This is a genomic window from Rhizobium sp. 01T444 (genome assembly GCF_056398305.1).
In genome coordinates, this window is the sequence record NZ_JBFTPD010000005.1 from 1 (window position 1) to 53,696 (window position 53,696).

Consider the following 53,696-nt stretch of genomic DNA (forward strand, 5'->3'; position numbering starts at 1 on the left):
GTCGCAAGAGCTTCGCCTTCGACGTCTTCAGCGATGATGAGGAGCGGCTTGCCGGTCTGAACGACAGCTTCGAGAACCGGGAGCATGGACTGCAGGTTCGAGAGCTTCTTTTCGTGCAGGAGGATGAAAGCGTCTTCGAGGTCAGCAACCATCTTTTCCGGGTTGGTGACGAAGTACGGGCTCAGGTAGCCGCGGTCGAACTGCATGCCTTCGACGACTTCGAGCTCGGTTTCAGCCGTCTTGGCTTCTTCGACGGTGATGACACCTTCGTTGCCGACCTTCTGCATCGCATCGGCGATGTACTGGCCAACATCCGTCTCGCCATTGGCCGAGATCGTGCCGACCTGGGCGATTTCTTCCGACGTGCCGATCGTCTTGGCCTTGGAAAGCAGGTCCTTGACGACAGCGGCAACGGCAAGATCGATGCCGCGCTTCAGGTCCATCGGGTTCATGCCGGCTGCTACAGCCTTGCCGCCTTCGCGAACGATGGCCTGGGCAAGAACCGTGGCGGTCGTAGTGCCGTCGCCGGCGATGTCGTTGGTCTTCGAAGCAACTTCGCGGACCATCTGCGCGCCCATGTTTTCGAACTTGTCATCCAGTTCGATCTCTTTGGCGACGGCGACGCCATCCTTGGTGATGCGTGGCGCGCCGAAGGACTTATCGATAACGACGTTGCGGCCCTTCGGACCAAGCGTGACCTTCACTGCGTCAGCGAGAATATCGACACCGCGCAGCAGCTTTTCGCGCGCATCACGGCCGAATATGATTTGTTTGGCAGACATGGAAACCTCCCGGGCTGATCGCCCAATGATCACTATAAAACAGAATAGGGATGCGGTCGACGATCAGGCGATAATGCCCATCACATCCGCTTCCTTCATGATCAGCAGATCCTCACCGTTGATCTTGATCTCGGTGCCGGACCACTTGCCGAACAGGATGCGATCGCCGGCCTTGACGTCGAGCGGGACGACCTTGCCGGACTCGTCACGAGCGCCGGTGCCGACGGCGACGATTTCGCCTTCCTGCGGCTTTTCCTTGACCGTGTCAGGAATGATGATGCCGCCCTTGGTCTTGGCTTCAGCCTCGATCCGGCGCACGACGACGCGGTCGTGTAACGGCCGAAAATTAATCTCTGTCATTGTGGGGTTCCTCGACGGGATCGCAGCCGAATGGCCAATCCCGATGAACCGTTTTAGCAGTCTTGCGTTGAGAGTGCTAGTGAGATTCGTGTTTTGGTAGAATCCGAGAGCGTGATCTCCACCGGGCCTTGAATGACTGCGGATCGGTGCGGCCCACTTGTTTAAAATCTTTTGGATCTTATTTAAATTTTTTAAGGATCGAACGTCTGGCATCGATGGAATTCGAACCGGAATAGTTGCGGTCGCCATGCGAACCTCGTGCACCAAGAAGAGCTCAAATCTGCCTGATATCGGCCACCCAAGGAGACGCGATATGATCGAATTCCGGAAAAAGAGTGAAAACGAAGTCAGATCTGCCGAGATAGAAGCAAGTCTGAAGAAACTGGACGCGGAAATGGCCTCCCCGAACATCAAGGAAGTCAAGCATGAAGAGCTCTCAAAACTCCGCCGCCAACTGAGCATCGAGCAGGCAGCAATAAGAGAGCCAACCAAGCGCGTTTGAGAATGGAAGGCTTCGCGGCAGCCTGATCGCCGCGAATGGGCTCCAGATGACCTCGACTTCGTCCTTGCCCGTTTATGGATGGATGAGCATTTTCCGGCTTAGCTCCGGAAGGTGGGGCTAAGCAGCGCCCTATCCCGGAAACGGCTCCAGCGTCCCGAACCAGGCGACGAGCGCCACAACGCCAATGGCGATGACGATCTCCCCCGCGGTCCCCGCCGCCAGCGCTTTCCCGGCCAAGTGCGACCGCCCCATGCGCGGCACCAGCCCATAACGGTTGAAGACGGCAATCAGCATCATCAGCAAGGCAAGCGCGATCTTCAGGGAAAGCAGCCGCTGATACGGCAGGCTCCAGTCAAGCGGCAAGCCGCCGATGATCAGCAGACTATTGGCAACCCCGGATAAAATGACCAGGGCCACCGCGACATGCCCCGCCGTCGAGAAGCGGATCAACGCTGTCAGGGCATCCGCCCCTGCCGCGCTATCACCAAGCCGGGAAAGCACGAGCGCCACGGGGATCAGCGCCCCGACCCAGGCGCCGCCCGACAGCACATGCACCATGTCGTTCGCCCGGTGCAGCACCCGCAGCCACCCGTCATTCATGGACGCATGGCCGGTCAGCGACAGGCCGCAGAGAAGAAGCGCGGAGACGACAGCCGTAGCGGCAACCTGCTGCCGTAACGGCAGCAATGTCACCACGAGGAGAAGTGCGGCAAACACCGCCTGCCAGGCCCAGGCAGTGCCGACAGAGGTTCCCGTCAGCACTGAAGTCATCACATCCCCGTCCAGCCCATCCGCCCAGCCATTGCCGAGCATGGCGCAGCGCACCGGCAGCAGCACCAGCGTAGCGAGGACTGCCAGTGCCACCGCGGCAACACGCACGGCCCGGAGCTTCACCCAGATGCAGCCGCTCAAGCCATGCGGCACGAGCAGCCACAGATAGGCGGCGCTGCCCCAGAGAAACAAGACGGCCCCGTCGAAGACGAAACGGCAGGCGATGTTGGCGGTATCAGGTGTCATCAGGGCTTTACGGTGAAGCTATACGCGCCATTCGTCTTGTGTCCGTCGGTCGAAAGCACATGCCAGTCGACCGTATAGCTGCCGGGCGCGAGCTTATCAGACACCGGCACCATCAGCACCTTGCCGCCATCCTCGAGCATGGCGTCACCGAGTTTGATCTCCGTCTTGTCCGGCCCGGTGATGGTGACGCCGCTGAACTTGAGGTTCAGTTCCTCGGTGAAGGTAAGATCGAGTTCGCTGGGGGCCGCAACGGCGGCCTTGTCGGCCGGCTCGGAGCTTTTCAGATGCGCATGCGCGAAAGCCTGGCCGGCAAGGGCGATGCTCGCGATGGCGGCGACGGAGAGAATGCGCGTGAGTTGAGACATCAGATCATGCCTTTCGGTTTCATTGGGACAGGCGATGGCATTTGGCCCTTGCCTGGTTAGACAGTCGGAGAGCGGATTTATTCCGGGCGATGCTGCAATTTGCTGCTGGGGTTTGCGCTTTGTTCGAAGGGCCGTCATCTCACAGCCCTCCGCCGAGCAACACATCACGGATCTTCGCCAGCGCCTCATCCCGATCCGTGCCGTACGGAATCAACCCCTTCAGCCGCCCATCGGCGCCGATCATCAGCAGCGAAACCGTGTGGCTCATGTGATAATTGCCGTCTTCGCTCGGCAGCTTCGACGCATGGATGAACCAGCCGCCGGAGACCTTCCTCATCTCCGCCGGCTCACCGGTAATGCCCGTGATGCGGCTGGAGAAGGCGGTGACGTAGTCATGCATCACTTCTCGCGTGTCGCGCTCCGGATCGATCGAGAAGAAATAGGCCTTCAGCGCCCTGCCCTGATCGCCGAGCGTCACCAGCCAGTCGGCCACCTCGTAGAGCGTCGTCGGGCAGGCCTCCGGGCAATGGGTATAGCCGAAATAGACGAGCGCCGGATGCCCCCGGAAGATCGACTGGTCGACCGCATTGCCCCTGTCGTCGACGAGAGAAAAATGCGTGTTGAAAGGCCCGGTGCGCGGCTCCGAAAGATAGAGCGACACCATCAACGCGACGAGCGCGCCGACGAAGACCGCACTTGCGGCAAAGCCTGAAATGGCAAGGGTGCGCGCGCTCATTGGCCATGCCCCTCATGGCCGCCCTGACCGGCATCACCAGCCTCGCCCACCATCATGACGGTGCCTTCGAAGCTCGCAAACAGCGCCAGCACTTTGGGGTCGAGCCTGGCTTCAGCCTCCGCGAGATCCGCCGCCAGCGCCTTGGCATCGTCAGCCGAAAGCCCGGCCTTCTCCAGCGCCGCCGCTTGCCTGATCCCATCACCGCTGCAGAGAAAGACGCTCCAGCCATGATGGCCCTTCTTCAACAGCGCTCGTCCGCCCCGCCCATCCTGCTGCCAGCCGGCGATCGCCCAGTCATTCCTGACGACCACGGGCAGAATGGTCAGCGGCTTGTCCGGCCGCTCGAACATCGTCTTCAGCGTCGCGGGAATGGCCTCTTCAGGCGGTGGCCCCGACATGTCCATGCCTTCCATCCCAGGCATATCCATCGCCCCATGGTCCATGCCACCGGCTCCACCGACATCATCCAGCGGCCCAGCGATCTTGCCGACGGCGAAATCGACCGTGATCTCACCAGCCTTCTCGAAGCTCAGCACCGCCCGGATCGTCTCGCCCTGCTTGAAGGGTTTGATCACGTCCTGGAACATCAGGTGGTAGTTCGGCGCAAGCGTCACCGTCTGCCCGGCCGGAATGGCAAGCCCGCCCTTCAGCTCACGCATGGTCATGATGCCATTTGCCATGGTCATCTGGTGCAGTTGCACGGTCTTTGCCCGATCCGAGCTTGCGGCAACAAGCCGGTCCGGCTCGCTGCCACTATTGGTGATAACAAGATAACCGTCGCCAACCTTGGCGCCCGGCACCATGGAATGTGAGGCCGCATGGTCGATCCTGATCGTCGGCTCCTGCGCCACCGCAGCCGTCGCAATCATCAGGCCCACGAAGAGAGAAACAATCGTCTTCATCATCATCCCCTCCTCAGGCAAAGGCGCGCTTCAGCGGCGGCACGAAGCGGATCACCATCTGGTCGAAGGCGATCATCACCAGGATCACCAATCCGCTCATCGGAAAGGCGATGGCGAAGGCGAGCACAATGGTCCAGAGCCCGAGATAGACCGAGCGTCGCGGCGGCATGGGCGGCACTCCGAGCCTTCCGGCCGGCCGCCGCTTCCACCACATGACGATGCCGGTTACGCAGGAGAGGATGATGACGAGGCAGGTCGCCAGCATCAGCAACTGGTTGAAGAGCCCGAATTCCTGGCCCTGATGCACGTTGATGCCCCATTCGATCGCCCGGCCGAAAAAGGGATACTGCCCGAAGGAGAGATCGATGAGCGGTTTGCCGGAATATTGGTCGATATGAAGCGTGCGCTCGTTGGTGAGATCGTCAGGATAGACCGCCGCCGTATAAACGCCCGTCTCGCCGCCGGGAATGGCAAGATCGAAACCCGGCGCCATGCCAAGACCCCGCGCAATCTCCACCGCCTTGTCAAGCCCGATCGGCTTCTTCGACTGCGCCGCCGCAATCTCCGACAGCGGCACTGGCGCCTTCTCGACGATCCAGCCGGCCTTGGGAAGAATATCCTCCGTCACCTTCTGCGATTTCGGCACGGCATCCCACAGCTGCACCGGATAGCCGAGATCGTGGCTCGTCAGCCAGGCGTTGGCATTGGCGCCCCAATAGCCGGACCAGGGCATGCCCGTCATCGCCATGAAGAAGATCAGGATACCGGCGAAGGCACCGGTCACCGCATGGAGATCGCGCCAGAAGACCCGCCGCGAAGGCGTGCCGCGCACGGTTACCACCCCACCCGTCTGCCGCCGCGGCCACCAGAGATAGATGCCGGTCACGACCAGCACCATGGCAAAGCCGCCCGTGATCTCGATCAGCTTGTTGGGCAAGCCGCCGAACAACGCAAGGCTGTGGATGCGCTTGACGACATAGTTGAACTCCTCGGTGGAGCCCACCGTATCAAGCACCTTGCCGTCATAGGGATTGACGAAAACCAGCGTCTGGCCGGCATCCGAAGACACGGTCACGATCGCTGACCGGTCGAGCCCGGCCGGGTCCCTGTAGGAGCTCGCAACCGAGCCCGGAACAGCAGCCGCCGCTATATCGGCAATCTTCTGCGGCGAGAGCGCCTCGCCGGCGGGCTCGACGATATAACGATAGGCAAAGACCGTATCGTTGATCTCGTCCTTGAAGAGATAAAGCGAGCCGGTAATGGCGAGATTGAGCAGGAAGGGAATGACCAGCAGGCCGGCAAAAAAGTGCCAGCGCCAGATGGCGCGATAGAGCGAAACGCCTGGTACGGCGTTCTCTGCCGCCTCAGTGGCAGTGGTGATAGACATGAAAGTGGATCCGAATCCTCGGCCGGCGGCGTCAATGCGGCCCGGCCATGATTGCAAGACGCATCACGGCCTTGGCCGCAATGCGGGTTCAGGCAAGGATCGGGTTTGCAGGCGGGGCGCGCGGCCCGGTATTCGGCGGGAAAAGCTGGCGATGGAAGGCTTCGACGCGGCGCGGCAGCTCAACCTTGAACGTGAAGCCGATGCGCGCGCCGGTGACATCGGCAGGCTGCGGCAGCACGACGGAAGCGCCGATGCGGCAAGCTTCGCACGGATTGAGATGCGCAATCTTGCCATGCTCCTTGCCGTGGTCGTCGACAACGGTGACGCAGAGCGTCGGCAGCGTGCCGTCAGGCAGCACATATTGGGCAAGTGCTGCAGGGCTCAGAGCATCTTCGGCAGCGGCTGGGACCTGATGCGCAAGACCGACAAAGACGAGCGCGATGGTGCACAGAATGCGCACCAGCCATTGCTCGATCCTGTCCAGACGATGTTGCATCGTTCCCCTGCGCCGCGAGGCCCCTACCTCGGTATTGAACCCGTGATAGCGGTATCCGCACGAAAGCTCAATGCGACATTCATGTCGCGCTCCTGCCTGTTCAGACCAATCGCACCCAGTCCACCGCTTCCAGCGCATAGGGTGCAAACAGGAAATCGCGGATCGCAGCGATCCGGCCGTTATCCCAATCTACGAGCACGAAATGCGCCGGCCTCTCCGTGGAGCCGCCGGCTGCAAAGACCAGCATTGCCGGACGGCCTTCGACGGCACCAAGGGCGAAACGCCATTTGGTTTCTTCGGCATACCGCGTGAAATAGGGGCTGATCTTGTCGCGCCCCTCCCATTTGAGACGATTGACGAGCTCGAGCCTGACGTCGTCGGCGAGCATGGCGCGGATCGCATCGAAATCGCCGATTTGGAACAGGTGGACATATGCGGCGATTTGTTGCCGGGCGGCATCCGAGATCAGCGGCAGCCTGATATCATCGGGCGCCTGCGCCAGTTGCCGCAGCGCCGCGCGCCCGCGCTGCAGCGCGGATTTGGCGGCCGCCGGGCTGCAGCCTGCAATGTCGGCAATCTCTTCCACGGGATGGCCGAGCACATCCTTGAGGATAACGGCGCAGCGCTGAAGCTCCGGCAGCAGCAGAAAGGTTTGAAAGCTGATCGCGACGATATCAGCCTCGGGAATCGCTGCGGCTTCGAGGTCCTCGGTCAGCGGAACGACCGTGGTGCGGGACCTGCGGCGCAGGAAATCGAGGCTCGCGTTATGGGCGATGCGAAACAGCCAGCCCTCGAGATTATCGACACCGCCGCCCTCGGCGCGTGCCCGCAGCGCCTTGACGAGCGTGTCCTGCAACACATCCTCGCCATCTACCGCCGAGCCGGTCATGCGCGCGCAGTAGCGGTGCAGCCGCGGCCGCAGCGCTGTCAGGCGATCTTCGAATTCGTCACGGTTCATATCTCGACACCTGTCGGCGCTTTGCCCGCCCCCTTGTAGATACCAACGAGAATCTCCGTCAGGACCGCCGGCTGTGATAGAAATGGCGGGTGGCTGCTTTCCAATGTGTGGATCATCGTCTTGTTGCCGAGGGCTGCGTCAACCGTCGCAATCATGTGGTCCTGCCCGGTCACCGGTATCGCGCGGTCCTGCGTGCAGCGAATATAGTGGCGCTGCACCGTGCCAAAGCGCTCCGCCGTGATCTGCGATGGGCTCAAGGCGCCGGCGTTCGACTCGTCGCAATGAAGCTGCGCCGCCGCCTGCTCGAATTCGGCCTGCGGCACATCGGCATAGAACGATGCCTTGAGCAACGACCGATAGGTATCGTCGGCAGATCCGGCATTGATCCGCGTCGCGCCGATGGCGACGGGATCTCCAATGAAGAGCTGTGGCGCCAAGGCCGAAGACAGGCTTTCATGCTGCAGCATCGCAAGCAGCGGCATGCCGTTCGGCACCAGGAAGCCGGCAAGGTAGACGACAGCGAGAAGCAGGTCCGGAACCTGTTCAGCCACAGCCGAAATCGTCATCCCGCCAGCCGAGTGCCCGACCAGGATGACCTTGCCATCGCCGAGTGCCACGGCCTGCCTGACCAGAGCGACGACCGCCCGCGTCCGCTCCTCCTGCGTCACGCCAGCGATCGGCGACGGCTCGGCGGCAAAGGCCACCGGGTCGAACGGGCGAAGACCGAGCGATCTCGGCGCGATCGCATGGACCCCCGCGCCGGGAAGATCGGGCGTCAGCGCGGCAAAGCCCCAGGCCTCAAGGATGGGCGTAACCCTGCCCCAGACGGAATGGTTGTGCCAACCGCCATGGACCAGGACAAAAGCTGCTGCAGGTTTCGACATCGTCGATCCTCTTCTGTGATCTTGCATTCTCTTGACAGTCGATTGCTTCAGACTTCCCTGTTCTCGAACAGGAACATTTGAACGCCCGACGCATCGGGTGCAAAAATCAGGCGATCCACCCGTGCCGCCTGTCCTTCCGGGCTTGTGAACGCCTTTCCCATCGCCTCGATATCGTCGAAATACAGCGTCCCGATGAGATAGATATCGGAGCCCCCGACAGGCGATACGATCGGACCGTGGCTGATCTCATATTTCCGGAGCCCTGGAAGCTTCTTGGCCAGAGGAATGTGGGTTTCGAAATAGTGCCGGTTGAAGGCATCAATATCTTCAGGTCTACGGTAGATCACGACCATCCGTGCCATTGCAGTTCTCCTTTTGCTGATTGTTTCTTGCCCGGTACGCGTGCTTGCGCGCAGCACTCACCGGCCTTCGCTCAACACCACCGAGCCCACGATCGACTCTAGGCTCGCCAGCTCGAGGATTTTGGGAAGATAGGCTGTCATGCGCGGATCGCTGCGCATCGCCTCGACGGCCGCGGCACTCTCCCATTCGGAGTAGATGACGACGCTCGCCCCATCCTTTGCCGCGATCAGCCGGGTCGTCTTCCAGCCTGCAAGCGTGCGGACCACCGTGTCGATGTTCTGTTTCAGAAGCGCCATCAGCGCGTCCTGCTTCGACGGTTCGACTTTGAGCAGATTGATCAGAGTGATGGTTTCGTCAGACATGGCTGTTCCCTTCAGTTGCGGACACACCAAAGACGAAACGGGGAATGGAAACGGATCGCGCCGGTCGAAAAATTCCGTATCCCTGGAGAACGGACCCTGCCCTCATCCTCGAGCAGTGAAAGCGCCATTGGCGTTTCCTGGGGCGGCACACACAGCCTTGCTGCGTGTGCCGGTCAGGGCGTCAGTACACGGCAACGCGAAGACCTTGTTCTGTGCATCAGTGTCGGGCTGGAATATCCCGATGATCCATAGCCGATATCAGGGCGCTACGCGCCGAGATCTCGGCCAGGCTGGAGCATGGATGCGCAGGTGGCCAATCGTGTGCGGCCGAGCTTAGGCGGCCGTCTTGAAGGCGGCGCGGTTTTCCTCGACGAAAGCCTCCACCGTCATTGGCGGCGTTCCCGTGAACTGCTCGATGACGTCGTTGGTGCCCGCAAAGACGCCGTTGCGGCAGTCCTCGGCAATGCACAGGAAGTGCTGGATGATGAAATCGTCAAGGCCGAAATTCTTCAGGCGCGCCGTATAGGCTTCGGCAGTCGCCGGCCGGTAGCCGATCTTGCGGCCGAGCACTTCGCTCATCCTTGCGGCGATCTCCGCCTCGCTGAGCTCCACCGGACCGAACAGCGGATAGATCTTGCCGGCATGTTCGGCCGGGTTTTCCAGCATGGCCGCAATCAGCCGCGCCTGGTCCTCGCCAGCAACGGGCGCGTGCCTTCCCTCGCCATAAGGCAGCTCGATCACGCCCTCACTGGCAATGACGTTGCTCACCCAGGGGAATGTCAGCCATTCGGAGAAGAAGGTCGGGCGGATATGGGCGGTCGGCACACCCGACCAATCCAGCACGCGCTCGGCGACCCAATGGTTGCGGGCAGCATGGCTTTTCGCCACCTCGCGCGCCGAAATCTGCGACATGTTGACTATGAGCTCCAGCTTTGCCCGCCGTGCGGCATCGGCAAAATAGGCCGTCACATCGATGAGATCCGGGCGGATTGGATAGCAAAGATAGGCGGCATTCACGCCCGCGACCGCGCTGATGACGGCATCATGATCGGTGAGGTCACCGACCACGACCTCCGCCCCTGCCGCAGCGAGTGCTTGAGAACGCGCATCTTCCTTATGCACGAGCGCGCGCACCTTATGGCCCTTTTCCAGGAGGATGCGGGTCGTATGCTTGCCGGTTTTGCCTGTGGCTCCGGTCACGAGATAGGTCTTGGACATGGTCTTCTCCAGTTGTGAAAAGGGCGCAGGATTGCGCCGGAGCGAACCGCAAGGCTCGCCCGTTACAAATCGCCCGCCCTTGAAATTTAGATTACGAGTGACATCTAATTAGATGTTGGATACAATCTAAATTGTCAAGGTGCTGGAGACCGGAAATGCGAAAATCAAACGAGGAAGCGGCAAGGACGCGCCAGACCATCGTCGCCACCGCAGCCTACGAGATCAGGCGTTCGGGCATTGCTGAAGCAAGCGTCGCCGACATCATGGCCGCTGCCGGCCTGACACCGGGCGGCTTCTACCGCCACTTCGAAAGCAAGGATCATCTGGTCGCCGAAGCGCTGGAAAAGGCGGGAGATCAGGTCGCCGGAAGCATGCGCAAAGTGCGCGACGAGGCCAGCTTCGACGATGTCGTCAACGCCTATATCGACGCCACCCGGGCCGGCGGCAAGGCCGTGCCCTCCTGCCCCATCTCCTCCCTCGGCAGCGAGCTCGCCCGCTCCGGCCCAGAGACGCGAGAAGCGGCCACCAAAGTGATCGAGGACATGTTCTCCGTCTTCAGCTCCGGCCCCGCCGGTACCAAGGCCAGCCGCCGCAAGGGAATGGCCGCCTTCGCCATGCTGGTCGGCGCGCTGACGCTGGCGCGTATTGTGACCGATGAAGAGATGGCGGATGAGATTCTTGAAGTAGCCCGGCAGAAGCTGCACCGGGCGGAGTGACCTGCCCATACGACACACTTGCGAATCGCATAAGTGTATGCTTATGTGTTGTCATGATGGAACACGACATTTTTCGCGCGCTCGCCGACCCGACCCGCCGCACGATCTTCGAGAAGCTGGCGAACGGCCGCATGAATGCCAGCGCGCTTCGCCAGGGCATGGATATCAGCCAGCCGGCCATGTCCCAGCATCTCGCCGTGCTGCGTTCGGCACGGCTTGTGCGCGAGCAGAAGGAGGGCCGTTTCGTGAATTACGAGGTCGACCCCGAGGGGCTCACCCTCATCGCCCAATGGCTGGCGAAATATCGCGCCTACTGGCCAGCCCGCATCGATGCTCTCAAGCTCTTGCTGAAGGATATGGACCAATGAACGAGGTGAAGACCGAGATACAGACCAAGCAACAAACCGGCTTCGAACAGAGATACGAGCTGGATGCGCCGCCGGAAAAGGTCTGGCGTGCGATCAGCATCGCCGATTTTCGCGAGAGATGGCTGCCGAAGGAAGCGCTTGCCGATCCGCAATCGCTCTCCGAAACACCGGGAAAGGAGGTTCGCTACAGATTGCGCGACGACAGCCCGCCCTTCCTGGAAAGCATCGTCACCTTCGCGATCGCACCGAATGCATCGGGCGGAACCAGCCTGCGGATCGTCCACGAGCTGACCGATGCCACTTTCGAGCGTCTCACGAGATCGGTCGCCAACAGCAACAGCCAGACTATGATGCTCGCCGCCTGACGCGGCAGGCCTTCCCGCTTATCATTCTGAAAGATTGGAGTTCGCCGATGCGCGAAGCGATGCAACTCGTCCCCATGGTCGTAGAACAATCCTCCCAAGGGGAGCGATCCTTCGACATCTATTCCCGCCTGCTGCGTGAGCGGATCATCTTTCTGAACGGCGAGATCAACGACGGCGTGTCCGCTCTCGTCTGCGCCCAGCTTCTGTTCCTGGAGGCCGAAAATCCCAAGAAGCCGATCAACCTCTACATCAATTCGCCGGGCGGCGTCGTGACCAGCGGTTTTGCCATGTACGACACGATGCGTTTCATCCGCGCGCCGGTGCACACGCTCTGCATGGGAACGGCCCGCTCGATGGGCTCCTTCCTGCTGATGGCCGGCCAGCCGGGAGAGCGATATGCCCTTCCGAATGCCAGCATCCTCATCCACCAGCCCCTCGGCGGCTTCCAGGGCCAGGCGTCCGATATGCTCATTCATGCCGAGGAAATCAGGAAGACGAAGCAGCTCATGACCAGCCTCTATGCCGAGCATTGCGGGCGATCCTATGAAGAGTTCGAGCAGGCGATGGATCGGGACCGCTTCATGAGGGCTGAAGAGGCCCTGGAATGGGGGCTGATCGACCGCATCCTGACGGATCGAGAGGATGTGGCAGAGGTAGGAGCGCAATAGCCATGCGCCCCGCCCTCGCCAGCCTAAACCTCAGCTACCGGCCTTCAATGCCGTATTGCAAAGGCTCCAATAGCCGCCGCCCTTCTGGATCCATTTCAGATCGTTGAGCGTGCCGGCATCCTTGTTGGCATGATAGCTGTCGACGCAGGTATGCAGCCGGCCCTTGGCAGGCGTTTCGCTGGCGTATTTCTTGTCGATCGCCTTCGGCATGGTCACGCCCTTGGGGGCCTTGACCGTCGGCTTTGCGGGCTCCTTGTCCGTCGTTGCGGCCACTGCCTTGTCATCGGCAGCATCTTCGGCGGCCGCATCCGCGCCACAGAACTTCGCCCGGAAGTCGTTCCACTTCATGTCCTTGGCCGAACCATCGGCCTTGGCCGTCTGATATTTGGCGCTGCATTCCTTCATGGTCAGCGCGGAGGCCGGAGAAACGAAGAAGGCGGCGGCAATCAACGCTCCGGCGGAAGCGGGCACAAGCAATCTCGCAATCATGGGATATCCTCGTGTTGGGGGCAGTTCACGGCATGCACGTCTTTGAGGCCCCAAATCTTTGAGACCCCAAGTCTTTGAAGCCTATGAAACGGTTCCATTGGGCGTTGCCGCATCGACGGCTTTCGGCAGATGCTCGGCAAGCAGCTTGGACACATCATCGGCATTGACGCCGAACTTGGCGGCGAGATCGCGCAGCTGATCGGACGACAAGGCCGCCTGGATCTGTTCCGCCGATACGGGAAGATTGTGGCCGGTGCCGATCCAGGATGAGACCTGCTCGCCGAGGCCCGCCGAATTGAGCTGGGAAACGATGCCCTGCAGCCCTCCGGCATTGTCGAATATTCTGGTTGCAACCGCGACGTAATCGACCTGCCTGCCGGCAAGCACATCAGAGAGAACACCGCCTAAACCGTCGAAAATACTCATGGTTGCTCCTCCACCCATCAGCGGATTCTACATTAGCATGAGGTAAAATTTCTGTCATTCCGGATTTGCGAAACGACAGCCTTCCCTCCGCAAACAATACTTCTCGCTGGCCCTGCTTGACGTTGCCCATGGTGACGTCCTAAGTCGGGGGAGACGGTTCCCCGAGGAGAACTTCGAGGGGATTAATAGGGAACACGGTGCGGACGACCCAAAAGGGACCAAGACCGTGGCTGCCCCCGCAACTGTAAGCGGATTGCCGGTTATATCCGGAATGAATGCCTCGTCGTTCATTCCAGGACATCACCGGCGAGCTGGTCACTCCAAGTGCCACTGCGCGCAAGCGCGGGAAGGCAGATGACCGGCTGACATCCGCGAGCCAGGAGACCTGCCGTCAATCGCAATCCAATCAGCCAGGCGGGGATGCCTGGACAAGGAGCAGATATGATTGACCTTATTTCCTGCCGCTTGCCGCACGCGATCCGTCCCGATTGGACCACCCGCCGCTAGCCCTCCTCCACGTTTGGCTCACGCATCTGCGCGCGCCGGCGTCTGCTGGCCCTTTTCCTTCCGATCGAGAGTTTCCAATGCGCCAGATTATTCCAGGCTTTTCCCTTGCGTTCGGGCTCGCCAGCCTTTGCCTGGCCGGCCTTGCAGCACCCGCCTTCGCCGCCACCCAATATCCCCTCACCCTCAGCAATTGCGGCCAGCAAGTCACCTTCGAGAAGGCACCGGCCAAGATCGTTTCGATCGGCCAGGGCATGACCGAAGTGCTCCTCTCGCTCGGCCTTGCCGACAAGATCGCCGGCACGGCCGTCTGGGTCGGCCCGGTCCTGCCGCAATATGCCGAGGCCAACAGCAAGATCAGACGCCTGGCCGACAACGACCCGAGCTTCGAATCCGTCGTCGGTGCCGAGCCCGATCTGGTGGCTGCCGAATTCGAATGGCATGTCGGCGCCCAAGGCTCCGTCGGCAAGCGCGAGCAATTCAAAGACCTCGGCATCAACACCTATATCGCGCCGGCCGATTGCGTCGCCAAGATCAACACCGATGGCGGAGACGGCGTGCGCAAGGAGCTGTTCACGATGGACCTGATCTATCAGGAAATCGCCGAACTCTCCGAAATCTTCGACGTGAAGGACCGGGGCGATAAACTGATCGCCGACCTGAAGAAGCGCGAGGCCGCGGCCGTTGCCTCCGTTTCAGGCGCGGCAGCCAAGAACCTGCCCGTCGTCTTCTGGTTCTCCAGCAAGGAGGTGAAAGGCGATGCCTTCATCGCCGGCAAGAACAGCGCGCCGGCCTATATCCTGAAGACGCTCGGCGCAAAGAACGTCGTGACGACTGAAGAGGAATGGCCCCTCGTCGGCTGGGAAACGATTGCGCAGGCCAATCCCGCCGTCATCGTCATCGCCACCATGGACCGCCGCCGCTATGCCGCCGACGATCCCAAGGTGAAGGTGGATTTCCTGGAAAACGATCCGGTCACAAGGGAGCTCGATGCCGTCAAAAACAAGCGCTTCATCATGATGGACGCGCAGTCGATGAACCCGACGATCCGCACGATCGACGGCATCGAAATCCTGGCAAAGGGCATCGCCGCCTCCGGTCTGGCGCAGTGAGCCAGGCTGCCTTGCCACAGAGGAAATGGTGGGCGCTTGCCGCGCTCACCATCGCCGCCTTCCTCCTGCTCGGCCTGATGGTCAGCCTCGCCGTATCGATCGGCGAGATATCGATCCCGCTCGCCACCACGGCAAAGGCGGTTTCCAACCGCCTGTTCGGCACGGCATTCGAACTCAGCCGCATCCACCAGGGCATTGTCTGGGATTACCGCCTCAGCCGCGCGCTGGTGGCGGCAAGCGCCGGTGCGTCGCTCGCGCTTTGCGGCGTGGTGCTGCAGGCCCTGCTGCGCAATCCGCTCGCCGAACCTTATGTGCTCGGCATTTCCGCCGGCGCCTCCACCGGCGCCGTCTGCGTCATGATCTTAGGCCTCGGCTATGGCGTGCTCGGCCTCTCCGGCGGCGCCTTCATCGGCGCCGTCATCGCCTTTCTTCTGGTCGGCATTCTGGCGGCGGGCGCGGGCGGCACCAGCGAGCGCATCATTCTCTGCGGCGTGGCGGGCTCGCAGCTCTTCAACGCGCTGACCTCCTATATCGTCACCACCTCGGCCAATGCCGAACAGGCGCGCGGCGTACTCTTCTGGCTCTTAGGGTCGCTCAGTGGCGTGCGCTGGCCGGATGTCTATCTCTCCGTGCCGATCGCGCTGACAGGCTTCGTCGTCTGTCTTGCCCATGCGCGCGCGCTCGATGCCTTCGCCTTCGGCACGGATGCCGCAGCCTCCCTCGGCATCGCCGTGCGCCGCGTGCAGTTCACCCTGCTCGGCGTGACAGCGGCGATGACGGCAGGCGTGGTCAGCATGGTCGGTTCCATCGGCTTCGTCGGTCTCGTCATTCCCCATGCCGCCCGCTTCCTCGTCGGCCCCGCGCATGGCCGCCTGCTGCCGGCGACTGCGCTTGGCGGAGCGATCTTCATGGTCGGCGCCGACATCGTCTCGCGCATCATCATTCCCCAACAGATCCTGCCGATCGGCGTCGTCACCGCGCTTTTCGGCGCACCGGCCTCGCCATCATCCTCTATCGCGTGCGGAGAAGCGCATGAGCATATCAGTCGACAAGGTCACCTATGCCGCCGGCAATACCATCATCGTCAATGGCATCAGCATATCAGTCGAAAGGGGCAAGGTGCTCGGCCTGCTCGGGCCGAACGGCTCAGGCAAATCGAGCCTGCTGCGCCTGATCTGCCGACTGCGGCAGGTCAAAAGCGGCATCATCCGCCTTGGCGACGACGATGTCTCCGGCCTCTCACGCGCTGCCCTTGCCCGCCGCATCGCCTTCGTCGAACAGCAGTCGACGACCGACACGCAGCTCACCGTGCGCGATATCGTCCGCCTCGGCCGCACGCCGCATCGCGGCCTCATCGCCTCCTGGGGCGCCGATGACGATGCCGCCGTTGCGGAAGCGCTCGCCCGCGTCGACATGGGCGAGCGCGCCGGCCAGCTGTGGCAGACACTGTCAGGCGGCGAACGCCAGCGCGTGCATATCGCCAGAGCGCTCGCCCAGACGCCAAGCGAACTCCTGCTCGACGAACCGACCAATCACCTCGATATCCAGCATCAGCTCGATATCCTGGCGCTGGTAGCCAAACTCGGCCTCACCTCCATCATCGCGCTCCACGATCTCAATCTGGCGGCGATGTTCTGCGATCATCTGGCCGTGCTGCAGAAGGGCGAAGTCGTGGCCGCAGGCACGCCCGAGGAGGTGCTGACCGAAGCCTTGATCGCCCGCGTCTTCGGCGTGCGCGCCCATATCGAAAGATCGGCTGTGCATGGCCGCACACATATCCAGTATCGGATGGGCTGAGAGATGGATGGCGTAAATTTCGATCTGAAGGAAGAGATCCGCGACTACTGGTCGAAACGCTCGGAAACCTTCGATCTCGCCTTCGGCCACAAGATCGCCCCCGGCCCGGAGGCCGATGCCTGGCAGAAGCCGATCCGCGATGCCCTCGGCCCTGAGCCCAAGCGCGTGCTGGAACTTGCCTGCGGCACTGGCGAAGTGACCCGCCTGATCCAGGATCTCGGCCATGACGTTACCGCGCTCGATTTCTCCGAAGCGATGCTGAAGGTTGCCCGCGCCAAACACGCCGGCAAGGAGCGCCTGCGCTTCATCTTGGCGGACGCCGAAAACACCCTGGAGCCTGATGCACACTACGACGCGATCATCTGCCGCCACCTGGTCTGGACGCTGACCCGGCCGGAAGAAAGTTTTGCCGAATGGTTCCGCATCCTCAAACCCGGCGGTCTGCTGCTCTTCTTCGACGGCAACTGGGCAAGCCCGAAACCGACCGGCCGCATCGCCAGCCTGCTGATAACATGTGTCGACCGTTTCATCGGTGCCGACAGCAACTATGACGGCGCGCTCAGCACCCGCCACGCCCGCATCATGTCAGCCCTGCCCTTCGGCTCCGGCCTGCGTCCCGACATGCTGCTGCCGCTTCTGACATCGGCGGGCTTTACAGGCATCGAACTGCACTCCCATGCCCCGATCGCCCGGGCGCAGAGGAAGAATGCCAACCTCAGAAACAAGCTTAGAACCCTGGTCTACCGCCGTTTCATCCTGACCTGCCGGCGGCCCTGATCCGTCGCGAATGGGGGCTGACCTGTCAGCCACCGCCTACCAGTTGCCGGGATCGGCAGTATGATCGACAGCGGCGAATTCGTCCGCCTTAGCCCGATCGAGTGTCACAGTTCTCGTCCTCTTCGTCTCGTCCGCGACCAGATAGCGAAGCGGTGCCGCGTCCTTGGCAAGCTCCTGATAGACGAGAAGCGCGGCCTCCTCGGCGGTATCGGCCTCGATCTCTCGCGTGATGGACACAGTGAACTTCTGCATGGCTTCGGGCTTTCTCGATCGTCGCGGGCATGGGCGCAATGTCCACCGCCTGACAATAAGCGCAGAGCCGAATAGTTCAAGCTGCCCCTGCCCTCGACGATCAGCCGCCACAGACGGAAGCCATTGGCAGCGGCCGGCTTTGAGCGGCGTACCGTCGTGGCGATGGGAGACGGTGATCAAGGAGGCCACATGACAGAACGGCGGCGCTAATATTCGCCCTGTTGACCCAAAAGAACTGTCGGCACCTATTTGAACATCTCAGGCGAATAGGTGCCGTCGCTGTTCAATATCTCAGCGCGTTGCTGCAGCCGGCAGAGATATTGGTGGATCGAGCATCTGATTGCTGTCAGCGGTCGAACCATAAAGCGCCGCATAACGCCGACATCTATCCAGATGAGCCGGAAGTGGGGAGCATCCGGCTCACAGGTTTCGGCATAACCAAGAAATGGCGGAGATCGAATATCCGAGCCATCAACGAGCTTTCACGGTTTGCGTGCTCGGATGTGTAGGAAGATTGGCGCAACGCGGGTATCGGCTACTACAGGTTCGGCAAGGGCGACTTCCGGCGATGCCATTGGTTCGCCAAACGCCTCGATTATGAAGCCGGCACCGACGATCATGGATACCCAGCTTGTCAGCGTGCGATGGAAACGCGGCACCGAAAAGGGTGTCAGCGCTGCACGCTCTTCAGCTGGAATCTCGGAAAACAGCCAGCGCTCGATGCGCCCGTCGGTCTCATCGAAATAGTCGGCAACCTGAACGGCAACTGCAGCGCCGCTCTCATCGCGGATATTGCGGCGGGTCGGCGGAACGAAACATGGATGCAGAATCGAAAACTGCAAGAACCCACCGGGCTTCAAAATGCGGTGAAGGCTCCCCAGAACTTTTTGCTGGTCAGCCATGTCCATCAGCGACATAAAGGCGGTGACGAAATCAAAATTCCCTTCCGGAAAGTCAAGGCTCTGGCCGTCGCCAACCACGTAGTCGATACCGAGTGGGTCCTGTGCCTCCGTTTGGCGGGCATAGCGAATGAAGGTAGGTGCGATGTCCACCCCGGTCATGCGGGCACCAAGTTGGGCTACTGCGCGGGTATTGGTGCCTTCACCACAGCCGAGATCAAGTCCCGTCAGACCTGCGATCGGGGGTAACATGTCCAGAAAGGCGGGCGTGTTAAGTGCGTCGCGATATTTGTCGTAACCAGCACGACTATAGATCGTCCAAGTCTCCGCATTGCTTTCCCAATGGATGGCGACATCGTTTGTGTTCATGCTCATCGTCCTTCACGTCCTTCCAATCTTTGCTTCTACGTCCGCTTGCCATCCGCAGCGGCATTCGCACAAACCGCAGCGCGAGCCTCGAGATCAGCTCATTTCCGCCGTCGGCTGAACGACCGCCGACGCAGGCACGTGTTTCCAGTTCTTGAGGTCCGACGCCTTAAGACCGGAATGAAAATCGATCAGGTCTGCTGGGCCAATCATGTTTGCCAAATCCAATCCCCCTCGGCGCACAATCAAAAGGTGTTCTCTCTTATCGAGAAAACACCTTGTGTAGAGCTTATCCGAGAAGAACGTGGGCCACGGCCCGCCTCAGCAACCCATCCCTGCCGCTCAAACCGACCGCATCAACCCGCCATCGACCTTCAGGCTCTGGCCGGTAATATACCCCGCCCCATCGGACACCAGAAACGCAATCGTCGCGGCCACTTCGGCACTCGTGCCGTAGCGCTGCATCGGCACGGTTTCGCGCCGCGCCTCGGTCGCAGGCAGGCTGTCGATCCAGCCGGGCAGCACATTGTTCATGCGGATGTTCTCGGCCGCATAGGTATCCGCAAAGAGCTTGGTATAGGCGGCAAGGCCGGCGCGGAAGACCGCCGAGGTCGGGAACATCGTCGACGGCTCGAAGACCCAGGCCGTCGAGATATTGACGATCGCGCCCTTCTTCTGCGCCTGCATGATCGGCGTCACCAGCCGCACCGGGCGGATGACGTTCATCAGGTAAACGTCCATGCCCGTATGCCACTGCTCGTCGGTGATCTCGTTGAGTGGTGCGCGCGGTCCATGTCCGGCGCTGTTGACGAGAACGTCGATACGGCCCCAGGCCTGCATCGCCGCATCGACCAGCCGCTTCAGGTCTTCGTTCGACTGGTTGGAACCGGTCACACCGACACCGCCGAGCTCCTTGGCCAGCGCCTCGCCCTTGCCGGAGGAAGACAGGATTGCGACCTTGTATCCATCGGACGCAAGGCGTCTCGCACTTTCGGCGCCTATGCCGCTGCCGCCTGCGGTGATAACAGCCACTTTTTCTACTGACATTTCGGTGCCCTCCTGAAGTGATATCGTCGATTGATCGATGTGTGCACGCACGATACCATCTCCGTCACGTGAGCGCGAACCAGTTCTCCTCTTTTATGGCAGTAGAAAAACTACTCGATGAGCGATATCCCGGGAAAGCTTCCCTCCCTCAATGGCCTCAGAGCCTTCGAAGTCGCGGCGCGCCACCTGAACTTCAGGCTTGCCGCCGAAGAGCTCGGCGTGACGCAGGGCGCCGTCGCCCAGCAGGTTCGCGGGCTCGAAGCGCAGCTTGGCTTGACCCTGTTCGAGCGGCTTCCCCGCACGCTGGCGCTGACGGCCGAAGGCCGACGCTACATCGCCGATATCAGACGCGCCTTCGAGATCATCGCGCGGGCAACGGACGAGCTGAAGCCACAGGCGATCAAGCTCACCATCAGCACGACGCCGACCTTCGCCTCCAAATGGCTGATCCCGCGCCTGCCTGACTTCACGGCTCTGCACCCCGATCTCGATCTGCATATTCTGGCGACCGAGCGCATCTCGAATTTCGTCGTCGATGGCGTCGATCTCGCCGTCCGCTATGGCCGCCCGCCCTTCGGGCCGGGCCTGAATGCCGAGCTCCTGTTCGAGCAGGAGGTCATTGCCGTCTGCAGCCCGCTGCTGCTTGCCGGCCGGAATGCACCGCGCACGGCGGAGGAGCTTGCGGCCTATCCGCTGCTGCACGATGCCCACAATCTCTGGCCGGAATTCGTCGAGCGCCATCTCACCAACAGCCGCAGCCCCTCCTTCAAGGGCATCAGCTTTTCGCAGACCTCGCACGCCATCGAGGCGGCGATTGCCGGACAGGGCATCGTTCTCGCCAACGGAGGCTTCGTCACCGACGATCTGGCCAAAGGCCGGCTGGTGCGTGTCTTCGAAGCCAGACTGCGCGGCCCTTCGGACATCTACCTCGTCTGGCCCCGCTACCGGAAATCTCCTGCGCGGGAAACCGTGATCGGCTGGTTGTTCACTGAGGCGCAGAAGGCAGGCTGAGCGCTCGCGCACGGGGCGGCGTCAGCTTGGCGGACATGAAGAACGACTAGCCCCTTGCGCAGGACGCCGGAGACACCAGATTCAATCTCTTCATTCCCTCCGATAAGCATCGATAATCACAGGCCTATTTAATGTTCCATTTCATTCTCGGGCTTCCATGGCTGGTTGTCCTCCTTCGCTTCATCCTGCCCCTGCCGTGGATATGGCCTGCCAAGGCGCTGCTTGCCGGCGTGCTCCTGGTCGCCTCCCAGCAGGTGCTGCTGAACCGCATCTCGTCAGGTTCCGTCTTCGCGCCCGAATATCCGCGCCCGCTGATTATCGTGCTGAATTTCCTCTTCGGTGCGACGCTCCTGTTGGCCGTCTTCCAGATCGCGCTGGATGCCGTCTCGCTTGTCCTTGCTCTCGTCGAGGGACAATTTCCCGTCGTGCCCCCTGAGATCCGCTATATCATTGGGCTCGCGGCCTTCGGCCTGGCCGCTTTCGGTGTCGCCGGAGCCGTGCGCATTCCACCCGTGAAGAATGTCGAGATAGCAATCCGGGATCTTCCCGACGCCTTCGACGGCTACCGCCTGCTGCAATTGACCGACCTGCATCTCAGCCGCCTCTTTCCGGCGTCCTGGGCCGAAGCGCTCGTGAAGAAGGCCAATGATCTGAAAACCGATCTGATCGTCGTGACCGGCGATTTCATCGACGGCCGCCTCGAAAAACGCCGTGCGGATGTCGCACCCCTGGCAAAGCTGGAGGCGCCCGACGGCATCTTCGCCATCCCCGGCAATCACGAATATTATTTCGGCTATGACGATTGGATGGAGCACGACGCCAGTCTTGGCATGCGCATGCTGATGAATGAGCACGCCGTCATCGAGCGCGAGGCGGGCCGCATCGTCATTGCCGGCGTGACGGATCTGGCAGCATTCGGCAGATCGATGCCCAATCCCGATCTTGCCGCGGCCCTGAAAGACGCGCCCTCTGAGGCCCCGATCATTCTTCTCGACCATCAGCCAAGAATGGCAGCCGAGACGGCCAAGGCGGGGATCGCACTGCAGCTGTCAGGGCATACCCATGGCGGCATGGTGCTAGGCCTCGATCGTCTGGTCGCCCGCGCCAATGGCGGCTTCGTCTCCGGCCACTACCAGGTCGGCGGCATGCAGCTCTATGTCAACAACGGCACCGCGCTCTGGCCCGGCTTTGCGCTCAGGCTCGGCCGGCCCTCGGAACTGACGGTGTTTACTCTGCGCAGGAACAATTCCTGAAACCGCTACGCCTCGGTCAGGGACGGCCATTCTTCTCCCGTACCAGCCTGCGAATACGCTCGATCACATCGGGATCGACAGGATTGTAGACGACCATGTTGAGATCGGGCCTGCCGTCGATGGCAAAGCCCGAATATTCCAGCTCGATATTGCCGAGAACAGGATGCCTCAGCCGCTTGGTGCCCTCGCCATGGGCGATCACCTCGTTCTCCTGCCAAATCGCTTTGAACTCCGGGCTGGCGCGGCAGAGTTCCTCGACCAGTTCGGCAATCTCCGAAGTAGCCCCTGCGCGCGCCGCATCCGCCCGGAAGGCACCGACGACGAAGCGGGCCACTGTTTCCCAGTCATGCTGGACGTTCCGGACGTTGGGGTTGCAGAACAGCATACGCAGGACATTCCTGTCCTCAGGTGCGAGCTTGCCGTAATCGGTCATGACAATGGTGGCCGCGCGGTTCCAGGCAACGATGTCCCAGGCCGCGGTGCGCACCAGCGCCGGGCTGACTTCAAACGTATCGAGAAGACGCTGCAGGCGCGGGCTGATGCCTTCGACGGCGCGGTAGCGAACCTCGGGCGGGCGGCCGAGGCCGAGCATGAAGAGATGCTCGCGCTCCGGTTCGGTCAGCATCAGCCCGTTTGCGATCCGGTTGAGAACATCGGACGACGGCGCCCCGCCGCGCCCCTGCTCCAGCCAAGTGTACCATGTGGGGCTGATATTGGCGCGCTGCGCCACCTCCTCGCGTCGCAAGCCCGGCGTGCGCCGGCGGCCCGAGAATCCGAACACGGCCGGATCGAGGCGCGAGCGGCGGTCGCGAAGGAAGGTGCCAAGGGGGTTGCCGTCGGTGCTCATACTGTCCCTGTTAGCAATTATAATAGGATAACGTCACTACTTTAACAGCATAAAACATAGCGCAATATTGGGGTCTGTAAAGCCAGTCGCGCAAAAGTGTGAAGCGGTTTTGCGATAACGTCATACGAAAAAACAAGGACTTAAAGCGTGCAGCGGCACGCTTTGAAACAAGGAGATACCCATGCGCATTTTCCTCACCGGCGCCACCGGCTTCATCGGCTCGGCCATCGTCCCCGAACTCCTGAAGGCGGGCCATCATGTCATCGGCATGACCCGCTCGGACGCCGGCGCAAAAGCGCTCGAAGAGGCAGGCGTCGAAGTTCACAAGGGGTCGCTGGAAGAGCCTGAAAGCGTCCGGAGCGGTGCCGAAAAGGCCGACGCCGTCATTCATACGGCCTTCGACCATGATTTTTCGCGTTTCGTCGAGAATTGCCAGAAGGACAGCCGCGTCATTGCCGCAATGGGCGAGGCTCTCAAGGGCTCGAACCGCCCGCTGCTCATCACATCAGGCACCGGCATCGGCAATGCCCATCTCGGAGAGCTCGCGAGCGAGGATGTCTTCAATATCGAGCATCCGAACCCGCGCATCGCTTCCGAACTTGCCGGCAACGCGCTTCTGGACGCCGGCGTCAACGTATCCGTCATGCGCCTTCCCCAAGTCCATAACACGTTCAAGCAGGGCCTCGTCTCGCCACTCATCGAAATATCAAAGGCAAAGGGCGTTTCCGCCTATGTCGGCGAAGGCCACAACCGCTTCCCCGCCGGCCACCTGCTGGATGTCGCCCTGCTCTATCGGCTGGCCATCGAACGTGCTGAACCCGGCGCCCGCTACAATGCCGTCGATGAGGAAGGTGTCTCAATGCGCGAGATCGCCGAGGCGTTGGGCCGCGGTCTGAAACTGCCCGTCGTCTCCATCGCGCCGGACAAGGCGTCCGAGCATTTCGGCTGGATGGGAATGTTCGCCGGCCTGGACTTCCCCGCCTCCAGCGAAAAGACTCGCCGCATCCTCGGCTGGAAGCCTGTTGGACCTGGCCTGATCGCCGATCTCGACGCGATGGATTACAGCGCGCTCGCAGCCTGAGCCGAACTTGCCGCCTGCGGGACGTCTTTCAGTTCCGCAGGCGCAACCTACCTCTTGTCGTCAGATTCCAAGGCCGCCGGCCACATCGATCACGCTGCCGGTCATGTACCCCCCATGCGGCCCCGCCAGATGGCAGATGAGCGCCGAGACTTCCTCGAGCGTTGCAATGCGCCTGATAGGATGCAGGTCCAGAAGCGCGTCAGGCACGCTGTCTCCCAGCACTTCGGCAGACATGTCGGTCGGCATCACGCCGGGCTGGACGACATTGACGGTGATGTTGCGGCCGCCGAGATCGCGCGCGACGCCTTTCGCATAGCCGATGAGGGCAGCCTTCGTACCGGCATAATCGGCAACGCCGGGAAACGGCACGCGCGTGCCGAACAGCGAGCCGATGAAGATGATCCGGCCGCCATCAGACAAGACAGGTGCCGCCGCCCGCGTGGCCGCCACCGTGCCCAACACATTGATCTGCCATTGGCGATCGAGGTTGACCACATCGAGCTCGGGATCATCGACTGTCTTGCCCTGCACAGCGATTGCCGCATTGTTGACGAGGATATCGAGCTTGCCGAAATAAGCGATCACCTTGTCGATCAACGGCTTGGCCGCCGTCATGTCGGCCTGGTCGCTCTGGATCGCCAGAGCCCGCACACCCCTGGCACGCAGCTTTTCAACCACCGCTTCCGCCTTGGCGGCAGAAGCCACATAGCTGATCGCAACATCAGCGCCCTGCGCCGCAAGCGCTTCAGCCGCCGCAGCACCAAGCCCACGCGACCCACCGGTCACGAGCGCGACCTTTCCGTTCAAAATCTCAGACATGAGTGTCCTTTCTACCCCGTCAAAGCACCACCCGCCCCTATCGGCAGGCAGAGCAGTTTTTTCGTAACGAATGTTACGGTAACGATTGGTATGAAATGTAGACAAAGCCTGTCAAGTGGTTTAATAACGATCATTATGAAATTGGCCGAGTTGATCTGATGGGACGCCATCGCGAATTTGACATGGAGAAAGTGCTCGATGCGGCGCTATGCGTTTTCTGGCGCAAGGGCTACGAGGGAGCGTCCTATGCTGACCTGACAGAGGCTGCCGGCGTCGAAAGACCCGCCCTCTATTCCGCCTTCGGCAACAAGGAAGCGCTCTTCCGGCGGGCGCTGGATCGCTATTCCGAGCGATATCTGGATTATCTTCCGGAAGCGCTCAAGCTCCCCACCTCGCGCCAGGTCGCAGCCCACATCCTCTACAATGCGGTCGACCTCAACACGCGTTTTCCCAATCATACGGGCTGTCTCGGCATCAATGGCGCCGTGGCGGGATCGGATGAAACCGAACCCGTGCGACAGGCGCTGATCGACTTCCGCGCCGCTGGCCAGGCACAGCTTCATGAGCGCTTCGAGCGGGCAAAGGCGGAAGGTGATTTGCCGGAAACGGTGAACACGGAAGCCCTTGCGGCATTCGTGATGGCAATGACCCACGGCATGGCGGTGCAGGCCAAAGCCGGCTTCAGCCGCGACATGCTGAACGCCGTTGCCGATCAGGCGCTGTCCACTTGGCCGGCAAAATCATCCTGAACCTCGGTGGACGGAAACCTATCCTGCCGCATTCATCTTGGCGCGCACCTCCAGAAAGGCCGCCGTCAGTCGCGCCAGAACCGGCGATTTGACTGATCCATTCGCCCCGCCGATCGGGTCTTCGATATGGATCCTCCTGAGATCCTCCATGAACTCGTCCCAGAGCGGCTGCCCGCCCTCCTCCAGCAACTCCGCGCGGATGCTGAGATCCTCGCTGACCGGTAAGTGCCTTCGCCCCCAGGCGCCGATCATCGCAAACATCGGCACGAGCTGGATGGAGGCCTCCGTCAGGCTGTAGATGGATTTCTGGCTGTGGGAGGGATCGTCGAGCTTGGTGATCAGCCCATAGGACATCAGCCGCTTGAGACGTGCCGCCAGGATATTGGAGGCGATACCCTCCTCCGACTGCGTCAGCAATTCGCGAAAGTGACGGCGATTGCCGAACATGATATCCCTGATGATGACGAGGCTCCATCGATCGCCCAACACCTCCATCGTCAGATTGATCGGGCAGCCCGACCGTATTTCGATATTCATATCCGACTCCATGAGAAAAACCAGTTGCATCATAGGATCAGTTATGCAACAACTCAACTGATTTCAAAATGCAACCAGATGGAGGCTGACATGGCACGTGTACGTGTTGCTGCATTTTCCCTTTCTATCGATGGTTTCGGCGCCGGTCCCGACCAGAGCATCGACAATCCGCTCGGCAAAGGCGGCATGGCGGTGCACCAATGGTTCTTCCCCACCCGCACCTTCCGCACCATGATCGGCAAGGACGACGGCACGACTGGCGTTGATGACCAGTATGGTGCGGCAGGCATGGCGGGCTTCGGCGCTTTCATCCTCGGCCGCAATATGTTCGGCCCGATCAGGGGCGAATGGCCTGACGAAGAGTGGAAAGGCTGGTGGGGGCCGAACCCGCCCTATCACGCGCCCACCTTCATCCTCACCCACCATGCCCGCGAGCCGATCGTCATGGAAGGTGGCACCACGTTCCATTTCATCACCGGCGGCATCGAGGAAGCGCTGGAAAAGGCCAAGGCCGCAGCCGGCGACAAGGACGTCAAGATCGGCGGCGGCGTCAGCACCGTGCGCCAGTATCTCAAGGCCGGCCTGATCGACGAGATACAATTCGCTATCTCTCCGGTTGTCCTCGGCAAGGGTGAAGCCATGTTCGAGGGTATCGACCTGCCGGCGCTCGGCTTCTCCGTCAAATCCCACGAGATGACCGAACTGGCCGCACATGTCGTGCTCTCGAAGTGAGGCCTGCCCATGCCCGCCGCCATGCCGCTGGTGATCTACCTGCACCCGCTCTCCTCCTACTCCCAGAAGGCGAAGATCGCCTTCTACGAGAAGAACCTGGCCTTCGAGGTGAAGCTTCTCGACGGCAGCGAGCCGATCACCTCGGAGTTTTCGGCAAAGTGGCCAATCAAGCGTTTTCCGATTCTTGAGCATGGCGGCGACTTCATTTTCGAAGCAACAAGCATCATTGAATATATCGACGCGCTCAGCCCCGGCGACCAACCGCTCATCCCCAAGGATGCGGCAACAGCCATCAAAGTGCGCATGTGGGACCGCTTCTTCGATAATTACCTGCAATATCCCCAGCAGCGGATGGTCAATGCCGCTCTCGGCCGGGAGGTCGAGCCCGATGACGGCTATGTCCGCTGGCGCCAGGCGCTCGAAACCGCTTATGGCATTCTCGACGCGCATATGAAGGGCCGGCAGTGGGTGGCCAGCGAGACCTTCAGTCTCGCCGATTGCTCGGCCGCCCCGGCCTTGCTCTATGCCGACTGGGCGCATCCGATCCCCGAGCATTTCCAGGATGCCCGCGCCTATCGCGGCCGCCTGCTCCAGCGCCCGAGCTATGCCCGCGCACTCGATGAAGCGCGCCCCTACCGCCACTTCTACCCGCTCGGGGCGCCGGCTGACCGGGATTGATTGGCCGGTATCCTACGACACCGGCCAATCCATTGCAGACGATCAGACGAGCCCCTGGCTGAAGCCGAATTCGCCCTCCGCTTCCGCCGCACGCACATCCTCACCAAACAGCATGTCATTATGCGGCCGGCCGCTGCGAACCATGGGATAGACGTTTTCGAGCGCCGCGACACGGCAGTCGAACAGGACAGGCCGGTCGATGACGATCATCTCCCTGATCTTCGCATCCAGCTCATCCGGCCTCTCGCAGCGCAAGCCCACCGCGCCATAGGCTTCCGCCAGCTTGACGAAGTCCGGCAGCGAAGCGGAGTAGGATCGATCCCGGCGGTTGCCATGCAGGATCTGCTGCCATTGCCGGATCATGCCGAGCTGCGCGTTGTTGAGAATGAAGATCTTCACCGGCGCCTGATGCTGCATAGCCGCCGAAAGCTCCTTCAGCGTCATCTGCACCGAGCCATCGCCGACAATGCCGAGAACCAGCCGCCCGGGATGGGCAATCTGCGCGCCGATGGCCGCCGGCAACCCGTATCCCATCGTGCCGAGCCCGCCAGAAGTGAGCCAGCGGTTCGGCGCCTCGATACCGAAGAGTTGCGCCGCCCACATCTGATGCTGACCGACATCGGTCGTCACGATCGGGTCGAGATCGGTAGTCAGCGCATGCAGCCGCTCCAGTGCATATTGCGGCATGATCTCGTCCCGGCGCCTCTCATAGGCAAAGGAGTTTCGCGTCCGCCACTCTTCGATCTCGGCCCACCAGCCCGCGAGCCGCCGTCGCTCAGGCGCTTCGGGAAGCGCCCGCCAGGCGTCAATCATCTCCGAAAGTGCGGCCGCCGCATCGCCAGCGATCCCGATATCGACTGATACATTCTTGTTGATCGAGGATGGATCGATATCGATATGGATCTTCTTCGAACCGGGCGAGAACTTGTCGACGCGCGAGGTGACGCGATCGTCGAAGCGCGCTCCGACAGCAATCATCAGATCGCAATCATGCATCGCCATATTGGCCTCGTAGGAGCCATGCATGCCCGGCATTTTCAGCCAGTTCGGTCCTGACGCGGGATAGGCGCCGAGCCCCATCAGCGTCGAGGTGATGGGAAAGCCCGTCAGTTCCACCAGCTCCCGCAAGAGCCGCGATGCTTCCGGCCCAGAATTGATGATGCCGCCGCCCGTATAGAGCACCGGCCGCTCAGCCCGCGCCATCATCGCAACCGCCGCCGCAATCGCCTCGCGATTACCGCCCGCCTGCGCCTGATAGCGCGCCGGCACCGATATCTCCTCCGGCCCGACATAAAGCCCGCTCGCAAACAGCACGTCCTTGGGCATATCGACCAGAACCGGCCCCGGCCGGCCCGATGTCGCGATCCTGAAGGCGAGATGGATCGTCTTCGCCAGATCATCGATGTGATCGACGAGGAAATTATGCTTGGTGCAAGGCCGCGTGATACCAACCGTATCACATTCCTGGAAGGCATCCGTGCCGATCAGCGTCGTTGGCACCTGCCCGGTCAGGCAGACGAGCGGAATGGAATCCATCAGCGCATCCTGCAGCGCCGTCACCGCATTGGTGACACCTGGTCCAGAGGTCACCAGCATGACGCCGACCTTGCCGGTCGAGCGGGCGTAACCTTCGGCGGCATGGCCGGCCCCCTGCTCATGGCGTACGAGCAGATGCTTGATCTCATCCTGCTGAAAGATCTCGTCATAGATCGGCAGCACGGCAGCGCCGGGATAGCCGAAGATGTGCTCGACGCCATTGTCGCGCAGCGCCTGCAGAACGATTTCGCCGCCGTTCATCAGGCGGCCAGAGGGAATATTCGCGGAAGTCTCGGGAGAATTTTGGGTAAAGCTAGCCTTATCGCCGGTCATAGCAATGTTCCGTCGTTGATGAGGTGATTGGGGGTGCGACGGGGCATAAAAAAAGGCCCCGTCAGGGACCTTGTGTTCGGCGCATGGGTGGCTAATGCCGGACGGTTACACCGTCCTGCCCATGCGCGATATCACCACTGCGAGAACCATTGCGATTTTCATGGGCGTAAGAGCTAACCGCAATTTTGCGGTCCGTCAATCGCATCTGTGCGTTCGGCCCGACCCGCTGTTCGTCCTGTCAGATGTTGATGGCTGATGAGTTATCGATCCGGCTTGGCTGCCGGGGCGTCCCGGCCCGCAGGCGAAACACGCCGCGCGGGACCGTCAAATCGTCTCCCGTCCAGAGAGCACCTCGATCGAAAGGCTGAAGAAGATCGGCGCGTCCAGCGGCTCATCCGTATCGGCGCCGAAATTGAAAGATCCGGGCTCCCACCAGAAGGCACGCTTTTCCAGAAGCGACCATGCATGGATGCGTTCATCTCGGCGCGCGGGCGTATCCGTCAGCTCCTCGAAACGACCGTGAACGAGGACGCTTTTCCACTTTCTGTCCTGGCCGAGTTCTTCGGCATGGAAACTGGCCAGGGGGTTTGCCCTGAGACGGTCGATCTTCAGGCCGGGCATGGAAAACATGAACAGCCGGCGTCCTTTATAGGCGTAGTGGATGGGAACGATATAGGGATATTGCTCACCGCTGCACCCGAGATGGCCAAACATGTGGTTCGCCAGAAACTCGATGCAGGCATTATCGGTCATTTCTCGCAGCTGCATGCTAGCCTCCGGTACTTTAAAGGTCCTGCCGTTGCTGACCCGGCGGGCCGAGCATCAATTTCGTCAGAAGTGCGATCTGCTCCTGCTGCTGGGCGACGAGCGATTTCAGATCGGTATTTCTGAGCTCGTCGAGCTTGTCATGCAGCGCCATGATCTCGATCTCAGCCTTCAAATTGACCTCGTAGTCGTGCGCGGCATCCACCCGGTCTTTGGCGGCATGCCTATTCTGGCTCATCATGATGACCGGCGCCTGCACGGCCGCCAGCATGGAAAGGATGAGATTGAGGAATATGAAGGGATAGGGATCGAAGGCGCGCGTTGCGGCCAGCAGATTGCCGGCGACCCATACTGCAAGGGCGATCCCGAAGAGGATGATGAAGGTCCACGAACCGCCGAATTCCGCCACCTTGTCGGCCAGCCGCTGCGACGGTGTCAGCTTTGCATCGAAGGACTGATTGGAATCACGGGCAATCGCGTGCCGGGAGATCAGTCGCCGGAAGACTGCCCGTTCGCGCTCGGTTAAGAGCTCGAAAGGTTTGCCGAGGTACCTGTTCGCGCCGGAACCGATTGCCTCGTCGGAGATTTCAGCAACAGTGCCGGCCGACATGATGTTCTCCCGTCGAATGCACCGGCCGGCACCGGACCACGACATATGGCCGATCAGCCGCCGGCATTGATCCCAGATTACGGTGTCACTTCGGATTGCGATGTCACATCGAGGGAATCTTCGATACGCTTCAAGTGGTAGATAACGCGTCTCTTGCGATCGTACAGCCTGCCCAACAGCGCATTTTCGACATCCAGCGGCCTCCCCGTCAGCCGCAGCCTTTTAACGACGATTTCCTGGCCGGTGATGCGCTGCTCCGCCTTCACGGCGTGGAGCCTTGCGAACCTCAGATCCTTATTTCCATATCGTGCCGATTGCATATCTATCTCGCCAATCATTTTCGTTATCCGCGTCTGGCCGAGACGCTGTTCTTTGCGGCCATTGCCCCTGGGAGGTCGACGGCACGAACGTTATGATCCGCGCTTCTGCAGCAGGTTCCCCGCCTGTTCGATGGGTGCCGGCCGAAAGGAAAATTCATAGATAGAAAAACAAATCATAGCACGTTCTTCGATTATTCTCATAAAATAAATATTATATATCGAAATTAGAGACTTTTCTAAAATCAGAAAATAAAATAGCGAAGAAAATCGCGTCAGGTTATACGAACAATCTTCCTTTTGTCTCTGCACGCTCCGGCGACTGCGCAACAATTCTACGTTACAGCGCCTGTTATCTTCGGCGAAAAACGCCATGAAGCCGTCACCTGGAATTGGGGTGACGTGTGTTGGACTTTCATGGCCGCTAGAGCTATCGCAGACAGGCAGGCCGCCAATCGCGTCTCTGCACCCCCTATTGCTTATGGCATCGGCTGAGCAATATCCGTTGCTGTCGCTATCGGCATGCCGTGCAAGCGTTGGCGACAAGATCAGCCGGGCCGCATGGCGTTCCAAGCCCTCTTGGTACCTCGTTGCGGCCAAAGACGAAACGATCCCGCCGGCCGTGGAATGCGATTCCGCCGCGCACATGAAGGGCGAGACGCTTGTCCTGCAAAGCGGCCACGTCCCCATGCTGTCGCAGCCCGAAGCGGTCGCAGACTTTGTCGCCAGTGCCGCGGCCGCGATCGACGCCTGACCCTCCCGAGGGCGTGGCTTTCGTCGCGCCCTCGCAGGGAAACTTTCTCAATCGAATGTCGCCTGCACGATCCATGCCTCCTCTTCGCTCGGAATATCAAAGCCTTGGACATATTTCGCGAGCAGCTCGTCCGTTATCGGAAACGCGGCATTTGCATCACGTCGTGCTGAGCGTTCTCTCAAACGGCCGCGCAAAATCGCTTCCTCCACATGAAGATAAATGATGCAGCACCGGTGATCACGGGCTTCGACAAGCCCACGGTAGCGGGTGCGAGCCGCCCCATTCCAGAAGGCAAAATCGATCACTGCCTTCGTGCCGCGCATCAGCTGGTCTTCAAGGCGGAGCCTCAGCCGCGTTTCCGCGGCGGCCTGCAGATCGGCATAGGCGGCCTCCGGATAATCGACGCCAAAACGCCCGTCATGCCGCCAGACCTCTTCGTCGATCGAGAAACGCTCACATCCGAGCGCCTCCAGCCGCTGTGCAAAGGTCGTCTTACCGGAACCTGCCAAACCGCACATCATGAACACGATCCGCGGCTCGGTTCGTACAAGATCTTCGGCGGCAGCCACTGCCTGCCGATAAGACATCACCATCCGAAACTCGCCTCCTGCGATCCTGATCGGCGACGGAACCTCCGCGTTTGACCTTGTGCCTCGCGCCTCGACTGACGAGAGCCGGCCACCACCTATGTACGTATTTCTATCCCTCTGAACTTGCTCACACAATGCGTCAGTGGCGGACACGCTTTCCGTCAATTGCCAATGAGAAGGCCATCACCAGGGGATAGCGCCCTGCTCGCTCTGGCAAATGCCTTTGAGGTCGTGCCCTTGAAGCAAAGCCATTCGCACCGGAAAAGCCGCAGCCTCCGAGGGGGTGCGATCGCCGCGGTGGCCGCTGAGATCGGTGGCGACGAGGCCGGGGCAAGCCGATACGGCGGTGATCCCGGTATCGCTGAGCTCGGCATTGAGCTGGACCGTGAGCATGTTCAGCGCCGCCTTCGAGGCATTGTAGCCGATAAGGCGAACGCCATAGAACGGCCAGCTTGGATCGCCGTTCAGCGTCAGGGAGCCGAGGCTGCTGGTCATGTTGACGATGCGCCCTGCCCCGGCCCTGCGCAAGAGCGGCAGCATCGCCTGCGTCACCGCGAGCGCGCCGATGAAATTGGTCTCCAGCTCGCGGCGCACAGCCTCCAGCGAGGCCTTGCCGGGAGCGCCGTCGGTATAGTCGGCAATGCCGGCATTGTTGACGAGAATATCGAGGCGGCCGTGCCCGGCATCGATCTCGGCAGCGGCGGCAGCGATGCTCCCGGTGTCGCAGACATCGATCCGGATGAACGACACATCAAGCCCCTGCGAGGCGAGTTCCTCGGCCGCCGATTGCCCGCGCTCGGCATCACGCGCGCCGAGCATAACTGTCACGCCGGCCTGGGCGAGCTGTCTGGCGATTTCATATCCGATACCCTTGTTTGCGCCGGTCACGAGCGCGATGCGGCTGGAGCTGTTGGTCATCTGAAGATCCTTGAAAATCCCGTTCGTTGCGAGCAGATTGAAAATAAGAAGGATTCTTCAGGTTTTGAATTCGCATATGGTTTCCGCCCAGACATCAGCTGCAAATGCCCGCAAATCACCGCGTCAGGCGCGGTCGGTGAACACCGTCGAGGCAATTTTCGAAGCGACGATTCAGGTTTTGATATCCGACGGGCCGGGTGATCTGACGACCACCCGTGTCGCGGAAAGAGCCGGTGTCTCCGTGGGCTCCCTCTACCAGTATTTCCCAAACAAGCAGGCCTTGTTCCACGCCGTCAACGAGCGCTACCTGACGATGCTGGCAGAACGCGTGGAAGCGGCCTGCCTCGCCCATCGCGGCGCGCGGTATGCCGAGATGGCCGATGCGCTCGTCAGCACCTATATCGAGGTCAAGATCGAGCGCCGCGACGTCACGATCGCCCTCTACCGCGCCGCCGCCGAAGTGGACGTTGCCGAGATCGTCGAGGCCATGTCGCAGCGCATCGAAGCGGCGAGCCAAGCCATGTTCACCACCGCCTCGGATGCGAAATTCGCCAATCTCTCTACGGTCAACGTGATGATGCTGAACGTGCTCTGCGGCACCGTCCGCAACGTCTTCGAGCGGGATATGTCAGAACTTCTCGTCGACGGCGGATTGCGGACGCAACTGACGTTCATGTTCTGCACCTATCTGGATGCTGCAAAGTTTCCGCCGTCGGAAGCTTAGGTGTCGCCGACAAGCAGGTCATAAATCAGCCAACGCGCGATTGAACTTACCGGCTCCTGCTCCAACCCTCAGTGATGTATTTTTAACCTCAAAATCACGCAAAGCGTGTAATCGGTAGCACGCTTCAGCGGATCGTATTATCGGTCTAACGATCAAAAGTCAGTTTTGACTAAGGAAAGCCCGTGCGTGTTCGCATCATCTGCGTGCTGATTTTGTCAGTTGCATTTGCCGTCTTTCTGACTGCAGTGATGACGTTTGGTGAGTCATTTTACGTCGATTATTATTACGGAGGCTTGGGTTCGACAGACCCGATATTCATTGCTGCTTCTGCTATCCTGGGTCTTGTGACAGCGGGAGGCTTGTGGCTGGCAGATATTCAGAAGCGTAGGCTGCCGCTGCCCATTCTGCCGCTCGCCATAGTTCTGGCGATGGGTGTCGGGTACGGAAGTACCGCGCTCGCCTTTCAGTACGCTTCGTCCCGATATGACATCCTCACCGACGACTGCTACTATGACAACGCATTGGCTTATCGGAGGGCGTCAGGCGTCTTCATCTCATGGGGCGGAAAAACTGCTTTTCATCCGCTCCAGAAAGTTCGATCGATGAATCCCCTACCAGCCGCAGTTCCGAAATCGACTGAAGCATGATTCAAGGCCGCCTTCCGGAAGGCTGCTTTGCCGCCTGGAAACCTGGCTGCGGCCGATAAAGGCTATGTCAGTGGTGAAGCGATATTGATCCACAGCGTAGAGCCTATCAAGCGATCGCAAGCTCTTCGCCCTTACTCCGCCAGCTCCCGCATGACCTTGATGAGGTCTGACTTGCCCTCGAAGCCGATGCCGGGCAGCTCCGGCATGGTGATGTGGCCGTCGATCACCTGAACGCCGTCGGGGAATCCGCCATAGGGCTGGAAGAGATCGGGATAGCTCTCATTGCCACCTAGGCCGAGACCAGCCGCGATATTGAGCGACATCTGGTGGCCGCCATGCGGAATGCAGCGCGAGGGCGACCAGCCGAACTGCCGCAGCACGTCGAGTGTGCGCAGATATTCGACAAGCCCGTAGGACAGCGCGCAATCGAACTGCAGGTAATCGCGATCCGCACGCATGCCGCCATAGCGCAGCAGGTTGCGGGCGTCCTGATGCGAGAAGAGGTTCTCGCCGGTTGCCATCGGCGCATCGTAGAATTCGGAGATGGCCGCCTGCAGCGCATAATCGAGCGGGTCGCCGATTTCCTCGTACCAGAAGAGCGGATAGTCGCGCAGCATCTTGGCATAGGCGATGCCGGTCTCCAGATCGAAGCGGCCGTTCGCATCGACGGCAAGCTGCGCCTCAGAACCGATCTCTTCGAGAACGGATTCGATGCGGCCGCGGTCTTCCTCGATCGAAGCACCGCCGATCTTCATCTTGACCACGGTGTAGCCGCGGTCGAGATAGCCGCGCATCTCCTTGCGCAAGGCGCTGTTGTCCTTGCCGGGATAGTAGTACCCACCGGCCGCATAGACGAAGACCTTCGGGTCAGCCTCCCTGCCCTTCATGTCAGCCAGCAGCCGGAAGAGCGGCTTGCCCTCGATCTTGGCAACGGCATCCCACACCGCCATGTCGATCGTGCCAACCGCGACCGAGCGCTCGCCGTGACCGCCGGGCTTTTCATTCTTCATCATCGCCGCCCAGATCCTGTGCGGATCGAGATTGGTGCCGGCATCATTCACGAGGCTTTCCGGCGCCGCTTCCAGAATACGATCCCTGAAGCGCTCGCGGATAAGGCCGCCCTGGCCATAACGGCCATTGGAGTTGAAGCCGTAGCCAACCACGCGCCGCCCGTCTCTCACGACATCGGTGACGACGGCCACCAGGCTCGCCGTCATCTTGCTGAAGTCGATATAGGCGTTGCGGATCGGCGACGCGATCGGCTTCGTCACTTCGCGGACATCGATGATACGCATGGCAGTCTCCCAGTCCGGATCTGAGGGCCGTTGCCCTCGCATAGGAACGATTTAGGCGAAATCCGCCCTCACCGTCCAATGCCGATCCGGGTTCTTTCAATGCCGGACCGGCACTGCAGATTTCCCGTTTCACCGAAAATCACCATGAAATAGCTTGAAATCCTTGGAACGATGCCGTTCTGTCAATGCTCCCTAAGCATCAGAAAAACGGATGAACCATCGTGGAAACCGCCTGGCTCGCCGATCTCCAGGCTCTCGCCGAAACGCTGAACTTTTCGAGAGCAGCAGAGAAGCGCCACATCACCCAGCCGGCTTTTGGGCGCCGCATCAAGTCTCTTGAGGACTGGTGCGGGTCCGAACTCGTCGATCGCTCGACGCATAGGTTGAAGCTGACCCCTGCGGGCGAAGCCATGCTGGAGGCGGCAAACGATATCGCTGCACGGCTGGAGCGCGTTTTCAGTGATCTCGAGCAGATGCGTGCGGCGACCTCGACCGTGACCTTCGCCGCCACCCACGCCCTCTCCTTCATCTTCTTCCCCGGCTGGATTCAGGCCCTCGGCCACGAGGCATCGACGATGCCGATCCGCCTCCTCTCGGACAATATGAACGAGTGCGAGCGGATCATGACGGAAGGCCGCGCCCAATTCCTGCTCTGTCACGACCACCAGAACAGCAGGATCCGCCTCGACAGGAATGCCTACAGGCATGTGGAGCTTGCGACCGACCGCCTGATCCCCGTCAGCGGGCGGGACCGGGATGGCCAGCCGCTCCACAGCATCTCGGAGGCAACGGATCGCACAATCCCGCATCTCGCCTTCGAAGAAACATCCGGAATGGGCCGCATCCTCTCGTCCGCCCTCTCCGCCCACACAGGTCAGCTGCACCTCTCGACTGTCTTCACTTCCCATCTGGCCATGGCGCTGAAGGCGCTCGCCATTGAGGGAAAAGGCGTCGCCTGGATACCGGAGAGCCTGGCAGCCGACGAGATGGGACCGGATGGAAGACTGACCTCAGCCGGATCGGCGGACTGGGCGGTCGACGTCAAGATCGTGCTGATCAGACCACGGGCGCGCATGACTGACATTGCCGAGAGCTTCTGGACCCTGGTTCAAGGCAAGGATTGGCGTTCAGGCCGCCGACAGCTGCCTGCAATGGTGCCACCCGGGCAGCAGATCATTTCATGAGCGCGGCCTGTCTCAGCGCCGCGTGAATATCGCTGACGACGGCAGCCCCTTCGCCGACGGCTGCGGCAACCCGCTTCGTCGAACCGGCCCGGACATCGCCGATCGCAAAGACGTTCGGCAGACTGGTTTCCAGTTGCAGGGAGCGCCTTCCCAGTTCCTCTTCGACATCAGGGCTGAAGGTCGTACCGGTCCTGATGAAGCCCCTGTCATCCGTCTTGATGCGGCACTTGATCCAGTCGGTATTCGGGTCGGCGCCGATGAACATGAAGACGCGGCGAAGATTGTAGTTCTTCCCGGACTGCGCCCTGAGATCCGTGATGGTTGCCGCCAGGCGACCATGCAGATCTTCCGACAGCGCTGTCAGTTCGCATCCGAGATGCATCTCCACGTTTGGCAATGCCGCAATGCGATCGATCAGATAGGTGGACATGGTTTCGGTCAGGCTTCGGCGGATCACCAGGTGGAGACGCCGGACCCGCGGCGCCAGGAATGCGATCGCCTGGCCGGCCGAATTGCCGCCGCCAACGAGCGCTATATCGTCGTTTTCGCACAATTTCGGTTCGATTGCGGATGCCCAATAGGAAATGCCAGCGCCCTCGAAGCGCGCTATGTCGGGAATATCGGGCCTGCGGTACCTGGCGCCTGAGGCGATGACGACGGTTCGCGCCTTGACCGTCCTGTCTCCGCCAATCCGCAATACCATAGGGTCGGTCTTGCGTTTGCCGGCCGGGGCCGGAATCAGTTCATCGACATCGAGCGGCAAGGCGATCTCCGCCCCAAATTTGAGCGCCTGGTTGAAGGCGCGGCCCGCGAGCGCCTGGCCTGAAATTCCGGTCGGAAAGCCGAGATAGTTTTCGATACGGGAGGAACTGCCGGCCTGTCCGCCGATCGAACGTGCGTCGATGACGATAACGCTGAGCCCCTCCGATGCCGCGTAGACCGCAGCCGCCAGACCCGATGGACCTGCTCCGACGATTGCCACATCGTAGACGATTGCCGGATCGAGCTCCGGCGTGATGCCGAGGCAGCAGGCAGCTTCAGCGTCTGTCGGATGCTTGAGTACCGTTCCGTTGGGGCAGACCATGAGCGGCAATTCGCTCGCCAGTATCCCAAGCCTCTCCACCAGGCCGCGGCCTTCGTGGTCCGAGGCCGCATCGAGGACGACATGGGGATAGCCGCTTCGGGTCAGAAAGCCCTGCAGGCGAACCAGATTGGGCTCTCCGGGATTGCCGATCAGAACCGAACCGGCGCCGCCGAAATTGATCAGTTCCACGCGCCGCAGGATATAGGCGCGCATGATGATCTCACCGATATCGGCCGATCCTATGATGAGAGCCTTCAGATGCGCGGCATCGAATGCCAGCGCCACACATCCTTCCGGCCCGGCACGTCCGCCTGCAAGCACGGGCCGTCCGGAGAGCTGACTGACCTCTCCCGAAAACTGCCCTGTGCCATGGCTCGTGATCAGCGCTTCCGGCATCGACAGCCCGTCGTGCCTGAAGACATCGAGGCGGCCGGAGAGGATCAGCCATGCGGGCGAATGCCTGTCACCGATCTGGGACACGATCTCGCCGGGGACAAAGGAATGCGGGCCACTGCTGGCAAAGCGTGTCGCCATTTGAACTTGTGCGGCACTCAGCACCGGAAACATCTGGTGACGGCGGGTTTCGAGGCTGTCGGAGCTCATGTCGGCACGCTCAATAGTAATAGCGCGGGATCGGGCCACGCTGCGACGTCTGATCCGGCAGTTCCACCATTGTCTCGTCGAGATAGCACCAGCCCCAGCCCTCGGGCGGATCGTACCCTTCAATGATGGGATGTCCCGTGGCATGGAAATGCGCCGTCGCATGCTTTCCGATGGACTGGTCACAGCATCCGACATGGCCGCATTCCCGGCAAAGCCGAAGATGGACCCATTCCTGCCCGTCCTCCAGGCATTCCTCGCAGCCAAGCGTCCTGGGCTCTACGGATCGAACGGCTGCAACATGCTTACATCCCGACATCTGGTTCTCCTGTGGTTATGGAAGTCCGCGCCTGCCGGAAGGAAGATAGATCAGGAGACGATTTTCTCTATCATACGCATGTGTAGAACCATATCTTCGTCGACTAGTACCAGGGTAGAGACGGCGCCCGCAATGCACGCAAAGCTGGTTAGTTCATCTTCCGCTAGAAAATATTGCCATGTTGTGACCGTGGTCACTATCGGAAACAGCCACTGCTTGTATTTTGCCCCCGCTGGATGCTGCACCTACCAGCCGGAGAAGGGTCGCCAGGCCCCACTTGACGGCCCTTCTCAATTTTTTCCCGTTGGCGATGGCGGCGCGACGCTCCTAATTACCGAAACATCTCGCTCTGACTGCCGATCCTGCCGCCTTTTCGCACGGCGGTCACCGTATCCTGACCTGGGTCGAATGGTTTATCCCCGAGCCACGACACAGTGAACAGAAGAAGCGCAGCTGCCATCAGCGGCGGGCCAAGATAGACGATCAGGAGGGAATTTAGCGGTCTCATGGTGGTTTTTTTCTTGTTTCTTGGTTTGTCGTAGGGTCGTCGTCATCGGGCATCCGTACGGATCGCGCCGATGTCGGGTGAAGCGAAGGCAACAGTCTGGGAATGCGAGGCGCTGAATGTGAGATAAAGTCCTTGAGCGCTATAGTAGGCTCCAACCCACATCAGCAGGCTGAGATGAAGCGCAACGATAAGACAGTATATCCTCATAGTTTCCCTTCTGCGGCAGCTTTAAGGCCATAATTTCGGACCTATTCTGTATACATCGACACATAATAACTTCCTTATTTTTATTATTATCGCAAAATTAGCCGATCTACTATTGTCACCCACACAGCAAAAAGGTGGAAAATAGGCGGGACGGATAGAACAGATAGCATCGAAAGAATTATACTTGCCGCTCCGCCGGCAGCAGCACCTTAGTCCTCACGAGCTCCGGCCAGCATGCTTCCGGCATATTGGCGGCGGTGGGGTAGCGGACCGATTGTTCGGTCAGCCACACCGACATCGCGGAGCATGGCCGCACCAACCTGCATGATCCGCCCTCATCGAGAACGGGTTCCCCTCACGCAAAATCAATCCAAAGTAGCAGTTCGCCCTATAACCTGATAGGATGCCAGCTAAGAGGAGCGAGTGACCGTCATGGTAGTTTCACTTGCCCCAGCAAGAAGTATTCAACAATATCCTGAGATCGCAGCAAACGGAGGAAGACGCATGGGTATCTACGAGGGCACGCCTGGAGATGATGTGTTTCGCACGCAAAGCTCTACTCTTATAATAATTCCAGAGGCGGGAATTATATTCGAGAACAGCGATGTTTACTTGGGCCGTGGAGGCAACGACACCTTTCGCATCGCGACGTCGACTTTCGACTTGCCGGACCTCTTGGAAGCAACAGACGATATTTTCGGAGGAGCGGACAATGACACGCTGATCTTTGCGCCTCCTCATGACTTTCCCGGCCAGATCGACGTCACGTTTTACGGCGACGCAGGAACGGATTCCGCCTACCTGAACTTTCAGCCGATGGGAGCTCTCGACGTCGATTTCACGAATTTCGGGCCGGGCACCTTCACATCCATCATGTACCTGACCCACGCGGACGGCGGTTACGCAGGCCAGTTCTTCATTCAGCCCGACGTCGAACATGTCTCGGTCATCGGTTCGAATATCGCTGACCGAATGGTCGGCAATGCCGGCGACGACAAGCTGGATGGCAAAGGCGGGGCCGACACCTTTTTCGAAACAACGGGCAACGACACCTACATATTCGATGATGCGGGTGATCGCGTCGCGATTTATTCAGGGCCGTTGCTCACCCTTCCCGATGGCGGCGTAGATACGATCTGGACGACGGTCAGCGTGGATCTGCATGACCAGGGACCTGTCGAAAACCTCCGCCTGAACGGCACGGCGGATATTAACGCGACAGGCAACGACCTTGCCAACATGATCACCGGCAATGCCGGCAGCAATCTCATCGCCGGTGGCGCCGGCAACGACAGCCTCTACGGCAAGGGCGGCGCCGACACTTTCCATTTCGATGAAATGGGCACGGCCAACAAGGACTTCGTCTGGGACTTCGATGCGGACGACAAGATCCAGCTCGGCCCTGCCTTCGCCGGCCTCGACCTGGACAATAATGGCGTGGTGGATGCCGCCTCTTTCGAAATCGTCAACAAGTGGGGCGCTGGTGGCACCAAGGGTGGCCCCGAGCTGATCTACAATTCCGCGACCGGTGTTCTGTCCTACGACGCCGATGGCGCCGGCACGACCCATGCTGCCCAGGACATTGCTTTCATCGGTGTGAACAAGACGTTCTTCGACAATACCGACGTCCTGGTAAACAGCTCCCTGCTCGTCTGACGGGCGCGCGCCGCATATCTCAAAACGGCCGGTTTCACCGGCCGTTTCCGCTGGGTGATGAGGTATCCACCGGAAGGTGATTGAACCTTTGGCGATCTGCCCAAATCATCAGAACGAGCGCATGCTGATTCCCTTGGCCTGACAGATGTTTGGGCCAGATACTTGGGGGGCATGAAATGCGCGATTTGCTGTCAAACTTCGAAGAAGACCATCGTAGCCTCGGCTATGGTGCAGAGGCTCCACCGCATGGAGGACATGGGTTTTCCCGGTTCCATGCGGTCGCCGCGATTTTAATCCTGTGCGCGGCGATCTTTATCGGAGGTCACGGACTGGTCTAGCGCAATTCCAGCAAAATTTGTGCAGCGGTTTTGCGTCCGTCAGAACCAGAGATCGCGCACGCACCGCCCTTTGGACGGAAGGTCGTCAAAGGTTTCCAGCCCGTCGAAATGATCGATCGACAGATCAGAAACGAGATCCGGCGGCGCCAGGCGCAAATTGACCGCCATGCGCCGGCGCCCATCCCTGTTGAGCCTCAGGCCGCGCCAGCTGAGCACGCAGGCGCAAGTCGGGCAGAACAATATTTCCAGCGACGACGTCTCCCGGCCGGTCCGCGTATAGGAGCCGGTCTCGCCGTTCATGCTGATCCGCTCGCCCTCGTAATCATAGGCCCAGAGCGCTCCATAGCGCCGGCAGAGCGTGCAGTTGCACGCCGTAATCGAGCCGGGATCGCCTTCCAGCGTCCAGCCTGTCTTGCCGCAATGACATGAGCCGATCAGCATCAGCGCACCGTTTCATCCCTGCTTGTTGCTGTGAGCCTATCCTGCCCCAATCACGTGATGTCCGCAAACCGCGCCCGATCCAATTCTCTTCTCCGCGCTCAGCCTGACTACAGCTCTTGACTCCCGCCAGAATGAGAACATAATAAGAACATTCCTGGCGCTGCGGTCGCCATCCCGACAATCCTGAACTGAAATGCTCTGCAAGGAGAATGAGAACATGCGTCCGCAATTGGCCCCAAAAACCGATGGTAATGTGATCGGAAACGAAGATTTGAGCTGGGAGGTCGAGGCTGTGCTCTCCTGGCACGACGAGGATGCCAAGGCTGCCATCGCCACGCTTCTGCAGGACTGCCGCCACCTGCGCGAACAGCTTGCGCTTGCCGAAGGCGCCATGAGCCGGGGCATGACCCGCGGCTGGCGGCCCACCTTCGACAGGTCCTCCTTTGACCGGACATGAAACACCGCCGCAGCATCGATCTCGTCGCCAGCCATGAGGAGGTCGCAACCGACAGGGAGACGCTCGCCACCCTGCCGCAATGGTATGTCCTCCATGCCCGCTGCCCGGCCTGCCAGCGCGAGACGAGGATCGACCGGCGCATGCTCGCCTACCGCTATGGCAAGGACATATCGCTGGCGAGGATCGGCCCTCGCCTGAAATGCAGCGGTTGCGGCAACCGCACGGGAAACCAGCTGCTGCTCGGCAGGCTGCCGCGCGATTGACCGTGTTTCCTCCCGCTTATGTGCTAGCCGATGCAAGCAGCAGCCTCGCCGCCACCATCGCCCCGTCGGTTCGGATCGTGGGCGCGACGGCCGCAGCGCGCTTACGCATATCAGGCTGCAGCGCCGCCGAAAGCGCGGCGGAGAAGGTCTCAGGCCTCGGTATCGTTCCCTCATGCGCCACGCCGATGCCGAGTGCTGCAACGCGGCCCGCCCAATTGGGCTGGTCGGCAATCTGCGCCACGACGACCTGCGGCACGCCCGCCCGGCTTGCCGCTGCCGTTGTCCCTGCTCCGCCATGATGGACGATTGCCGCAACCCGCGGAAAGAGCGCCTGATGATTGGCCTCGTCGATGACGAAGCAATCGCTTGCGCCCTCATCGGGCACCAGCCCAGCCCAGCCGCGCGACAGCACGGCACGCCGCCCCTGAGCACGGATCGCCGCAAGGATCACGCCCGCAGCATCCTTCAGCGCATGCATAGGCATGCTGCCAAAACCGACATAGACGGGCGGCGCGCCGGCATCGAGAAAGGCTTCCAGCGCCGCCGGCAGCGGCCGGTCGTCATCGAGCATCCAGGCGCCCGTCTGCACTGCGTCGATCAGATCCGTCGCAAGCAGCGGCCCGATGACCGGATCGGCCGCAAGCAACGGCCGGCGGGTCAGAACTGGATCGCGCACATTGTCCACCGGCGCCATGCCCATCGATGCACGCAGCCGATTGTAGGCTCCGCCGAAGATCACGTTCTTCGTTTCGATATCATAGTCCCAGAGAACCCTGTTGTCGGTCACGCCGGGCGGATGCGGACGGCCCTTGAATTCATGCGGCTTGTGATGATGCGACGGCAGGAAGATCGGGCAGAATGTCGCCCCGAAATAGCCGATGCCGGCCCGCTCGGCCATCAGCTGCGCCGCCGCCATCGCCGGAAACAGCCCTGCCGCGACGATGAGATCGCATCCTTCCGCAACCGCTGACAGCGCCTCGAACTGTCCCGCCAATATCCCGGCCGCCCGCTCCGAAATGCCATCGGCCGAACGCTCCCGCGTATTGCGCTCGGCGGTCTTCATCACCTCGCTCACCCATTGCCGCACGGGCGCGTTGGCCGGCGCCAGCGGCACGCCGAGTCGATTAAGCAGCCCGGGAAATTCCGCATCCGGCGGCGCGCAGACCACCGCCTCGGCGCCTGTTGTCTGCAAGGCAACCGCCAGCGCCGCCAATGGCTGCACATCTCCCCGTGATCCGTATGTGGATAGCAATACACGCATGCTCATCTCCCGATGCTGTTGATCAGGCTGAGCGTTCTACGCCCTCTCTAGGGTCTTGCCGCAAGTCCCCCCTGCGCCATATCTAAAGGCATAGCAGGGATGATGATTGTTCCCGGCCGCATCCCCTCCCCACATTTCCAGCGATCAGCGGCAGGCAAAGGCCGGTGTTCTACGTCACAAACCGGCTGAGATAGGCATAGCTGCGCGCCGCAAATTCGAAAGGCAGCCGCGGATTGTCGTGCTCGACGACGAAGAGCCGCGCCCCGCTTGCGACAGCCGCCTGCCACAGCGACGGCCAGACGAGCACGCCGGAGCCGACATTGGCCCAGCCGCCCTCCTCCGGATCGACATTATCAGGCGCCTGATCCTTTACATGCACCGAGACCAGCACGCTGGCATAGCGCCTGATCCATTCGACCGCATTCGGCTGGGCGCGCGCCAGCCACGCAATATCCGCCTGCCAGGTGAGCGGGCTGCCCTTGGCCGCATCGAACATCAGCTCGAATCCGTAGCGCCCGCCAATGGTGCGGTCGAAGCCTGCCATCTTGTTGTGATAGCCGAGCACGATGCCCGCTTCCTTCATCTGCTCAGCAAGCGTACCCAGCTCATGGCCGATCCGCTGCCATGCCGCCTTCGTTTCTTTCATCGCAGACGGTGCCGGATGCGGGACGAAGAGCTGCCCGATACCGCATTGCTGGCAGGCATCGACAAAGCGCTGCCGCTCGCTGCGCAGCGCCTCCAGCCCGACATGGGCTGATGGTGCCGTCAGCCCATTCCTGACAAGCCCGGCCTGAAGGTTATTCGCGTCACGCAAATGCCCTTCGAGCGGCTCGACAGCGCCAAAACCGGCGCTCGCCGCCTTGTCGAGCTGCGTGCCGAGATCTCCAAGGCCGCGCATCGAATAGAGCTGCAACGATAGCATCGGCTTCGTCATCGCTCATCTCCAGGCCATTGTCGCTGTTGCCGGCAAGGCATCCCGACCGTTCCTCCGCATCGAATCCGCTGGGGTCCAGTTTCACCCGTGTCGACGCAGATTGCGAGCGCAAAACGGCCGATATCACCCCAATGCGGACAAGGCGGGCTTCGGCAGCAGCTTGCGTTTCAGGTTGACGATATGGCGGCCGAAGGATCTGTCGATACGCTTCACATCGATCAGCGTCAGGTCTCCGCAGGCAGAAAATGTGTGCAGGCCGTCGGGATAATCGGCAGTGGCGAGACCGCCGGTCAAATGGGCCGGTAGATGCGCGCAGGTCACATGCGTTTTGCTGAGCAGGCTGAAGCGCAGGAAGCGCAGGCCGCCGCCATAGCTGACGCTGCAATCCTGAACCGGCAGGATGACCTGCCCATCGGCGCCGACAAAGGGCGTACCGCCCGGCCGGGCGCCGGAGCGATCCACCAGAACCGGATTTTGCGGATGGGTCTTCCACGGGCCGGTCAGCTTGTCGGCAAAGGCGATATGCAGTTCGCGCTGGTCACGCGCGCCGGCGCCGACAAGCGTGTAAAACATCCACCACTTGCCCTGATGCTCAATGAGACAGGCCTCGGCAGCGGGCAAATCGGCCAGGAGCACCGTTTCCCGCACCCAGCCATCGGGGAATGAGCGGGCGCGGTAAAGCGCGACCTCCCCCGCCTTATGGCTTTCAGGCATCATCAGCACCTCGCCATCCTGCTCGATGAGGAAGGGATAGGAGAGATGAAAAGGCTTGGTGAGAACCACCGCCCTGCCGCGCCATTGCAGGTCCGGCCCCACCAGTTCGTGGCGCTCGATGAAGCCATGCTTGGTGTGGTAGTCATAGGCTTCCACGAAGACGTGCAGGCTGTCGCCCTTCTTCACGGCGAAGGGATCGGCCAGATATCGCCATGGTCCCGGATCGGGCAGCCATGTAATTCGATCGGAACAATCGGCCAAAGTCTCGGCATCGAGCAGCACCTCAGCGGATGCGGGCACGATGCCCACCTGCCAGAAATCACTCTTGGGCTTCAGACGCATAGATCAACCGCGGCTGATCGATATCGGGCGCAGCCTGAACTGCGGCTCCGCGGGCAACCCGGGAATAGAAATCGAGAACATTCGCAATACCTGCCGAACGAGAGAAAGGAGCCAAGTCGTAGCCTACGCGCGACAGGCGGACAACAGGCTGTTCCCGCAGCACATCGGTAAGCGCCTCGGCGAGCCCCTCGACGGAGCCGGGCGCCACCAGCGTGACCGGATGTTCGCGCAGATATTCCGACGGGCCTTCGGCCGCCGTGGCGATGATCGGCAGTCCCTCATGCATGGCTTCGAGGATCGCAAGCCCTGCTGATTCCTCTCGCGACGGCGAAACGAAAAGATCCAGATTGCGCAGAAACCCCGCCACATTGTTGCAATGGCCGAGCAGATGGATGCGGCTATCGCCCTTGGCGAGCTTTTCCAGCGCAGCGCGATGCGGCCCCTCGCCGACGATGACGAGAGCGGCATTGCCGGGTGCCGACTGCCGGAAGGCAGACACCAGCACATCATATCCCTTGCTGAGATGCAGACGCCCGACGCTGCCGACGAGCCGTGTTTCGCGCGACAAATTCAGCTGCGCACGCAGGTCGAAGCTCTCGGCCGATTTGACATCGGGCAGCCAGTTGGAGATCAGTGTCGACTGGCCGTCAAATGTGCCGAGCCGCGTCGACTGGGCGGTGTTGACGCAGATCACACCCTCGAGGCAGGCGTGCTGCTTCGCCTTGTAGCCGACATGCAGGGTCGCGATCCTGGCAACGCTGTCAGGCGCTGCGGCAAGCGCCTTGCAGCCATGGCTGAGATGCCCATGCGCGATCTCGATGCCTGTCCTGTCCATTAGCCGCCGCAGCCTCAGGCCCCGCAGAAACGGGATCGCGAAGCCGTGGAAAACAATCTCTTTCGAGAGCAGACCAGCAATCGGCGAACCGTATCGTCCGGCAACGTGAACCTCATGTCTAAGAGCAGCCTGCCCGTTGGCGAGGTCAGCGCAGTATCGTTCCGATCCAGCCACTCTGGAGGAGAACAAGACATGCAGGATTTTCAACTTATGAGACGCTACGGGATCGGCAGCCTCATAGGCACGCGGGTGCAACTCACCCACGAAATCATTTCGAGCACTCAAGATACACCTCAGATCGATGTCCGACCGAGTTGATATGTTGGCGGAACACTTCTCGATAGGTTTCGGCGATGATCTACATCGGAGATCCAGCGCAAACAAGACTGTGTAACTATACAGAATCGTAAAGTTTTACGCCACAGAACGACCATTTTTGGGGTAACTTGCTGATGTAACTCTTGAAAAATTGCGGCAGTATTATGCACGACTGTAACACCGATAAAACAGCCTGCTAAAGTGCCAAAAAAAGTCTTGAGATGGACTTTAAGGGCAACGACAAAGCCGCCCTGACAACCGGGTTTTCCGTCCCGGCGCCTTATTTTTTCAATGCATAGTTGATTCTGCGAACCGTCTCAGCGATGCGGATCGCATAGGTCGGCAATCGCCTCCACCAGGGAAATTTGGTGGCCCTGTAGACGGATCGCGTCCCGATATTCGAGCCGCCCTCTTTTACGACAATCACGTTTTGGCGGGTCGTGTAGACCCGCGCTCGGGATGCCCAGCCGCGCTCCAGTTCGATATCCCAGGGAAATCGCATGACGCCGACCGTCTTGAGGAGCTTCAGGGCGCCCATCCGCGTCACCGCGTAGCAGGCTGCCGACCCCTGCGGACCATGCGTTACGCGCCCGATCTCATCGCCGATAGCCGAGGTGGCGACAGGCCTGAAGCCGACGATACGGTGATTGAAGAGCTTGATCACATCGGCGCCGGGCACCGCCGCAAGTGCCGCTTCGGCGCGCGCAACGAGGTCGGCAGACAAAATGACATCGTCCTCGACGATGATGCAGGCGGCCTCGCCCGTTTCCAAGAAAGCCGCGAGCACCTTCAGATGGCTCCGGTAGCAGCCATATTCGCCCGGCAGGATGGTCCGGCCATTGTTGCGCTGAAAGGCGCGCTCATCACAGGCCGTCCGCTGATCTGCGGCAATCTCCCGCCCATCGACGCCGGCAATGCGAATAAGGTCGAACTGCAGGGCCTTGGCCCGATCGGACAATGCATTCCACCGATCCGTGGACCGGTCGAGATTAATCACATAAATGCGGGTCGTCATCGTCCAACCGTGGTTTGCAGCTCAAAGCAGCCGGGCCTCCCCCTGAGGCCAAGCTTCCCGGCAAACTCGCCTAGCACTTCCCCCGCCGGCTGTGCAACCTGCCGTCGCGGCATGGCAGCAATGTCGGTAACAAATTTCTCCTTGATCGGCCAAGGGCACGCCCAGAACCGCGATGACATCAGCTTGAATTGCCGCCCCGGAGCCTCTAGCACTCGTACCTATCGATCAGCCCTTCAGGACGCATAGCTTGCCAGCCTTCCCCTTCTCCCTAAACGATCCCATCCAGCATCATGGCCCGCTTCCAAAGACATCCGACGTCGTCATCATCGGCGGCGGCGTCATCGGTGTGACGACGGCGCTGTTTCTGGCCAAGCGCAAGATCTCCGTGACGCTCATCGAGAAGGGGCGCATCGCTGCCGAGCAGTCCTCCCGCAACTGGGGCTGGATCCGCAAGCAGGGCCGCGATGCCGACGAGCTGCCCATCGTCATCGAAGCCTGCCGCCTGTGGAAGGAGCTCGCGGCAGAATGCGGCGAGGATATCGGCCTGAACGAGACCGGCGTCACCTATCTCGCCAACTCCGACAAGCAGATGGCCGGCTTCGAAACCTTCATGAAGCTCGCGAGCGCCTACGATCTCGATACCCGCCTGCTCGACAGCGGGCAGACGGCCTCCTTGTTCAAAGGCATCTCCCGCAAATTTGCCGGCTCGATGACGACGCCATCGGACCTGCGCGCCGAGCCATGGCTCGCCGTCCCTGCCCTTGCCCGGCTCGCCGCCCGTCTGGGTGTCACGATCATCGAAAACTGCGCGGCGCGAACCCTTGATATCTCCGCCGGCGAGGTAAGCGGTGTGTGGACCGAGGCCGGCCGCATCGAGACCTCGACGGTGCTCGTCGCAGGCGGCGCCTGGTCGTCGCTCTTCCTCAGAAAACACGGCGTCTCCATCCCGCAGCTTGCTGTCCGCGCCACCGTGGCCGCAACCGAGCCCCTGGCCGAAATCCACGCAGGTGCCGCAGGCGGAGCGGATGTCGCCTTCCGCCGCAGGCAGGATGGCGGCTACACGCTGGCGCCGGGAAGCCACCGCCTCTATCTCGGCCCCGAAGCTCTCCGCCACGCCACGAAATATATGCCGGCGCTCCTGGCCCACCCCTTCGGCACCCGCTATTCGCCTGCAGCCCCCGAGGGCTACCCGGACAGCTGGTCGACCCCGCGCAACTGGACGGCGGATGCCGAGAGCCCGTTCGAGCGGATGCGCGTGCTGAACCCCGCCCCCGAGCAATCCAGCCTCGAAGCGATCAGCCGCAATTTCCAGCGCCTCTTCCCTCAATTCGAAACCGTCCGCCTGAAGACGACCTGGGCAGGCATGATCGACGCCATGCCCGACATCGTGCCCATCGTCGACCGCGTGCAGGCCACCACCGGCCTCTTCGTCGCAACCGGTATGAGCGGCCACGGCTTCGGCATCGGCCCCGGCATCGGCCGCGTGGTCTCCGACCTGATCCAGGGGAATCCCACCGGCCACGATCTCAACCGCTTCCGGCTCTCGCGCTTCACCGACGGCAGCCGCATCCGGCCGGGACCGGCGATCTGAACGCCCGCGCAGCATCGTTGCTCAGGGACAGGCGTCCCCACGCGTCTCGCTCGACGGCGCCGGTTTTGTCAGGCCGCAGGCGACAGACGTCAATGCGGGAAAGTTCTCGACCGGACCCAGCGCATGGAGCACGAATGCGGTGATGGCAACGCCTTCGCGTTCCGCCTTGCGGCTGGTCGCCTCAATGGAACTGCTCCACACTCTCCACACCGCGATCAGATGCTGCCTGATTGGCGTGGCAGCGGTGCAGAGGGTTGTTTTCGAAGAGGCTTCGGCATCGCAGACCACCGAAGCCTCCAAGGGCTTTAGCCGCATTCTGTCGAGCTGGCCCGAGACCGTTTCACCCTTGCCGATCGAGTAATTCTGGAAAGCATCGAGCTTCCTGTCATCCGCAAGAAAGAACCCATTCTTCGGCATGGTCCGCTGCAGCGGCGCCGAGGGATCATCGCAGACGGACCGCGACCATTGGCGGCTCAGGTGAAGGCAGATACGGCGGAATGGCACGTCGAAATCGTCCCATCCGTATGGCCGCACCGTGATTTCCACTCTATCCATAACTCGCGCGGTCTGTGGGCTGCCTGCCGCTTTGCGGAACGTCTCCAGCCGTTCTTCTGCCGCCTGGCGGTCTCCTTTTCTATCCAATGAAAAGGATGGCTTCTCGGCAAGACCTGTAAGGGCGACAAACGGAACGATCAGCGGCACGTCCCCGACAACGAGATGGGCATCAGAGGCAAGGAAGGCGACATCGGCATCGGAATGAAGTTTCGGCGACGGCGGCGAGCAGCCTGCCAGAACGGCACCGGCCATGAGGCAGACGAACAGGATCGGCAGGACCGTACGGCAAGACATCATCCTATTGTAATGCAGCATAGAGGTTGCGACGGCGTTACTATAAACCCACCAATTGTGGAAAGTTTTGGATGCGCCTTCGCCCGTCGGCCGGCAGCGGCCCCTATGTCCGCCTGGCGATGAAAACCGACGTCGTCATATTCCTGGTGACGACGCCGCCAAAATCACTCCGTGCGAGATCCTCCAGCGCGTCCAGCAACACCTCGCGCTTCTCCGCCTCCAATGCCACGACATTTGAATAGGTCGCGTAGAGCCGCCGCACCGCGGGCGGATCAAGCGTCAGCGTCCACTCGAACATGACAGGCGGATCGCAGTGGAATGAGGCCTCCTCGAAATCCCTAAGCCGGGCCTCGCTGTCGAGCCCGTAAGGCGTCTGCGTCGTCCCTCCGCCAGACGGGCTTGGGCGATGTCCGACAAAGAGATGCGCGCTCGCCTCATGAAAGGGATCGGGCCTGATACTGTCGCCAAAGACATTCCAGATCAGAGCGACGGCGCCGCCATCGCGAAGCAGCGCATGGATACGCCTGAGCGCCGGGACGGCATCGAGCCAGTGAAATGCCGTCGCACTCACCACGAGGTCGTATGATTGCGGCGCCTCGATCAGTTCTTCGAAGGCTTGCTCGACTACCCCGAGTTCGGGGCGATGCAGCCGCGCACGCAGGAATTCCGCAAGCCGCCTGTCCGGCTCGACGGCCAGAAGCCGCCGCGGCTCCTGTTCAAGAAGATGTTCCGTGGCAAGCCCGGTTCCCGCACCGATCTCCAGTATCGAGATACCTGATCGCAATCCGGCCCGCTGCCGCAGCACATCCCACACCGCCGGCGGATAAGGCGGCCGGGCCAAGTGATAGTTTTCAGGGCTAAGGCCAAAGGCTTGCCGGCCGAATGGACGGGCAAGGGTGTCACCGGACATGGCGATCTCCGCGCTGATCGGCGTAGACCTATCCCATTCAGCAAGAAAACGCACCCACTAACCAAGCAGCGAAACCACGCCGCTGGCGATATCGTAGCGCGCCGCCACGACCTTGAGTTTGCCCTCTTTGGCAGCCCCGGCAATGACGGTCGAGCTTCGGCTGATCAGCGTCGCCTGCATCTTCGCATTCGCATCGATGGCCGCCCCAAGGTCGTTGCCCGCCGCATTCACCGCCGGCCAGATCGGCGCATAGAGGGCGCCGATCTGGCCGGGCACGGCCTTGCCGTCGATGGTCGCCTTCACCGCGCCGCAGTTGGTATGGCCGAGCACCATAAGAAGCCGGACGCCAAGAACGGCAACACCATATTCGAGGCTGGCGATGATCTCGGGCGTAGCGATATTTCCCGCGACACGCACGACGAAAAGCTGGCCAATGCTCTGGTCGAAGACAAACTCCACCGGCACGCGTGAATCGGCGCAGGAGAGGACCGCCGCGAAAGGCTCCTGCTTTTCCGCCGTCTTCGCCTTGAGGATCGAAAGGTCTTCATTGAGGGATTGGAGACGCCCGTCGATGAAGCGCCTGTTTCCGTCCATCATCGCCTTCAGCGCATCATCGGGTGCCAGGGTGCTCTGTGCCGACGCTGGCCCAGCGGATGAGACGACAGCCCCGGCCGCTACTGCCGCCACGCTTCCCAACGCACTGCACAGGAAGTGCCGGCGGCCCCGATCATCAGGCACATCGGGACAGCCGCCACAGCTGCAAGCTACACCGGAGTGCTGCGTAAGATCATTCATCTTCCCCTCCCAAGATTGGTCCCACGATTGATATGCCGAAAATCGAGCCCCCGCTTCCGCATGGCAACGCGAGCGCCCACGGTGCGCAAGTCGCCCAAACGGGTGAGGCACGACCGGCCGTTATCAGCACATAGCAGGCCCCCTGGAATATTTCACGGGCGCGAACGCCTTGGGGCTATCGGCGGCTTGTCCCAGCAATGCCAGATGATGCATCGAAAGACACGTTGGGTCATGGGGAGCAAACCGATGACATCGGGGATCGTCTTACTGCTGTTTGTATCAGGCATAGCCGGTGGCGTGATCAATGCGCTCGCCGGCGGCGCCACGCTGCTCACCTTCCCCGCCATGCTCGCCGCCGGCCTGCCACCCGTCATCGCCAATGCCTCGAATGCAGTAGCGATCGTGCCGGGCCATCTGCTCGCCGTCCTCGCCGACCGCCGCAAGGTACTGCCGCTGGATGCGAGACTCTGGTCGTCCGTCCTCGTCTGCCTCATCGGCGGCGGCGTCGGCGCGCTGCTGCTGCTTGCTTTGCCCGAGCGGCTCTTCGTCCTGCCCGTCCCCGCCCTGATCGGCATTGCCACCCTGCTCTTCGTCTTCTCGCCCCGCATCGCCGCCTGGGCCGAGGCAAGGCGCGGCGACGCCGAGCCCTCGCGCGGTCTCGGCCTTTCCGTCCTCGGCCTCTCGTCGATCTATGGCGGTTTCTTCGGCGCCGGCCTCGGCGTCATCCTGACGGCGGTTCTCTCGATTGCCGATCCCAATGA

The 53,696-nt window shown here is 61.1% G+C and carries 62 protein-coding genes, 1 pseudogene and 1 riboswitch (1 of these 64 running past the window's edge); of the genes and pseudogenes, 24 read left to right on the forward strand and 39 right to left on the reverse strand.

From position 1 onward, the window contains the following. Together groEL and groES are read right to left on the reverse strand one after the other, a co-directional pair. Positions 1-782: chaperonin GroEL (gene groEL / locus AC1DTN_RS09975; RefSeq protein WP_477920677.1), on the reverse strand; the 782-nt coding region annotated here is incomplete at its 3' end. 63 nt (positions 783-845) lie between these two features. Then, entirely contained in the window at positions 846-1,142 is a 297-nt protein-coding gene (gene groES, locus AC1DTN_RS09980) for a co-chaperone GroES (protein WP_113321375.1), read from the reverse strand. Positions 1,143-1,455: 313 nt separating this feature from the next. Between groES and AC1DTN_RS09985 the strand changes: the two genes are divergently transcribed. After that, positions 1,456-1,644, forward strand: a complete 189-nt coding sequence (locus AC1DTN_RS09985; protein WP_113321374.1) for a hypothetical protein — start codon at positions 1,456-1,458, stop codon at positions 1,642-1,644. 129 nt (positions 1,645-1,773) lie between these two features. On the opposite strand, the gene copD is transcribed toward AC1DTN_RS09985, so the two are convergent. From copD to AC1DTN_RS10040, 11 genes are all read right to left on the reverse strand, one after another. Next, entirely contained in the window at positions 1,774-2,661 is an 888-nt protein-coding gene (copD, locus tag AC1DTN_RS09990) for a copper homeostasis membrane protein CopD (RefSeq protein WP_477920679.1), read from the reverse strand. Then, positions 2,661-3,026 carry a copper homeostasis periplasmic binding protein CopC gene (copC, locus tag AC1DTN_RS09995; RefSeq protein WP_477920680.1) on the reverse strand — a complete coding sequence of 122 codons (366 nt, stop codon included), beginning with the start codon at positions 3,024-3,026 and terminating at the stop codon, positions 2,661-2,663. Before copC ends, copD begins: the two co-directional genes overlap by 1 nt. A gap of 139 nt (positions 3,027-3,165) precedes the next feature. Beyond that, on the reverse strand, positions 3,166-3,762 hold the full coding sequence (locus tag AC1DTN_RS10000; protein ID WP_477920682.1) for an SCO family protein: 597 nt from the start codon (positions 3,760-3,762) through the stop codon (positions 3,166-3,168). After that, positions 3,759-4,667, reverse strand: coding sequence for a copper uptake system-associated protein (locus AC1DTN_RS10005; protein ID WP_477920683.1), 909 nt, complete (start codon positions 4,665-4,667; stop codon positions 3,759-3,761). Before AC1DTN_RS10005 ends, AC1DTN_RS10000 begins: the two co-directional genes overlap by 4 nt. A gap of 10 nt (positions 4,668-4,677) precedes the next feature. After that, positions 4,678-6,051 carry a PepSY-associated TM helix domain-containing protein gene (locus AC1DTN_RS10010; RefSeq protein ID WP_310387160.1) on the reverse strand — a complete coding sequence of 458 codons (1,374 nt, stop codon included), beginning with the start codon at positions 6,049-6,051 and terminating at the stop codon, positions 4,678-4,680. Positions 6,052-6,139: 88 nt separating this feature from the next. After that, on the reverse strand, positions 6,140-6,547 hold the full coding sequence (locus tag AC1DTN_RS10015) for a hypothetical protein (RefSeq protein WP_477920685.1): 408 nt from the start codon (positions 6,545-6,547) through the stop codon (positions 6,140-6,142). A 100-nt stretch (positions 6,548-6,647) separates the two neighbouring features. Next, a complete protein-coding gene (locus AC1DTN_RS10020) occupies positions 6,648-7,505 on the reverse strand; it encodes a sigma-70 family RNA polymerase sigma factor (RefSeq protein ID WP_477920687.1) in 858 nt (285 codons plus the stop codon). Next, complete coding sequence (locus AC1DTN_RS10025; RefSeq protein WP_477920688.1) at positions 7,502-8,389, reverse strand: alpha/beta hydrolase; 888 nt, start codon at positions 8,387-8,389, stop codon at positions 7,502-7,504. Before AC1DTN_RS10025 ends, AC1DTN_RS10020 begins: the two co-directional genes overlap by 4 nt. A 47-nt stretch (positions 8,390-8,436) precedes the next feature. Next, the gene (locus tag AC1DTN_RS10030; RefSeq protein ID WP_477920689.1) at positions 8,437-8,751 is read right to left on the reverse strand and encodes an EthD family reductase; all 315 of its coding nucleotides are present in this window, start codon (positions 8,749-8,751) and stop codon (positions 8,437-8,439) included. Between the two features lie 57 nt (positions 8,752-8,808). Continuing rightward, a complete protein-coding gene (locus AC1DTN_RS10035; RefSeq protein ID WP_477920690.1) occupies positions 8,809-9,114 on the reverse strand; it encodes a putative quinol monooxygenase in 306 nt (101 codons plus the stop codon). Between the two features lie 333 nt (positions 9,115-9,447). Next, positions 9,448-10,332 carry an NmrA family NAD(P)-binding protein gene (locus tag AC1DTN_RS10040; protein ID WP_477920691.1) on the reverse strand — a complete coding sequence of 295 codons (885 nt, stop codon included), beginning with the start codon at positions 10,330-10,332 and terminating at the stop codon, positions 9,448-9,450. 155 nt (positions 10,333-10,487) lie between these two features. Here AC1DTN_RS10040 and AC1DTN_RS10045 point away from each other — a divergent pair, with 155 nt between their 5' ends. From AC1DTN_RS10045 to AC1DTN_RS10060, 4 genes are read left to right on the forward strand one after another with little or no spacing between them, the layout of a single operon-like run. After that, on the forward strand, positions 10,488-11,048 hold the full coding sequence (locus AC1DTN_RS10045; protein ID WP_477920692.1) for a TetR/AcrR family transcriptional regulator: 561 nt from the start codon (positions 10,488-10,490) through the stop codon (positions 11,046-11,048). Positions 11,049-11,101: 53 nt separating this feature from the next. Then, positions 11,102-11,416 carry an ArsR/SmtB family transcription factor gene (locus tag AC1DTN_RS10050; RefSeq protein WP_477920693.1) on the forward strand — a complete coding sequence of 105 codons (315 nt, stop codon included), beginning with the start codon at positions 11,102-11,104 and terminating at the stop codon, positions 11,414-11,416. Next, on the forward strand, positions 11,413-11,781 hold the full coding sequence (locus tag AC1DTN_RS10055; protein ID WP_477920694.1) for an SRPBCC family protein: 369 nt from the start codon (positions 11,413-11,415) through the stop codon (positions 11,779-11,781). Before AC1DTN_RS10050 ends, AC1DTN_RS10055 begins: the two co-directional genes overlap by 4 nt. 47 nt (positions 11,782-11,828) lie before the next feature. Then, positions 11,829-12,449, forward strand: coding sequence for an ATP-dependent Clp protease proteolytic subunit (locus AC1DTN_RS10060; protein ID WP_477920695.1), 621 nt, complete (start codon positions 11,829-11,831; stop codon positions 12,447-12,449). Between the two features lie 30 nt (positions 12,450-12,479). Here the strand turns inward: AC1DTN_RS10060 and AC1DTN_RS10065 are convergent, their stop codons facing one another. Together AC1DTN_RS10065 and AC1DTN_RS10070 are read right to left on the reverse strand one after the other, a co-directional pair. Then, on the reverse strand, positions 12,480-12,938 hold the full coding sequence (locus AC1DTN_RS10065; RefSeq protein ID WP_113321362.1) for a hypothetical protein: 459 nt from the start codon (positions 12,936-12,938) through the stop codon (positions 12,480-12,482). Positions 12,939-13,019: 81 nt separating this feature from the next. Continuing rightward, positions 13,020-13,364 carry a YidB family protein gene (locus AC1DTN_RS10070; RefSeq protein ID WP_439015707.1) on the reverse strand — a complete coding sequence of 115 codons (345 nt, stop codon included), beginning with the start codon at positions 13,362-13,364 and terminating at the stop codon, positions 13,020-13,022. A 137-nt stretch (positions 13,365-13,501) separates the two neighbouring features. Next, a riboswitch (cobalamin riboswitch) is annotated at positions 13,502-13,771 on the forward strand. Positions 13,772-13,948: 177 nt separating this feature from the next. Between AC1DTN_RS10070 and AC1DTN_RS10075 the strand changes: the two genes are divergently transcribed. The 4 genes and pseudogenes from AC1DTN_RS10075 to AC1DTN_RS10090 all read left to right on the forward strand — a co-directional run bounded on the left by AC1DTN_RS10075 (position 13,949) and on the right by AC1DTN_RS10090 (position 17,554). Further along, positions 13,949-14,980 carry an ABC transporter substrate-binding protein gene (locus AC1DTN_RS10075; protein WP_113321360.1) on the forward strand — a complete coding sequence of 344 codons (1,032 nt, stop codon included), beginning with the start codon at positions 13,949-13,951 and terminating at the stop codon, positions 14,978-14,980. Next, positions 14,977-16,016: pseudogene (locus AC1DTN_RS10080) on the forward strand (FecCD family ABC transporter permease). The gene AC1DTN_RS10075 and the pseudogene AC1DTN_RS10080 overlap by 4 nt, the downstream one beginning before the upstream one ends. Continuing rightward, positions 16,013-16,777, forward strand: coding sequence for an ABC transporter ATP-binding protein (locus AC1DTN_RS10085; RefSeq protein ID WP_477920696.1), 765 nt, complete (start codon positions 16,013-16,015; stop codon positions 16,775-16,777). Before AC1DTN_RS10080 ends, AC1DTN_RS10085 begins: the two are co-directional and overlap by 4 nt. 3 nt (positions 16,778-16,780) lie before the next feature. Continuing rightward, entirely contained in the window at positions 16,781-17,554 is a 774-nt protein-coding gene (locus AC1DTN_RS10090; protein ID WP_477920697.1) for a class I SAM-dependent methyltransferase, read from the forward strand. A gap of 36 nt (positions 17,555-17,590) precedes the next feature. Here the strand turns inward: AC1DTN_RS10090 and AC1DTN_RS10095 are convergent, their stop codons facing one another. From AC1DTN_RS10095 to AC1DTN_RS10105, 3 genes are all read right to left on the reverse strand, one after another. Continuing rightward, positions 17,591-17,806: a hypothetical protein gene (locus AC1DTN_RS10095; protein WP_310387183.1), complete on the reverse strand. Its 216-nt coding sequence runs from the start codon at positions 17,804-17,806 to the stop codon at positions 17,591-17,593. 482 nt (positions 17,807-18,288) lie between these two features. Next, entirely contained in the window at positions 18,289-19,074 is a 786-nt protein-coding gene (locus AC1DTN_RS10100; protein WP_442206032.1) for a class I SAM-dependent methyltransferase, read from the reverse strand. Positions 19,075-19,413: 339 nt separating this feature from the next. Then, positions 19,414-20,118, reverse strand: coding sequence for an SDR family oxidoreductase (locus tag AC1DTN_RS10105; RefSeq protein ID WP_477920699.1), 705 nt, complete (start codon positions 20,116-20,118; stop codon positions 19,414-19,416). Between the two features lie 117 nt (positions 20,119-20,235). Here AC1DTN_RS10105 and gcvA point away from each other — a divergent pair, with 117 nt between their 5' ends. Both gcvA and AC1DTN_RS10115 read left to right on the forward strand, forming a co-directional pair. Next, a complete protein-coding gene (gene gcvA / locus AC1DTN_RS10110) occupies positions 20,236-21,129 on the forward strand; it encodes a transcriptional regulator GcvA (RefSeq protein ID WP_113321354.1) in 894 nt (297 codons plus the stop codon). Positions 21,130-21,260: 131 nt separating this feature from the next. After that, positions 21,261-22,382 carry a metallophosphoesterase gene (locus tag AC1DTN_RS10115; RefSeq protein WP_113321353.1) on the forward strand — a complete coding sequence of 374 codons (1,122 nt, stop codon included), beginning with the start codon at positions 21,261-21,263 and terminating at the stop codon, positions 22,380-22,382. A gap of 16 nt (positions 22,383-22,398) precedes the next feature. Here the strand turns inward: AC1DTN_RS10115 and AC1DTN_RS10120 are convergent, their stop codons facing one another. Further along, on the reverse strand, positions 22,399-23,229 hold the full coding sequence (locus AC1DTN_RS10120; RefSeq protein WP_477920701.1) for a helix-turn-helix transcriptional regulator: 831 nt from the start codon (positions 23,227-23,229) through the stop codon (positions 22,399-22,401). A 181-nt stretch (positions 23,230-23,410) separates the two neighbouring features. On the opposite strand from AC1DTN_RS10120, the gene AC1DTN_RS10125 reads away from it, so the two are divergent. Beyond that, positions 23,411-24,310 carry an SDR family oxidoreductase gene (locus AC1DTN_RS10125; RefSeq protein ID WP_477920702.1) on the forward strand — a complete coding sequence of 300 codons (900 nt, stop codon included), beginning with the start codon at positions 23,411-23,413 and terminating at the stop codon, positions 24,308-24,310. Positions 24,311-24,370: 60 nt separating this feature from the next. Here AC1DTN_RS10125 and AC1DTN_RS10130 read toward each other — a convergent pair whose 3' ends face one another. Further along, positions 24,371-25,129: an SDR family NAD(P)-dependent oxidoreductase gene (locus AC1DTN_RS10130; RefSeq protein WP_477920703.1), complete on the reverse strand. Its 759-nt coding sequence runs from the start codon at positions 25,127-25,129 to the stop codon at positions 24,371-24,373. Between the two features lie 158 nt (positions 25,130-25,287). On the opposite strand from AC1DTN_RS10130, the gene AC1DTN_RS10135 reads away from it, so the two are divergent. Further along, positions 25,288-25,878: a TetR/AcrR family transcriptional regulator gene (locus AC1DTN_RS10135; RefSeq protein WP_113321349.1), complete on the forward strand. Its 591-nt coding sequence runs from the start codon at positions 25,288-25,290 to the stop codon at positions 25,876-25,878. An 18-nt stretch (positions 25,879-25,896) separates the two neighbouring features. Here AC1DTN_RS10135 and AC1DTN_RS10140 read toward each other — a convergent pair whose 3' ends face one another. Beyond that, positions 25,897-26,415, reverse strand: a complete 519-nt coding sequence (locus tag AC1DTN_RS10140; protein ID WP_113321379.1) for a winged helix-turn-helix transcriptional regulator — start codon at positions 26,413-26,415, stop codon at positions 25,897-25,899. Between the two features lie 90 nt (positions 26,416-26,505). On the opposite strand from AC1DTN_RS10140, the gene AC1DTN_RS10145 reads away from it, so the two are divergent. Together AC1DTN_RS10145 and AC1DTN_RS10150 are read left to right on the forward strand one after the other, a co-directional pair. Beyond that, entirely contained in the window at positions 26,506-27,147 is a 642-nt protein-coding gene (locus tag AC1DTN_RS10145) for a dihydrofolate reductase family protein (RefSeq protein ID WP_477920705.1), read from the forward strand. A gap of 21 nt (positions 27,148-27,168) precedes the next feature. Next, positions 27,169-27,825 carry a glutathione S-transferase family protein gene (locus AC1DTN_RS10150; RefSeq protein ID WP_477920985.1) on the forward strand — a complete coding sequence of 219 codons (657 nt, stop codon included), beginning with the start codon at positions 27,169-27,171 and terminating at the stop codon, positions 27,823-27,825. A 42-nt stretch (positions 27,826-27,867) separates the two neighbouring features. On the opposite strand, the gene AC1DTN_RS10155 is transcribed toward AC1DTN_RS10150, so the two are convergent. The 4 genes from AC1DTN_RS10155 to AC1DTN_RS10170 all read right to left on the reverse strand — a co-directional run bounded on the left by AC1DTN_RS10155 (position 27,868) and on the right by AC1DTN_RS10170 (position 31,407). Continuing rightward, positions 27,868-29,694 carry an acetolactate synthase 3 large subunit gene (locus AC1DTN_RS10155; protein ID WP_477920706.1) on the reverse strand — a complete coding sequence of 609 codons (1,827 nt, stop codon included), beginning with the start codon at positions 29,692-29,694 and terminating at the stop codon, positions 27,868-27,870. A gap of 324 nt (positions 29,695-30,018) precedes the next feature. Then, complete coding sequence (locus AC1DTN_RS10160) at positions 30,019-30,462, reverse strand: pyridoxamine 5'-phosphate oxidase family protein (RefSeq protein ID WP_477920707.1); 444 nt, start codon at positions 30,460-30,462, stop codon at positions 30,019-30,021. Positions 30,463-30,478: 16 nt separating this feature from the next. After that, entirely contained in the window at positions 30,479-31,069 is a 591-nt protein-coding gene (locus tag AC1DTN_RS10165) for a DUF1003 domain-containing protein (protein WP_477920708.1), read from the reverse strand. A 77-nt stretch (positions 31,070-31,146) separates the two neighbouring features. Beyond that, the gene (locus tag AC1DTN_RS10170; protein WP_477920710.1) at positions 31,147-31,407 is read right to left on the reverse strand and encodes a hypothetical protein; all 261 of its coding nucleotides are present in this window, start codon (positions 31,405-31,407) and stop codon (positions 31,147-31,149) included. Positions 31,408-31,891: 484 nt separating this feature from the next. Between AC1DTN_RS10170 and AC1DTN_RS10175 the strand changes: the two genes are divergently transcribed. After that, the gene (locus AC1DTN_RS10175) at positions 31,892-32,140 is read left to right on the forward strand and encodes an alpha/beta fold hydrolase (RefSeq protein ID WP_477920712.1); all 249 of its coding nucleotides are present in this window, start codon (positions 31,892-31,894) and stop codon (positions 32,138-32,140) included. A gap of 47 nt (positions 32,141-32,187) precedes the next feature. Here the strand turns inward: AC1DTN_RS10175 and AC1DTN_RS10180 are convergent, their stop codons facing one another. Further along, entirely contained in the window at positions 32,188-32,895 is a 708-nt protein-coding gene (locus tag AC1DTN_RS10180; protein ID WP_477920713.1) for a P-loop nucleotide/nucleoside kinase family protein, read from the reverse strand. An 18-nt stretch (positions 32,896-32,913) separates the two neighbouring features. Further along, positions 32,914-33,648, reverse strand: a complete 735-nt coding sequence (locus tag AC1DTN_RS10185) for an SDR family oxidoreductase (RefSeq protein ID WP_477920714.1) — start codon at positions 33,646-33,648, stop codon at positions 32,914-32,916. Between the two features lie 136 nt (positions 33,649-33,784). On the opposite strand from AC1DTN_RS10185, the gene AC1DTN_RS10190 reads away from it, so the two are divergent. Together AC1DTN_RS10190 and AC1DTN_RS10195 are read left to right on the forward strand one after the other, a co-directional pair. Then, positions 33,785-34,372, forward strand: a complete 588-nt coding sequence (locus AC1DTN_RS10190) for a TetR/AcrR family transcriptional regulator (protein WP_477920716.1) — start codon at positions 33,785-33,787, stop codon at positions 34,370-34,372. Positions 34,373-34,554: 182 nt separating this feature from the next. Next, positions 34,555-35,019: a hypothetical protein gene (locus AC1DTN_RS10195; RefSeq protein WP_477920717.1), complete on the forward strand. Its 465-nt coding sequence runs from the start codon at positions 34,555-34,557 to the stop codon at positions 35,017-35,019. A 131-nt stretch (positions 35,020-35,150) separates the two neighbouring features. On the opposite strand, the gene AC1DTN_RS10200 is transcribed toward AC1DTN_RS10195, so the two are convergent. Next, on the reverse strand, positions 35,151-36,314 hold the full coding sequence (locus tag AC1DTN_RS10200) for a mandelate racemase/muconate lactonizing enzyme family protein (protein WP_477920718.1): 1,164 nt from the start codon (positions 36,312-36,314) through the stop codon (positions 35,151-35,153). A 221-nt stretch (positions 36,315-36,535) separates the two neighbouring features. Here AC1DTN_RS10200 and AC1DTN_RS10205 point away from each other — a divergent pair, with 221 nt between their 5' ends. After that, positions 36,536-37,498 (forward strand): LysR family transcriptional regulator, encoded by a 963-nt coding sequence (locus AC1DTN_RS10205; protein WP_477920720.1) that lies wholly within the window; start codon positions 36,536-36,538, stop codon positions 37,496-37,498. On the opposite strand, the gene AC1DTN_RS10210 is transcribed toward AC1DTN_RS10205, so the two are convergent. Together AC1DTN_RS10210 and AC1DTN_RS10215 are read right to left on the reverse strand one after the other, a co-directional pair. Continuing rightward, entirely contained in the window at positions 37,488-39,185 is a 1,698-nt protein-coding gene (locus tag AC1DTN_RS10210) for an FAD-dependent oxidoreductase (RefSeq protein WP_477920721.1), read from the reverse strand. The two genes, AC1DTN_RS10205 and AC1DTN_RS10210, sit on opposite strands and share 11 nt — an antisense overlap. Positions 39,186-39,195: 10 nt before the next feature. Further along, on the reverse strand, positions 39,196-39,501 hold the full coding sequence (locus tag AC1DTN_RS10215) for a UBP-type zinc finger domain-containing protein (protein ID WP_477920722.1): 306 nt from the start codon (positions 39,499-39,501) through the stop codon (positions 39,196-39,198). A 1,327-nt stretch (positions 39,502-40,828) separates the two neighbouring features. Here AC1DTN_RS10215 and AC1DTN_RS10220 point away from each other — a divergent pair. Continuing rightward, complete coding sequence (locus AC1DTN_RS10220; RefSeq protein ID WP_477920724.1) at positions 40,829-41,872, forward strand: calcium-binding protein; 1,044 nt, start codon at positions 40,829-40,831, stop codon at positions 41,870-41,872. Positions 41,873-42,249: 377 nt separating this feature from the next. Here the strand turns inward: AC1DTN_RS10220 and AC1DTN_RS10225 are convergent, their stop codons facing one another. Then, positions 42,250-42,651, reverse strand: a complete 402-nt coding sequence (locus tag AC1DTN_RS10225; RefSeq protein ID WP_477920726.1) for a GFA family protein — start codon at positions 42,649-42,651, stop codon at positions 42,250-42,252. Between the two features lie 217 nt (positions 42,652-42,868). Here AC1DTN_RS10225 and AC1DTN_RS10230 point away from each other — a divergent pair, with 217 nt between their 5' ends. Continuing rightward, positions 42,869-43,108 (forward strand): hypothetical protein, encoded by a 240-nt coding sequence (locus tag AC1DTN_RS10230; protein WP_477920727.1) that lies wholly within the window; start codon positions 42,869-42,871, stop codon positions 43,106-43,108. After that, on the forward strand, positions 43,105-43,371 hold the full coding sequence (locus AC1DTN_RS10235; protein ID WP_477920728.1) for a hypothetical protein: 267 nt from the start codon (positions 43,105-43,107) through the stop codon (positions 43,369-43,371). Before AC1DTN_RS10230 ends, AC1DTN_RS10235 begins: the two co-directional genes overlap by 4 nt. A gap of 16 nt (positions 43,372-43,387) precedes the next feature. Here AC1DTN_RS10235 and AC1DTN_RS10240 read toward each other — a convergent pair whose 3' ends face one another. The 5 genes from AC1DTN_RS10240 to AC1DTN_RS10260 all read right to left on the reverse strand — a co-directional run bounded on the left by AC1DTN_RS10240 (position 43,388) and on the right by AC1DTN_RS10260 (position 48,790). Then, positions 43,388-44,632: a glycosyltransferase gene (locus AC1DTN_RS10240; protein ID WP_477920729.1), complete on the reverse strand. Its 1,245-nt coding sequence runs from the start codon at positions 44,630-44,632 to the stop codon at positions 43,388-43,390. A 169-nt stretch (positions 44,633-44,801) separates the two neighbouring features. Continuing rightward, entirely contained in the window at positions 44,802-45,566 is a 765-nt protein-coding gene (locus AC1DTN_RS10245) for a sugar phosphate isomerase/epimerase family protein (protein ID WP_477920731.1), read from the reverse strand. A 123-nt stretch (positions 45,567-45,689) separates the two neighbouring features. Continuing rightward, complete coding sequence (locus tag AC1DTN_RS10250; RefSeq protein ID WP_477920733.1) at positions 45,690-46,622, reverse strand: glucosamine inositolphosphorylceramide transferase family protein; 933 nt, start codon at positions 46,620-46,622, stop codon at positions 45,690-45,692. Next, positions 46,600-47,742 carry a glycosyltransferase family 4 protein gene (locus AC1DTN_RS10255; RefSeq protein WP_477920735.1) on the reverse strand — a complete coding sequence of 381 codons (1,143 nt, stop codon included), beginning with the start codon at positions 47,740-47,742 and terminating at the stop codon, positions 46,600-46,602. The genes AC1DTN_RS10250 and AC1DTN_RS10255 overlap by 23 nt, the downstream gene beginning before the upstream one ends. A gap of 313 nt (positions 47,743-48,055) precedes the next feature. Next, positions 48,056-48,790 carry a glycosyltransferase family 25 protein gene (locus AC1DTN_RS10260; RefSeq protein WP_477920736.1) on the reverse strand — a complete coding sequence of 245 codons (735 nt, stop codon included), beginning with the start codon at positions 48,788-48,790 and terminating at the stop codon, positions 48,056-48,058. Positions 48,791-49,037: 247 nt separating this feature from the next. Between AC1DTN_RS10260 and AC1DTN_RS10265 the strand changes: the two genes are divergently transcribed. Next, positions 49,038-50,381 (forward strand): NAD(P)/FAD-dependent oxidoreductase, encoded by a 1,344-nt coding sequence (locus tag AC1DTN_RS10265; RefSeq protein ID WP_477920737.1) that lies wholly within the window; start codon positions 49,038-49,040, stop codon positions 50,379-50,381. A gap of 21 nt (positions 50,382-50,402) precedes the next feature. Here AC1DTN_RS10265 and AC1DTN_RS10270 read toward each other — a convergent pair whose 3' ends face one another. The 3 genes from AC1DTN_RS10270 to AC1DTN_RS10280 form a co-directional block, all read right to left on the reverse strand. Next, positions 50,403-51,230 carry a hypothetical protein gene (locus AC1DTN_RS10270; protein ID WP_477920739.1) on the reverse strand — a complete coding sequence of 276 codons (828 nt, stop codon included), beginning with the start codon at positions 51,228-51,230 and terminating at the stop codon, positions 50,403-50,405. A gap of 103 nt (positions 51,231-51,333) precedes the next feature. Continuing rightward, positions 51,334-52,146 carry a class I SAM-dependent methyltransferase gene (locus tag AC1DTN_RS10275; RefSeq protein ID WP_477920987.1) on the reverse strand — a complete coding sequence of 271 codons (813 nt, stop codon included), beginning with the start codon at positions 52,144-52,146 and terminating at the stop codon, positions 51,334-51,336. A 51-nt stretch (positions 52,147-52,197) separates the two neighbouring features. Further along, a complete protein-coding gene (locus AC1DTN_RS10280) occupies positions 52,198-52,935 on the reverse strand; it encodes a carbonic anhydrase (RefSeq protein WP_477920741.1) in 738 nt (245 codons plus the stop codon). A gap of 246 nt (positions 52,936-53,181) precedes the next feature. On the opposite strand from AC1DTN_RS10280, the gene AC1DTN_RS10285 reads away from it, so the two are divergent. Then, positions 53,182-53,696, forward strand: the 5' portion of a protein-coding gene (locus tag AC1DTN_RS10285) for a sulfite exporter TauE/SafE family protein (protein WP_477920743.1). The gene runs 247 nt beyond the window's last position; only the first 515 of its 762 coding nucleotides appear in the window; its start codon is at positions 53,182-53,184; its stop codon lies beyond the right edge, outside the window.

Coding starts and splice junctions, on each gene's coding strand:
- AC1DTN_RS10060 (WP_477920695.1), top strand. CDS start 11,829: ATGCGCGAAGCGATGCAACTCGTCCCCATGGTCGTAGAACAATCCTCC.
- AC1DTN_RS10010 (WP_310387160.1), bottom strand. CDS start 6,051: ATGTCTATCACCACTGCCACTGAGGCGGCAGAGAACGCCGTACCAGGC.
- AC1DTN_RS10040 (WP_477920691.1), bottom strand. CDS start 10,332: ATGTCCAAGACCTATCTCGTGACCGGAGCCACAGGCAAAACCGGCAAG.
- AC1DTN_RS10070 (WP_439015707.1), bottom strand. CDS start 13,364: ATGAGTATTTTCGACGGTTTAGGCGGTGTTCTCTCTGATGTGCTTGCC.
- AC1DTN_RS10050 (WP_477920693.1), top strand. CDS start 11,102: ATGATGGAACACGACATTTTTCGCGCGCTCGCCGACCCGACCCGCCGC.
- AC1DTN_RS10085 (WP_477920696.1), top strand. CDS start 16,013: ATGAGCATATCAGTCGACAAGGTCACCTATGCCGCCGGCAATACCATC.
- gcvA (WP_113321354.1), top strand. CDS start 20,236: ATGAGCGATATCCCGGGAAAGCTTCCCTCCCTCAATGGCCTCAGAGCC.
- AC1DTN_RS10215 (WP_477920722.1), bottom strand. CDS start 39,501: ATGTCGGGATGTAAGCATGTTGCAGCCGTTCGATCCGTAGAGCCCAGG.
- AC1DTN_RS10165 (WP_477920708.1), bottom strand. CDS start 31,069: ATGTCGGCCGGCACTGTTGCTGAAATCTCCGACGAGGCAATCGGTTCC.
- AC1DTN_RS10225 (WP_477920726.1), bottom strand. CDS start 42,651: ATGCTGATCGGCTCATGTCATTGCGGCAAGACAGGCTGGACGCTGGAA.
- AC1DTN_RS10245 (WP_477920731.1), bottom strand. CDS start 45,566: ATGACGAAGCCGATGCTATCGTTGCAGCTCTATTCGATGCGCGGCCTT.
- AC1DTN_RS10105 (WP_477920699.1), bottom strand. CDS start 20,118: ATGTCAGTAGAAAAAGTGGCTGTTATCACCGCAGGCGGCAGCGGCATA.
- AC1DTN_RS10170 (WP_477920710.1), bottom strand. CDS start 31,407: ATGATTGGCGAGATAGATATGCAATCGGCACGATATGGAAATAAGGAT.
- AC1DTN_RS10005 (WP_477920683.1), bottom strand. CDS start 4,667: ATGATGAAGACGATTGTTTCTCTCTTCGTGGGCCTGATGATTGCGACG.
- AC1DTN_RS10270 (WP_477920739.1), bottom strand. CDS start 51,230: ATGTCTTGCCGTACGGTCCTGCCGATCCTGTTCGTCTGCCTCATGGCC.
- groES (WP_113321375.1), bottom strand. CDS start 1,142: ATGACAGAGATTAATTTTCGGCCGTTACACGACCGCGTCGTCGTGCGC.
- AC1DTN_RS10020 (WP_477920687.1), bottom strand. CDS start 7,505: ATGAACCGTGACGAATTCGAAGATCGCCTGACAGCGCTGCGGCCGCGG.
- AC1DTN_RS10065 (WP_113321362.1), bottom strand. CDS start 12,938: ATGATTGCGAGATTGCTTGTGCCCGCTTCCGCCGGAGCGTTGATTGCC.
- AC1DTN_RS10090 (WP_477920697.1), top strand. CDS start 16,781: ATGGATGGCGTAAATTTCGATCTGAAGGAAGAGATCCGCGACTACTGG.
- AC1DTN_RS10045 (WP_477920692.1), top strand. CDS start 10,488: ATGCGAAAATCAAACGAGGAAGCGGCAAGGACGCGCCAGACCATCGTC.
- AC1DTN_RS10125 (WP_477920702.1), top strand. CDS start 23,411: ATGCGCATTTTCCTCACCGGCGCCACCGGCTTCATCGGCTCGGCCATC.
- AC1DTN_RS10140 (WP_113321379.1), bottom strand. CDS start 26,415: ATGAATATCGAAATACGGTCGGGCTGCCCGATCAATCTGACGATGGAG.
- AC1DTN_RS10035 (WP_477920690.1), bottom strand. CDS start 9,114: ATGTCTGACGAAACCATCACTCTGATCAATCTGCTCAAAGTCGAACCG.
- copC (WP_477920680.1), bottom strand. CDS start 3,026: ATGTCTCAACTCACGCGCATTCTCTCCGTCGCCGCCATCGCGAGCATC.
- AC1DTN_RS10095 (WP_310387183.1), bottom strand. CDS start 17,806: ATGCAGAAGTTCACTGTGTCCATCACGCGAGAGATCGAGGCCGATACC.
- AC1DTN_RS10055 (WP_477920694.1), top strand. CDS start 11,413: ATGAACGAGGTGAAGACCGAGATACAGACCAAGCAACAAACCGGCTTC.
- AC1DTN_RS10230 (WP_477920727.1), top strand. CDS start 42,869: ATGCGTCCGCAATTGGCCCCAAAAACCGATGGTAATGTGATCGGAAAC.
- AC1DTN_RS10150 (WP_477920985.1), top strand. CDS start 27,169: ATGCCGCTGGTGATCTACCTGCACCCGCTCTCCTCCTACTCCCAGAAG.
- AC1DTN_RS10280 (WP_477920741.1), bottom strand. CDS start 52,935: ATGAATGATCTTACGCAGCACTCCGGTGTAGCTTGCAGCTGTGGCGGC.
- AC1DTN_RS10185 (WP_477920714.1), bottom strand. CDS start 33,648: ATGACCAACAGCTCCAGCCGCATCGCGCTCGTGACCGGCGCAAACAAG.
- AC1DTN_RS10240 (WP_477920729.1), bottom strand. CDS start 44,632: ATGCGTGTATTGCTATCCACATACGGATCACGGGGAGATGTGCAGCCA.
- AC1DTN_RS10210 (WP_477920721.1), bottom strand. CDS start 39,185: ATGAGCTCCGACAGCCTCGAAACCCGCCGTCACCAGATGTTTCCGGTG.
- AC1DTN_RS10115 (WP_113321353.1), top strand. CDS start 21,261: ATGTTCCATTTCATTCTCGGGCTTCCATGGCTGGTTGTCCTCCTTCGC.
- AC1DTN_RS10075 (WP_113321360.1), top strand. CDS start 13,949: ATGCGCCAGATTATTCCAGGCTTTTCCCTTGCGTTCGGGCTCGCCAGC.
- AC1DTN_RS10030 (WP_477920689.1), bottom strand. CDS start 8,751: ATGGCACGGATGGTCGTGATCTACCGTAGACCTGAAGATATTGATGCC.
- AC1DTN_RS10025 (WP_477920688.1), bottom strand. CDS start 8,389: ATGTCGAAACCTGCAGCAGCTTTTGTCCTGGTCCATGGCGGTTGGCAC.
- AC1DTN_RS10160 (WP_477920707.1), bottom strand. CDS start 30,462: ATGCAGCTGCGAGAAATGACCGATAATGCCTGCATCGAGTTTCTGGCG.
- AC1DTN_RS10015 (WP_477920685.1), bottom strand. CDS start 6,547: ATGCAACATCGTCTGGACAGGATCGAGCAATGGCTGGTGCGCATTCTG.
- AC1DTN_RS10250 (WP_477920733.1), bottom strand. CDS start 46,622: ATGCGTCTGAAGCCCAAGAGTGATTTCTGGCAGGTGGGCATCGTGCCC.
- AC1DTN_RS10260 (WP_477920736.1), bottom strand. CDS start 48,790: ATGACGACCCGCATTTATGTGATTAATCTCGACCGGTCCACGGATCGG.
- copD (WP_477920679.1), bottom strand. CDS start 2,661: ATGACACCTGATACCGCCAACATCGCCTGCCGTTTCGTCTTCGACGGG.
- AC1DTN_RS10145 (WP_477920705.1), top strand. CDS start 26,506: ATGGCACGTGTACGTGTTGCTGCATTTTCCCTTTCTATCGATGGTTTC.
- AC1DTN_RS10130 (WP_477920703.1), bottom strand. CDS start 25,129: ATGTCTGAGATTTTGAACGGAAAGGTCGCGCTCGTGACCGGTGGGTCG.
- AC1DTN_RS10100 (WP_442206032.1), bottom strand. CDS start 19,074: ATGAACACAAACGATGTCGCCATCCATTGGGAAAGCAATGCGGAGACT.
- AC1DTN_RS09985 (WP_113321374.1), top strand. CDS start 1,456: ATGATCGAATTCCGGAAAAAGAGTGAAAACGAAGTCAGATCTGCCGAG.
- AC1DTN_RS10235 (WP_477920728.1), top strand. CDS start 43,105: ATGAAACACCGCCGCAGCATCGATCTCGTCGCCAGCCATGAGGAGGTC.
- AC1DTN_RS10200 (WP_477920718.1), bottom strand. CDS start 36,314: ATGCGTATCATCGATGTCCGCGAAGTGACGAAGCCGATCGCGTCGCCG.
- AC1DTN_RS10155 (WP_477920706.1), bottom strand. CDS start 29,694: ATGACCGGCGATAAGGCTAGCTTTACCCAAAATTCTCCCGAGACTTCC.
- AC1DTN_RS10000 (WP_477920682.1), bottom strand. CDS start 3,762: ATGAGCGCGCGCACCCTTGCCATTTCAGGCTTTGCCGCAAGTGCGGTC.
- AC1DTN_RS10120 (WP_477920701.1), bottom strand. CDS start 23,229: ATGAGCACCGACGGCAACCCCCTTGGCACCTTCCTTCGCGACCGCCGC.
- AC1DTN_RS10135 (WP_113321349.1), top strand. CDS start 25,288: ATGGGACGCCATCGCGAATTTGACATGGAGAAAGTGCTCGATGCGGCG.